The sequence below is a fragment of the Streptococcus sp. oral taxon 431 genome, assembly GCF_023110115.1.
Taxonomy (GTDB): Bacteria; Bacillota; Bacilli; order Lactobacillales; family Streptococcaceae; genus Streptococcus.
Window position 1 is genome coordinate 288,358 of the sequence record NZ_JALDVP010000002.1, and the last position, 57,297, is coordinate 345,654.

62 protein-coding genes and 2 pseudogenes (2 of these 64 cut by a window edge) are annotated in these 57,297 nt (G+C 39.4%); 12 read left to right on the top strand and 52 right to left on the bottom strand.

Features of this window, described 5'->3' with window-relative positions:
- Nucleotides 1–267, top strand: the 3' portion of a protein-coding gene (locus M1F91_RS04250) for an Asp23/Gls24 family envelope stress response protein (RefSeq protein ID WP_247912770.1). Its footprint begins 123 nt before the window's first position; the window shows 267 of its 390 coding nt (coding positions 124–390); its start codon lies off the left edge, out of view; its stop codon occupies nt 265–267.
- Nucleotides 260–682, top strand: coding sequence for a transcription antitermination factor NusB (nusB, locus tag M1F91_RS04255; protein ID WP_247912771.1), 423 nt, complete (start codon nt 260–262; stop codon nt 680–682). Before M1F91_RS04250 ends, nusB begins: the two co-directional genes overlap by 8 nt.
- A 121-nt stretch (nt 683–803) precedes the next feature.
- On the opposite strand, the gene M1F91_RS04260 is transcribed toward nusB, so the two are convergent.
- From M1F91_RS04260 to M1F91_RS04320, 13 genes are all read right to left on the bottom strand, one after another.
- Entirely contained in the window at nt 804–1,571 is a 768-nt protein-coding gene (locus M1F91_RS04260; protein WP_247912772.1) for an acetyl-CoA carboxylase carboxyl transferase subunit alpha, read from the bottom strand.
- Complete coding sequence (gene accD, locus M1F91_RS04265; RefSeq protein ID WP_004251892.1) at nt 1,571–2,434, bottom strand: acetyl-CoA carboxylase, carboxyltransferase subunit beta; 864 nt, start codon at nt 2,432–2,434, stop codon at nt 1,571–1,573. The genes M1F91_RS04260 and accD overlap by 1 nt, the downstream gene beginning before the upstream one ends.
- A 34-nt stretch (nt 2,435–2,468) precedes the next feature.
- Nucleotides 2,469–3,836 carry an acetyl-CoA carboxylase biotin carboxylase subunit gene (gene accC, locus M1F91_RS04270; protein WP_247912773.1) on the bottom strand — a complete coding sequence of 456 codons (1,368 nt, stop codon included), beginning with the start codon at nt 3,834–3,836 and terminating at the stop codon, nt 2,469–2,471.
- Between the two features lie 11 nt (nt 3,837–3,847).
- Nucleotides 3,848–4,270, bottom strand: a complete 423-nt coding sequence (fabZ, locus tag M1F91_RS04275; protein WP_000565515.1) for a 3-hydroxyacyl-ACP dehydratase FabZ — start codon at nt 4,268–4,270, stop codon at nt 3,848–3,850.
- Nucleotides 4,267–4,749 (bottom strand): acetyl-CoA carboxylase biotin carboxyl carrier protein, encoded by a 483-nt coding sequence (accB, locus tag M1F91_RS04280; RefSeq protein WP_247912774.1) that lies wholly within the window; start codon nt 4,747–4,749, stop codon nt 4,267–4,269. Before accB ends, fabZ begins: the two co-directional genes overlap by 4 nt.
- A 2-nt stretch (nt 4,750–4,751) precedes the next feature.
- Nucleotides 4,752–5,987: a beta-ketoacyl-ACP synthase II gene (fabF, locus tag M1F91_RS04285; protein WP_247912890.1), complete on the bottom strand. Its 1,236-nt coding sequence runs from the start codon at nt 5,985–5,987 to the stop codon at nt 4,752–4,754.
- A 22-nt stretch (nt 5,988–6,009) separates the two neighbouring features.
- Nucleotides 6,010–6,744, bottom strand: a complete 735-nt coding sequence (gene fabG, locus M1F91_RS04290) for a 3-oxoacyl-[acyl-carrier-protein] reductase (protein ID WP_247912775.1) — start codon at nt 6,742–6,744, stop codon at nt 6,010–6,012.
- Between the two features lie 32 nt (nt 6,745–6,776).
- On the bottom strand, nt 6,777–7,697 hold the full coding sequence (gene fabD / locus M1F91_RS04295) for an ACP S-malonyltransferase (protein ID WP_247912776.1): 921 nt from the start codon (nt 7,695–7,697) through the stop codon (nt 6,777–6,779).
- The gene (gene fabK / locus M1F91_RS04300; protein WP_247912777.1) at nt 7,690–8,664 is read right to left on the bottom strand and encodes an enoyl-[acyl-carrier-protein] reductase FabK; all 975 of its coding nucleotides are present in this window, start codon (nt 8,662–8,664) and stop codon (nt 7,690–7,692) included. Before fabK ends, fabD begins: the two co-directional genes overlap by 8 nt.
- A 116-nt stretch (nt 8,665–8,780) precedes the next feature.
- Nucleotides 8,781–9,005, bottom strand: coding sequence for an acyl carrier protein (locus tag M1F91_RS04305; protein ID WP_000257840.1), 225 nt, complete (start codon nt 9,003–9,005; stop codon nt 8,781–8,783).
- Between the two features lie 57 nt (nt 9,006–9,062).
- Nucleotides 9,063–10,037, bottom strand: a complete 975-nt coding sequence (locus M1F91_RS04310) for a beta-ketoacyl-ACP synthase III (RefSeq protein ID WP_247912778.1) — start codon at nt 10,035–10,037, stop codon at nt 9,063–9,065.
- Nucleotides 10,037–10,471 carry a MarR family transcriptional regulator gene (locus M1F91_RS04315; protein ID WP_004251873.1) on the bottom strand — a complete coding sequence of 145 codons (435 nt, stop codon included), beginning with the start codon at nt 10,469–10,471 and terminating at the stop codon, nt 10,037–10,039. Before M1F91_RS04315 ends, M1F91_RS04310 begins: the two co-directional genes overlap by 1 nt.
- A 91-nt stretch (nt 10,472–10,562) precedes the next feature.
- Nucleotides 10,563–11,348 (bottom strand): enoyl-CoA hydratase, encoded by a 786-nt coding sequence (locus M1F91_RS04320; RefSeq protein WP_247912779.1) that lies wholly within the window; start codon nt 11,346–11,348, stop codon nt 10,563–10,565.
- Nucleotides 11,349–11,601: 253 nt separating this feature from the next.
- Here M1F91_RS04320 and M1F91_RS04325 point away from each other — a divergent pair, with 253 nt between their 5' ends.
- From M1F91_RS04325 to serS, 3 genes are all read left to right on the top strand, one after another.
- Nucleotides 11,602–12,966 carry an aspartate kinase gene (locus tag M1F91_RS04325; protein ID WP_247912780.1) on the top strand — a complete coding sequence of 455 codons (1,365 nt, stop codon included), beginning with the start codon at nt 11,602–11,604 and terminating at the stop codon, nt 12,964–12,966.
- A 2-nt stretch (nt 12,967–12,968) separates the two neighbouring features.
- A complete protein-coding gene (locus M1F91_RS04330) occupies nt 12,969–13,340 on the top strand; it encodes a DUF956 family protein (RefSeq protein ID WP_004251868.1) in 372 nt (123 codons plus the stop codon).
- A gap of 213 nt (nt 13,341–13,553) precedes the next feature.
- Nucleotides 13,554–14,828, top strand: coding sequence for a serine--tRNA ligase (gene serS, locus M1F91_RS04335; RefSeq protein ID WP_247912781.1), 1,275 nt, complete (start codon nt 13,554–13,556; stop codon nt 14,826–14,828).
- A gap of 94 nt (nt 14,829–14,922) precedes the next feature.
- On the opposite strand, the gene groL is transcribed toward serS, so the two are convergent.
- From groL to M1F91_RS04455, 24 genes and pseudogenes are all read right to left on the bottom strand, one after another.
- Nucleotides 14,923–16,542, bottom strand: coding sequence for a chaperonin GroEL (groL, locus tag M1F91_RS04340; protein ID WP_247912782.1), 1,620 nt, complete (start codon nt 16,540–16,542; stop codon nt 14,923–14,925).
- 15 nt (nt 16,543–16,557) lie between these two features.
- The gene (groES, locus tag M1F91_RS04345) at nt 16,558–16,842 is read right to left on the bottom strand and encodes a co-chaperone GroES (RefSeq protein ID WP_247912783.1); all 285 of its coding nucleotides are present in this window, start codon (nt 16,840–16,842) and stop codon (nt 16,558–16,560) included.
- Nucleotides 16,843–16,996: 154 nt separating this feature from the next.
- Nucleotides 16,997–17,392 carry a single-stranded DNA-binding protein gene (locus M1F91_RS04350; protein WP_247912784.1) on the bottom strand — a complete coding sequence of 132 codons (396 nt, stop codon included), beginning with the start codon at nt 17,390–17,392 and terminating at the stop codon, nt 16,997–16,999.
- Nucleotides 17,393–17,464: 72 nt separating this feature from the next.
- Nucleotides 17,465–18,226 (bottom strand): annotated as a pseudogene (locus M1F91_RS04355) (SDR family NAD(P)-dependent oxidoreductase).
- Nucleotides 18,227–18,456: 230 nt separating this feature from the next.
- Complete coding sequence (locus M1F91_RS04360) at nt 18,457–18,618, bottom strand: histidine kinase (RefSeq protein ID WP_247912785.1); 162 nt, start codon at nt 18,616–18,618, stop codon at nt 18,457–18,459.
- Between the two features lie 274 nt (nt 18,619–18,892).
- Nucleotides 18,893–19,564 (bottom strand): type II CAAX endopeptidase family protein, encoded by a 672-nt coding sequence (locus M1F91_RS04365; protein ID WP_070460536.1) that lies wholly within the window; start codon nt 19,562–19,564, stop codon nt 18,893–18,895.
- A gap of 134 nt (nt 19,565–19,698) precedes the next feature.
- Nucleotides 19,699–20,349: a YtpR family tRNA-binding protein gene (gene ytpR / locus M1F91_RS04370; RefSeq protein ID WP_247912786.1), complete on the bottom strand. Its 651-nt coding sequence runs from the start codon at nt 20,347–20,349 to the stop codon at nt 19,699–19,701.
- 9 nt (nt 20,350–20,358) lie between these two features.
- The gene (locus M1F91_RS04375) at nt 20,359–20,676 is read right to left on the bottom strand and encodes a thioredoxin family protein (RefSeq protein WP_247912787.1); all 318 of its coding nucleotides are present in this window, start codon (nt 20,674–20,676) and stop codon (nt 20,359–20,361) included.
- Nucleotides 20,673–20,963 carry a DUF4651 domain-containing protein gene (locus M1F91_RS04380; RefSeq protein WP_024053819.1) on the bottom strand — a complete coding sequence of 97 codons (291 nt, stop codon included), beginning with the start codon at nt 20,961–20,963 and terminating at the stop codon, nt 20,673–20,675. The genes M1F91_RS04375 and M1F91_RS04380 overlap by 4 nt, the downstream gene beginning before the upstream one ends.
- Before the next feature lie 76 nt (nt 20,964–21,039).
- Nucleotides 21,040–21,294, bottom strand: a complete 255-nt coding sequence (locus tag M1F91_RS04385; protein WP_247912788.1) for a DUF1912 family protein — start codon at nt 21,292–21,294, stop codon at nt 21,040–21,042.
- 9 nt (nt 21,295–21,303) lie between these two features.
- On the bottom strand, nt 21,304–22,638 hold the full coding sequence (locus M1F91_RS04390) for a DUF438 domain-containing protein (protein ID WP_247912789.1): 1,335 nt from the start codon (nt 22,636–22,638) through the stop codon (nt 21,304–21,306).
- Nucleotides 22,638–22,871 carry a DUF1858 domain-containing protein gene (locus tag M1F91_RS04395; protein ID WP_006151852.1) on the bottom strand — a complete coding sequence of 78 codons (234 nt, stop codon included), beginning with the start codon at nt 22,869–22,871 and terminating at the stop codon, nt 22,638–22,640. The genes M1F91_RS04390 and M1F91_RS04395 overlap by 1 nt, the downstream gene beginning before the upstream one ends.
- A 104-nt stretch (nt 22,872–22,975) precedes the next feature.
- Complete coding sequence (locus tag M1F91_RS04400) at nt 22,976–23,755, bottom strand: hypothetical protein (protein WP_247912790.1); 780 nt, start codon at nt 23,753–23,755, stop codon at nt 22,976–22,978.
- A 149-nt stretch (nt 23,756–23,904) separates the two neighbouring features.
- Nucleotides 23,905–24,255 carry a 30S ribosome-binding factor RbfA gene (gene rbfA, locus M1F91_RS04405; protein WP_004251823.1) on the bottom strand — a complete coding sequence of 117 codons (351 nt, stop codon included), beginning with the start codon at nt 24,253–24,255 and terminating at the stop codon, nt 23,905–23,907.
- A 250-nt stretch (nt 24,256–24,505) separates the two neighbouring features.
- Nucleotides 24,506–27,247 carry a translation initiation factor IF-2 gene (gene infB / locus M1F91_RS04410; RefSeq protein ID WP_247912791.1) on the bottom strand — a complete coding sequence of 914 codons (2,742 nt, stop codon included), beginning with the start codon at nt 27,245–27,247 and terminating at the stop codon, nt 24,506–24,508.
- Between the two features lie 16 nt (nt 27,248–27,263).
- Nucleotides 27,264–27,563: a YlxQ-related RNA-binding protein gene (locus M1F91_RS04415; RefSeq protein ID WP_247912792.1), complete on the bottom strand. Its 300-nt coding sequence runs from the start codon at nt 27,561–27,563 to the stop codon at nt 27,264–27,266.
- Nucleotides 27,556–27,849 (bottom strand): YlxR family protein, encoded by a 294-nt coding sequence (locus M1F91_RS04420; protein WP_247912793.1) that lies wholly within the window; start codon nt 27,847–27,849, stop codon nt 27,556–27,558. The genes M1F91_RS04415 and M1F91_RS04420 overlap by 8 nt, the downstream gene beginning before the upstream one ends.
- Before the next feature lie 21 nt (nt 27,850–27,870).
- The gene (nusA, locus tag M1F91_RS04425; RefSeq protein ID WP_247912794.1) at nt 27,871–29,007 is read right to left on the bottom strand and encodes a transcription termination factor NusA; all 1,137 of its coding nucleotides are present in this window, start codon (nt 29,005–29,007) and stop codon (nt 27,871–27,873) included.
- A gap of 41 nt (nt 29,008–29,048) precedes the next feature.
- Entirely contained in the window at nt 29,049–29,528 is a 480-nt protein-coding gene (rimP, locus tag M1F91_RS04430) for a ribosome maturation factor RimP (RefSeq protein WP_004251813.1), read from the bottom strand.
- 165 nt (nt 29,529–29,693) lie between these two features.
- Nucleotides 29,694–30,845: a glycoside hydrolase family 3 N-terminal domain-containing protein gene (locus M1F91_RS04435; RefSeq protein WP_247912795.1), complete on the bottom strand. Its 1,152-nt coding sequence runs from the start codon at nt 30,843–30,845 to the stop codon at nt 29,694–29,696.
- A gap of 169 nt (nt 30,846–31,014) precedes the next feature.
- Nucleotides 31,015–31,650, bottom strand: coding sequence for a tRNA (guanosine(46)-N7)-methyltransferase TrmB (gene trmB / locus M1F91_RS04440; RefSeq protein WP_247912796.1), 636 nt, complete (start codon nt 31,648–31,650; stop codon nt 31,015–31,017).
- Nucleotides 31,647–32,441: a phosphotransferase family protein gene (locus M1F91_RS04445; protein ID WP_006150214.1), complete on the bottom strand. Its 795-nt coding sequence runs from the start codon at nt 32,439–32,441 to the stop codon at nt 31,647–31,649. Before M1F91_RS04445 ends, trmB begins: the two co-directional genes overlap by 4 nt.
- A 47-nt stretch (nt 32,442–32,488) precedes the next feature.
- Nucleotides 32,489–33,538, bottom strand: a complete 1,050-nt coding sequence (locus tag M1F91_RS04450) for an ABC transporter permease (protein ID WP_247912797.1) — start codon at nt 33,536–33,538, stop codon at nt 32,489–32,491.
- Entirely contained in the window at nt 33,535–34,266 is a 732-nt protein-coding gene (locus M1F91_RS04455; RefSeq protein WP_247912798.1) for an ABC transporter ATP-binding protein, read from the bottom strand. Before M1F91_RS04455 ends, M1F91_RS04450 begins: the two co-directional genes overlap by 4 nt.
- Nucleotides 34,267–34,333: 67 nt before the next feature.
- Between M1F91_RS04455 and M1F91_RS04460 the strand changes: the two genes are divergently transcribed.
- The 3 genes from M1F91_RS04460 (at nt 34,334) to M1F91_RS04470 (ending at nt 35,766) form a co-directional block, all read left to right on the top strand.
- Nucleotides 34,334–34,744 carry an HIT family protein gene (locus tag M1F91_RS04460; RefSeq protein WP_247912799.1) on the top strand — a complete coding sequence of 137 codons (411 nt, stop codon included), beginning with the start codon at nt 34,334–34,336 and terminating at the stop codon, nt 34,742–34,744.
- A 9-nt stretch (nt 34,745–34,753) separates the two neighbouring features.
- Entirely contained in the window at nt 34,754–35,041 is a 288-nt protein-coding gene (locus M1F91_RS04465) for a hypothetical protein (protein WP_004251799.1), read from the top strand.
- Between the two features lie 83 nt (nt 35,042–35,124).
- Nucleotides 35,125–35,766, top strand: coding sequence for a hypothetical protein (locus tag M1F91_RS04470; RefSeq protein ID WP_247912800.1), 642 nt, complete (start codon nt 35,125–35,127; stop codon nt 35,764–35,766).
- Between the two features lie 68 nt (nt 35,767–35,834).
- Here M1F91_RS04470 and dnaJ read toward each other — a convergent pair whose 3' ends face one another.
- From dnaJ to M1F91_RS04500, 6 genes are all read right to left on the bottom strand, one after another.
- Nucleotides 35,835–36,971, bottom strand: coding sequence for a molecular chaperone DnaJ (gene dnaJ / locus M1F91_RS04475; protein WP_247912801.1), 1,137 nt, complete (start codon nt 36,969–36,971; stop codon nt 35,835–35,837).
- 199 nt (nt 36,972–37,170) lie between these two features.
- Complete coding sequence (locus tag M1F91_RS04480) at nt 37,171–37,803, bottom strand: DJ-1/PfpI family protein (protein WP_247912802.1); 633 nt, start codon at nt 37,801–37,803, stop codon at nt 37,171–37,173.
- A 228-nt stretch (nt 37,804–38,031) separates the two neighbouring features.
- Entirely contained in the window at nt 38,032–39,855 is a 1,824-nt protein-coding gene (gene dnaK, locus M1F91_RS04485; RefSeq protein ID WP_178895436.1) for a molecular chaperone DnaK, read from the bottom strand.
- 366 nt (nt 39,856–40,221) lie between these two features.
- The gene (gene grpE / locus M1F91_RS04490) at nt 40,222–40,737 is read right to left on the bottom strand and encodes a nucleotide exchange factor GrpE (protein WP_247912803.1); all 516 of its coding nucleotides are present in this window, start codon (nt 40,735–40,737) and stop codon (nt 40,222–40,224) included.
- A gap of 26 nt (nt 40,738–40,763) precedes the next feature.
- Nucleotides 40,764–41,798 (bottom strand): heat-inducible transcriptional repressor HrcA, encoded by a 1,035-nt coding sequence (hrcA, locus tag M1F91_RS04495; protein ID WP_247912804.1) that lies wholly within the window; start codon nt 41,796–41,798, stop codon nt 40,764–40,766.
- Nucleotides 41,799–41,959: 161 nt separating this feature from the next.
- A complete protein-coding gene (locus M1F91_RS04500; RefSeq protein WP_247912805.1) occupies nt 41,960–42,472 on the bottom strand; it encodes a DUF2812 domain-containing protein in 513 nt (170 codons plus the stop codon).
- Nucleotides 42,473–43,066: 594 nt separating this feature from the next.
- Here M1F91_RS04500 and M1F91_RS04505 point away from each other — a divergent pair.
- Genes M1F91_RS04505 through M1F91_RS04515 form a run of 3 tightly spaced genes read left to right on the top strand, consistent with a single transcriptional unit; the run spans nt 43,067 to nt 48,444 of the window.
- Complete coding sequence (locus M1F91_RS04505; RefSeq protein ID WP_006147897.1) at nt 43,067–45,400, top strand: DEAD/DEAH box helicase family protein; 2,334 nt, start codon at nt 43,067–43,069, stop codon at nt 45,398–45,400.
- 12 nt (nt 45,401–45,412) lie between these two features.
- On the top strand, nt 45,413–46,876 hold the full coding sequence (locus tag M1F91_RS04510) for a class I SAM-dependent DNA methyltransferase (protein WP_000029046.1): 1,464 nt from the start codon (nt 45,413–45,415) through the stop codon (nt 46,874–46,876).
- Entirely contained in the window at nt 46,876–48,444 is a 1,569-nt protein-coding gene (locus tag M1F91_RS04515; protein WP_247912806.1) for a restriction endonuclease subunit S, read from the top strand. Before M1F91_RS04510 ends, M1F91_RS04515 begins: the two co-directional genes overlap by 1 nt.
- Here the strand turns inward: M1F91_RS04515 and M1F91_RS04520 are convergent.
- The 4 genes and pseudogenes from M1F91_RS04520 to M1F91_RS09140 form a co-directional block, all read right to left on the bottom strand.
- On the bottom strand, nt 48,392–49,000 hold the full coding sequence (locus M1F91_RS04520) for a restriction endonuclease subunit S (RefSeq protein ID WP_247912807.1): 609 nt from the start codon (nt 48,998–49,000) through the stop codon (nt 48,392–48,394). The two genes, M1F91_RS04515 and M1F91_RS04520, sit on opposite strands and share 53 nt — an antisense overlap.
- The gene (gene psrA / locus M1F91_RS04525) at nt 48,987–49,784 is read right to left on the bottom strand and encodes a tyrosine-type recombinase/integrase (RefSeq protein WP_247912808.1); all 798 of its coding nucleotides are present in this window, start codon (nt 49,782–49,784) and stop codon (nt 48,987–48,989) included. The genes M1F91_RS04520 and psrA overlap by 14 nt, the downstream gene beginning before the upstream one ends.
- Nucleotides 49,785–49,840: 56 nt before the next feature.
- Nucleotides 49,841–51,187: pseudogene (locus tag M1F91_RS04530) on the bottom strand (restriction endonuclease subunit S); the annotation flags it as partial.
- Nucleotides 51,188–51,561: 374 nt separating this feature from the next.
- Nucleotides 51,562–51,711 carry a cell envelope gene (locus M1F91_RS09140; protein WP_080555153.1) on the bottom strand — a complete coding sequence of 50 codons (150 nt, stop codon included), beginning with the start codon at nt 51,709–51,711 and terminating at the stop codon, nt 51,562–51,564.
- Between M1F91_RS09140 and M1F91_RS04540 the strand changes: the two genes are divergently transcribed.
- On the top strand, nt 51,658–51,795 hold the full coding sequence (locus M1F91_RS04540) for a glutamine synthetase (protein WP_247912891.1): 138 nt from the start codon (nt 51,658–51,660) through the stop codon (nt 51,793–51,795). The two genes, M1F91_RS09140 and M1F91_RS04540, sit on opposite strands and share 54 nt — an antisense overlap.
- 89 nt (nt 51,796–51,884) lie before the next feature.
- Here M1F91_RS04540 and glnA read toward each other — a convergent pair whose 3' ends face one another.
- The 5 genes from glnA to pbp2X form a co-directional block, all read right to left on the bottom strand.
- On the bottom strand, nt 51,885–53,231 hold the full coding sequence (gene glnA / locus M1F91_RS04545) for a type I glutamate--ammonia ligase (protein WP_004251784.1): 1,347 nt from the start codon (nt 53,229–53,231) through the stop codon (nt 51,885–51,887).
- Between the two features lie 35 nt (nt 53,232–53,266).
- The gene (gene glnR / locus M1F91_RS04550) at nt 53,267–53,623 is read right to left on the bottom strand and encodes a transcriptional repressor GlnR (RefSeq protein WP_000659542.1); all 357 of its coding nucleotides are present in this window, start codon (nt 53,621–53,623) and stop codon (nt 53,267–53,269) included.
- Nucleotides 53,624–53,705: 82 nt separating this feature from the next.
- A complete protein-coding gene (locus M1F91_RS04555; RefSeq protein ID WP_247912809.1) occupies nt 53,706–54,227 on the bottom strand; it encodes an aromatic acid exporter family protein in 522 nt (173 codons plus the stop codon).
- A gap of 131 nt (nt 54,228–54,358) precedes the next feature.
- Nucleotides 54,359–55,339: a phospho-N-acetylmuramoyl-pentapeptide-transferase gene (gene mraY, locus M1F91_RS04560; RefSeq protein ID WP_247912810.1), complete on the bottom strand. Its 981-nt coding sequence runs from the start codon at nt 55,337–55,339 to the stop codon at nt 54,359–54,361.
- A gap of 1 nt (nt 55,340) precedes the next feature.
- Nucleotides 55,341–57,297, bottom strand: the 3' portion of a protein-coding gene (pbp2X, locus tag M1F91_RS04565) for a penicillin-binding protein PBP2X (RefSeq protein WP_247912811.1). 299 nt of this gene lie beyond the right edge of the window; the window shows 1,957 of its 2,256 coding nt (coding positions 300–2,256); the start codon falls outside the window, past its right edge; its stop codon occupies nt 55,341–55,343.

The window sequence follows — 57,297 nt, forward strand, 5'->3', positions numbered from 1 at the left end:
ACCCTTTCAAAACTTTCACTCGGTCGTGGCGTCTATCTAAAAGAATCTGATGAAGAACTAATAGCTGATATCTATCTCTATCTTGAGTATGGTGTCAAGGTTCCTAAGGTTGCAATGGCTATTCAAAAAGCTGTAAAAGATGCCGTTCGTAATATGGCTGATGTAGAACTCAATGCTGTGAATATTCACGTTGCTGGTATTGCACCAGATAAAACACCAAAACCAGCGTTAACAGATTTGTTTAATGAGGACTTCCTCAATGACTAGTCCATTATTAGAATCTAGACGCGAACTACGAAAATGTGCCTTCCAAGCACTGATGAGTCTTGAATATGGTTCTGATATTGAAACTGCTTGTCGCTTCGCTTATACTCATGATCGAGAAGACGACGAGGTAAAACTCCCTAGCTTCCTAATCGATCTTGTATCTGGTGTTCAAGCTCAAAAAGAGGAACTAGACAAACAAATCACTCAGCATTTAAAGTCTGGTTGGACGATTGAACGTTTAACTTTAGTTGAAAAGAATTTATTGCGTTTAGGAGTTTTCGAAATCACTTCCTTTGATACTCCTCAACTTGTAGCTGTGAATGAAGCTATTGAACTTGCAAAAAGCTTTTCAGATCAAAAATTAGCCCGTTTCATTAACGGACTGCTCAGTCAATTTGTAACTGAAGAAAATTAAATATAAAAAGTGTTTGACAGATATCAAACACTTTTTTATTTCACTTCAATCAAATGAATGGTTCTTTTCGGGAACAAGAAAAAGCTAGAACTTATAGTTAGTTCCAGCTTTTCTATATTTCTTAGTATTTTCTAAAGCGTTGGTAACGTTCCTCAATGAGCTGCTCTAGTGGCAGTTTACCAAGTTCATCAAGTTCTGCTCGGAGTTGTTCCTTGACTTGCTTGATCAGATCTTTACTTGATAGACCTACCTCAGAGATAACCTTATCAACAATTTTCATCTCTAGCAATTCGAAAGAAGTAATTTTCATCAACTCTGCAGCTTCCATGGCACGACTGCCATCCTTCCAAAGAATAGACGCAAAGCCTTCAGGACTGAGAACTGCATAGATCGAGTTTTCTAACATCCAAACACGGTCAGCTACTGCAAGAGCTAAAGCCCCTCCTGAGCCACCTTCACCAATAATAATAGCTATAATCGGTACCTTGAGATCGCTCATCTCCATAAGGTTACGAGCAATAGCTTCACCTTGACCACGCTCCTCTGCTCCGACACCAGGATAGGCACCAGCCGTGTTGATAAAGGTTACAACAGGACGACCAAATTTTTCAGCCTGCTTCATCAAGCGAAGGGCTTTTCGATAACCCTCAGGATGAGGTTGTCCAAAGTTACGGTTAAGATTATCCTGTAAGCTTTTACCTTTTTGAATTCCAACAACAGTTACTGCTTGGTCTCCCAACCAACCGATACCACCAATAACAGCACCATCATCTCGGAAAGAGCGATCACCATGTAGCTCTACAAAGTCATCAAATATTCCTGTTGCGAAGTCCAAGGCAGTTAAGCGGGTTTGTTCACGTGCTTCTCTGACGATTTTTGCAATATTCATCAACAATCCCCCTTATGTAACCTTACTAATCGAGCAATCATATCTGGCAATTCTCTCCGTTTAACAATAGCATCCACAAATCCATGTTCTAACAAAAACTCTGCCTTCTGGAAATCCTCAGGCAAATCTTCCCTTACGGTATTTTCAATGACACGACGTCCAGCAAATCCTACCAAACTTTGAGGCTCTGCCAAGATAATATCCCCTTCCATAGCAAAGGAAGCTGTAACACCCCCAGTTGTTGGATCAGTAAGGATTGTTAGGTAAAAGAGACCTGCATTGGAATGACGTTTGACTGCTGCAGAGATTTTAGCCATCTGCATCAAACTCATGATTCCTTCTTGCATACGTGCTCCACCAGATGCTGTAAACAAGACGACTGGTAATTTTTCAGCTGTCGCGTATTCAAACAATCTTGTGATTTTTTCACCAACTACTGTTCCCATGGATGCCATGATAAAATTAGAATCCATGATTCCGAGAGCAACTTTTTCACCCTTAATCAAAGCAGTTCCTGTAACAACAGCCTCATCAAGACCTGTTTTTTCACGCATGGAGGCTAATTTTTTCTGGTAGCCTGGAAATTCCAATGGATCTTGCGTCTCAATTCCTGTGAACATCTCTAGGAAGCTTCCCATATCAATGGTTAAAGCAAGACGCTCTTGAGCTGAAATACGGAAGGTATAGCCACAGTGAGGACAAATACGGTCACTTCCCAAATCCTTTTGGTAAATGGTATGTTTACAACCTGGACATTTTGAGAAGAGTTCGTCTGGAACCTCAGGCTTGGCTTGGGGCTTTTCTCTAAGTGAACGATTGGGATTAATTCGTATATATTTATCTTTTTTACTAAATAGAGCCATACATCCCCCTTTTCAGTCTCATATTCTTTTTACATTATTCTTTTTCTTGATAGTGTGGTAAGAAAGTTTCCATCAAGAATGAAGTATCGTAGTCCCCTGCAATCACACGACGGTCTGAAATCAAATCGAGTTGAAAATCAGCATTGGTGACGACCCCTTCAATTTCGAGTTCATAAAGAGCTCTTTGCATTTTCATGAGTGCATCAAAACGATTTTCACCATGAACAATAATTTTAGCAATCATACTATCATAGTATGGTGGAATGGTATACCCTGGATAAACTGCAGAGTCAACACGCAAGCCAACACCACCACTTGGTAGATAAAGATTAGTAATCTTACCTGGGCTCGGTGCAAAATTAAAGGCTGGGTTTTCTGCGTTGATACGGCACTCAATAGCATGTCCTTTTAGAACAATGTCTTCTTGTTTCAGAGTCAAAGGTTGACCTGACGCAATACGGATTTGTTCCTTGACAATATCCACACCAGAAACAAATTCGGTTACTGGATGTTCTACTTGGACACGAGTATTCATCTCCATAAAGTAGAATTTCCCAGTTGTTTCATCTAGTAGGAATTCGATGGTACCCGCATTTTCATAACCAACAGACTCCGCTGCACGGACTGCTGCAGCACCAATTTCATTACGAAGTGTTTTCCCAATAGCAATCGAAGGACTTTCTTCTAGAACCTTTTGGTTATTCCGCTGAAGCGAACAGTCACGCTCACCTAGGTGAATAACATGTCCCATTTGGTCAGCAAGAATCTGTACCTCAATGTGGCGAGCAGGATATATCACGCGCTCGAGGTACATAGCCCCGTTACCAAAGTTTGCTTTGGCTTCACTAGAGGCTGTTTCAAAGGCTGATACAAGATCTTCTGCCTTTTCAACCTTACGAATCCCTTTACCACCACCTCCAGCTGAAGCTTTCAGCATAACTGGATAACCAATTTTTTCGGCAACAGCCAGAGCCTCTTCTGCAGTATGGACTTCTCCATCTGATCCTGGAATGACAGGCACATTAGCCTTAATCATTTGAGCACGGGCGTTAATTTTATCTCCCATGACATCCATTACTCGAGCTGATGGCCCGATAAATTTGATACCGACTTCTTCACACATAGTTGCAAATTTGGAATTTTCACTTAAAAAACCAAATCCAGGGTGAATAGCTTCAGCTTCAGTCAAGACCGCAGCTGATAGGATGGCATTGATGTTCAGATAAGATTCTGTAGCCTTCCCAGGGCCGATACAGATAGCCTCATCAGCCAAAAGCGTGTGGAGAGCTTCCTTGTCAGCAGTCGAATAGACAGCGACTGTTGCGATTCCTAACTCTCGTGCCGCACGAATAATACGAACAGCAATTTCACCACGATTGGCAATTAAAATCTTATGAAACATGGAAAACCTCCCTAGTTTCCAATAGCAAAGGTTAGAGTACCGCTTGCTGCAAGCTTACCATCTACTTCTGCCTTCGCTTCTACTACGGCGATTGTGCCACGACGTTTGACAAAAGTTGCTGTCATGACAAGCTGATCACCAGGAACAACTTGTTTCTTAAACTTAACCTTATCCATGCCAGCATAGAAGACAAGTTTCCCTTTGTTTTCAGGTTTAGATAATTCCAAAACACCTGCTGTCTGAGCCAAAGCTTCCATAATGAGGACTCCAGGCATAACTGGGTATTGAGGAAAATGACCATTGAAGAAAGGTTCGTTAATCGTTACATTTTTAATAGCAACAATTGTATCTTCACTAACTTCTAAGACACGATCTACTAAGAGCATGGGATAACGGTGTGGCAAAGCTTCTTTAATTCCTTGAATATCAATCATTTGATACGTACCAAGCCTTTCCCAAACTCAACCATTTCTTCATTTTCAACAAGAATTTCTGTTACGACACCGTCTTTAGGTGCTGGAATTTCGTTCATGACCTTCATAGCTTCGATGATGACCAAGGTTTGGCCTTTTTTGACAGTATCACCGACTGAAACAAAATTAGGTTTGTCTGGTCCGGCAGCCAAGTATGCAACTCCAACAAGCGGACTTTCTACAAGGTCTCCTTCAGCTACAGATTCAGTAGTATTTGATTCTGGAACAGTTTCTACAACTGGTGCTGTAGTTGGAGCTTGTGGTGCAACTGTAGGTGCAGCTGCTGAAACCACTGGTTGAGGTGCTAGACTTGTTTCTGCCACAAGTTTCGCTTCATTCTTACTGAAAACCAACTCATCCGTTCCATTTTTATAAGAAAATTCTTTCAAGCTTGACTGGTCAAATTGTGCCATCAAGTCTTTGATTTCATTTAAATTCATTTTTACTTATTCTCCCAACGTTTGAAAGCAAGAACTGCATTATGCCCACCAAATCCAAAAGTATTTGAGATAGCATAAGGAATTTCACGTTCCACACCTTGTCCATAAATAACGTTTGCTTCAATGTAGTCTGACACTTCTGTTGTTCCAGCTGTCATTGGAACATAGTTGTTACGGATTGCTTCAATTGTTGCAATAGCCTCAACTGCACCTGCTGCACCCAGCAAGTGGCCTGTAAATGACTTGGTTGAAGATACAGGTACTTCCTTACCAAGAACCGCTACGATAGCACCACTTTCTCCCTTTTCATTAGCAGGAGTTGATGTACCGTGAGCATTGACATAAGCTACTTGGTCTGGTGTAATCTCAGCTTCCTCCAAAGCAAGTTTGATAGCTTTAATAGCACCTTGGCCTTCTGGATGAGGTGAAGTCATATGGTAGGCATCACAAGTATTCCCGTAACCAACAACTTCCGCTAGGATAGTTGCACCGCGTTTTTCAGCATGCTCTAAACTTTCAAGGACTAACATACCTGAACCTTCACCCATAACAAATCCATTACGGTCTTTATCAAATGGAATAGAAGCACGAGTTGGATTCTCTGTTGTTGAAAGAGCTGTTAAGGCTTGGAAACCAGCGATCGCAAATGGAGTAATTGAAGATTCTGATCCACCAACTAACATGATATCTTGGAAACCAAATTTGATAGAACGGAAGGCGTCTCCGATAGCATCATTTGATGAAGCGCAAGCTGTGTTGATAGATTTACAGATACCGTTGGCACCAAAGCGCATAGCTACATTTCCTGCAGCCATATTTGGCAAGGCTTTTGGAAGTGTTAATGGTTTAACACGTTTTGGTCCTTTTTCGTGAAGTCGAAGGACTTGGTCTTCGATTTCTCTGATTCCACCGATACCTGATGCAACGATGACACCAAAGCGGTCTTTATCAAGCGCTTCTACGTCAAGATTTGCATTGTTCACTGCTTCTTGAGCTGCATACAAGGCATATAAAGAATAATCATCGAAACGATTGGTATCTTTTTTTACAAAATATTTGTCAAAAGGAAAATCATTAATCTCTGCTGCATTATGGACGTCAAAAGCACTGTGATCAAACTTGGTGATTTCACCAATCCCAATCTTTCCATTCTTTAAATTGTTCCAAAATTCTTCTGGCGTATTCCCAATTGGAGATGTTAATCCATAACCTGTTACTACTACACGATTTAGTTTCATTTTCATACCTCTATTTTAACTCTTATTGCATGGTAAGTCCACCATCAATTGCAATGACTTGTCCCGTTAGATAATCTTGGCTTGCAAGAAAGGCTGTGACCTCTGCCACTTGCTCAGCTTGGCCAAATTGTTTCATCGGAATTTGTGCCAACATAGCATCTTTTACCTTATCAGATAGGACTGCAGTCATATCAGATTCGATCATTCCTGGAGCAATGGCATTGACACGTACATTACGATTGGCTACCTCACGTGCTACTGATTTGGTAAATCCAATTAGACCAGCCTTAGATGCAGCGTAGTTCGCTTGACCGATATTTCCCATCAAACCAACGACACTGGACATATTGATAATGGCCCCTTCACGAGCTTTTATCATCTGCTTCAAGACTGCTTGCGTCATATTGAAGGCTCCCGTTAGATTGACTTTCAAGACCTTCTCAAAATCTTCTTCTGTCATCTTCAGCATGAGAGTGTCTTGAGTAATCCCGGCGTTATTCACTAGGATGTCAACTGAACCTAGCCCTTCAATGGCTTGGTCCACCATTCGTTTTGCATCCGTAAAATCAGAAACATCACCAGAAATAGCAAGAACCTTCACCCCGTAAGGTTTAAATTCGTCTAGAAGCTCCTCGGAGATTTCACCACGACTATTCAAGACAACGTTGGCTCCCAAGCTGGCAAATTTATGAGCAATGGCAAGACCAATTCCTCGACTTGAGCCTGTAATAAAGACATTTTTCTGTTCTAGTTTCATTTTTCTCCTTTCAGAACTTCTATCATCCTGATCTAATTTTCTAAGAGTGCTTGTAAACTTGCTTGATCTTCCACATTTGCAAGTTGAGCAGTTTTATCAATCTTTTTAACAAATCCTGACAAGACTTTCCCAGGACCAATTTCGATAAAACGAGTCACACCAGCTTCTTGCATAAGAGCAATGCTTTCATAGAAACGCACAGGTTCCTTAACTTGACGAGTCAAGAGTTCTGCAATTCGTTCTTTTTCCATGACCTTTGCTTCTGTATTACCAACAAGTGGACAAGCAAAGTCATTAAACTCAACATCTTCTAGGACTTGAGCTAATTTTTGACTAGCAGATTCCAATAAAGCTGTATGGAAAGGTCCAGAAACATTTAGCGGAATTAAGCGTTTTGCTCCTGCTTCTTGCAAGAGTTCAACTGCACGATCCACAGCAACCACCTCACCACCAATAACAATTTGGCTTGGGGTATTGTAGTTAGCTGGAGTCACAACTCCAAGTTGAGAAGCTTCTTGACAAGCTTGTTCAATAACTTCAACTGGAGTATTGAGTACGGCTACCATTTTACCAGACCCTGCAGGTGCCGCTTCTTCCATATAAGCCCCACGTTTAGCAACTAGAGCCACTGCATCTTCAAAATCCAAGGCACCACTAGCTACAAGGGCAGAATATTCACCAAGAGACAGGCCTGCCACTATATCTGGTTGGTAACCCTTCTCCTTTAGTAGTCGGTAAATGGCAACGGATGTAGCCAAAATAGCTGGTTGTGTGTAACGAGTCTGATTTAGCTTCGTTTCATCGTTATCAATCAAGTCACGAAGATCATAACCTAAGACCTGGCTAGCTTGATCGATTGTTTCCTTGACGATAGCATATTGGTCGTATAGTTCACGTCCCATTCCAAGGTACTGGGCTCCTTGACCTGCAAATAGAAAGGCTGTTTTAGTCATTTCTTGTAACTCCTGCCCAACGAGCGGCTTCTTTTTGAATTTTCTCAGCTGCACCATAGTAGATATCTTTTAAGATTTCTTCAACTGTTTCTTCTTTAGATACCAAACCTGCAATCTGGCCGGCCATTACTGAACCGCCATCTACATCACCATGGACAACAGCCTTGGCCAAAGCTCCTGCACCCATTTGTTCAAAGATTTCTAAGTCTGGATTTTCTTGTTTAAAGGCATCTTTTTCAGCTTGCTCGAAATCACGAGTCAATTGATTTTTGATGGCACGAACTGCGTGACCAAAATGTTGTGCTGAAATAGTTGTATCAATATCACGAGCCTTTAAAATCTTAGCTTTGTAGTTTGGATGAGCATTTGATTCTTTAGCAACTACAAAACGAGTTCCTACTTGCACAGCTTCCGCACCAAGCATAAATCCAGCAGCAGCTCCCTCACCGTCTGCAATACCACCTGCAGCGATAACAGGAATTGAAACAGCCGTCGCAACTTGACGAACCAAGGTCATGGTTGTTAATTTACCAATGTGTCCACCGGCTTCCATACCTTCACAAATAACAGCATCTGCACCGATTTTTTCCATACGTTTAGCCAAAGCTACGCTAGGAACTACAGGAATAACGGTGATTCCTGCTTCATGAAATCGCTCCATATATTTACTTGGGTTTCCTGCACCAGTTGTGACTACCTTAACCCCTTCTTCAATCACAAGGTCCACAATATCATCAACAAATGGAGACAAGAGCATGATGTTGACACCAAAAGGCTTGTCTGTTAAAGATTTAATTTTATCGATGTTGGCTTTAACCACTTCTTTAGGTGCGTTTCCTCCACCAATGATACCGAGACCACCAGCTTTTGAAACAGAGCCAGCCAAATCGCCATCTGCTACCCAGGCCATTCCACCTTGGAAGATAGGATATTTAATATTTAATAGTTCAGTGATACGTGTTTTCATATTGCCTCCATAAGTCTTGCTTACGTAATAGTTCGACTTTATTATAATTTGACGGTCAAACTATTACCTAAACAAGAGGGAGCGGGTCTCCCCTACTCCTTCTTTATTTATTCTAATTATTTAGTTTGCTCTTCAACGTAAGCAACCAAGTCGCCAACTGTTTTCAAGTTGTCTTCAGCTTCGATTTGGATATCAAAAGCGTCTTCGATTTCTGAGATTACTTGGAACAAGTCCAATGAATCTGCATCCAAATCATCAAAAGTAGATTCAAGTGTTACTTCTGATGCATCTTTTCCAAGTTCTTCAACGATAATTTCTTGTACTTTTTCAAATACTGCCATGATAGACTCCTTTAAAATAAATAGTTTTTTATAACAATGTGATCACCACATGATTACCTAAATTGTAACAATAAGTGTGCCCCATGTCAAACCTCCACCGAAACCTGACAAGAGAATTTTTTGGCTACCATCCAAATGGATGAGCCCTTCTTCTACACACTCAGAAAGTAAAATCGGGATACTTGCCGCACTAGTATTTCCATACTTCATCATATTAGCAGGAAGCTTGTCACGATCGACACCGATTTTTCTAGCCATCTTATCTAAAATTCGAATATTAGCTTGATGAAGCAAGAGATAATCGAGTTCATCTGCTGATATTGGACTTTTTTCGATGGTCTGTTTAATAGATTTAGCCACGTCTCGAATTGCAAAGTCAAAAACTGCTCTCCCATCCATTTTCAAGAAAACATCTGGTTCTTCTTGAATCGAAAATGGTGAAATCAATCCTGTCTGTCCATAAGTGAGACACTCACCACGAGAACCATCGCTATTGAGACTTTCAACTAAGAAATGTTTTTGGTCACTTGCCTCAAGTAGTACACCACCAGCTCCATCTCCGAACAAGACAGCTGTCGAGCGGTCAGACCAATCCAAAGATTTTGACATGGTCTCACTACCGATAACCAGCCCCTTACGATATGTTCCTGAAGAAATGAACTTTTCTGCAGTCGATAGGGCAAAAACAAATCCACTACAAGCAGCTGTTAAATCATAGGCAAAAGCCTTATGAGCGCCAATCTTTGCCTGAACACGAGCTGCGGTTGAAGGCATCATCGAGTCAGGTGTCATCGTCGCTATAATGATGAAATCTAGCTCTTCAGCAGAAATTCCTGCCTTCTCTATAAGTTGTCTTGCAACCTCTGTAGCCAAATCTCCTGTTGATTCTGTTTTAGAAATATGACGTTCTTTAATCCCTGTCCGACTTGAAATCCATTCATCACTTGTATCCATGACCTGAGCCAAGTCTTCGTTAGTGATAATCTGCTCTGGAGCATAATGAGCGACCTGGCTTATTTTTGCAAAAGCCATTACTTCAAATCCTCCAAAAAGTGATAAAGATTAGTCAACCCTTTTCCCATAACTTCAATCTCTTCAGGACTCATGCCCTCGATAATTCTTTCGACCATGGCCTTATGGAAACGTTTATGAAGACGATGAACGAGGCGACCTTTCTTTGTCAAATGCAGATGTACTACACGACGATCTTGATCTGAACGGATACGTTCGATGTATCCTTTTCGTTCCAAATTATTTAAACTCGTTGTCACAGTCCCTAGAGTTACCATCAACTCTTTGGACACCTGACTTGGAGTCACTTCTGGATACTTACCGATAACATCAATCGTGTGCATTTCTTTGATAGAGATGTCTTTGAAACGACTACCTCGCAAACTTACTTCCTCGATCACTAGGACGTTGTTAAAAATTGATGTTAAATAGTCATTGACTTGTTGGTAGTCCATTTCTCTTCCCTCCTTTACCAAAAAAAGTTTAATAATCAAAACATTTGACAAAAAAAGTATATCAAACTTCAAAAAATAGTGCAAGTATTTTTTATTTCCCGACAAATTTTGGACGTCTTCTTTCAGAATGTGCCCGAACACCTTCTTTAAAATCTTCCGTATAGGATAGTGATTTTTGTAGCTCCAATTCAAGTTGAGCATATTCATGCCACTGCTTGAACTCACTCTCCCAAACAAGCTTCTTAATTGCTGCATAAGAATTTGAAGAACCACGTCTCAACTTCTTCAATAATTGTTCTCTTGTTTTTTCTAATTGTTCACTAGTACATAGGCGATATAGAACTCCTGCCTCCATTGCTTTTTCAGCGGTGAAAGCTTCTCCAGTCATAGCTAATTGAGTTGCTCTAGTTGCACCGAGCGATCTTGTAAGCAAGAATAAGCCACCCGCGTCAGGAGCCAATCCTACACCTACAAAAGCCTGGATAAATTTAGACTTGTCAGATGCGATACAAAAATCAACTGCCAAGGCCATATTAGCTGCAGCTCCAGCAACTGCTCCATCCACCTCCATGATAACAGGTTTAGGAATCTGTTTAATCTTATATGAAATAGTATTGACCAATTCAGCAATTCGAGTTAAGGAAGCAATATCATCCTCATCAACAGCACGCTTCATTTCAACTAAATCGCCACCAACAGAAAACACCTTACCAGCAGCATTGATGAGAATAAATGAAACAGAATCGTCTTTTTCAGCTAATTCCAGTGCTCCTAAAATTTCTTCACACATAGGAATATGGAAACCATTTGCCACCTCGGGACGATTTAAAGTAATCACCGCTAAATCGTCTTGAATTTGAAAGATAATATGATTCATAGCCACTCCTTTAATTTAAAAAGCTGATTAAATTATTTTATCTTCAAAGTATATCTTTTTCTTTTTAGTTATACAAGCAAAAAATGTATAAAAGTGTATCAGCCGATTTTTAAAGGGTCTTTTCTATACTAAAAATAACTAAGTTAAGCTAATCAGGTCCAGACCTCTAATAAGATGTAGCCTTTCCTATTGTAGATTGAAAAAAGCCCTTCTTTTTGCTATAATCGTATAAAATACTAACTGAGGAGTTCTTATGAAGGTTGTAAAATTTGGAGGAAGTTCACTCGCCTCTGCAAGCCAATTGAAAAAGGTTTTAAACATTGTAAAAAGTGACCCTGAACATCGTTTTGTAGTTGTATCTGCACCAGGAAAGCGCGATGCTAAAGATACCAAGGTTACGGATGCTTTGATTAAATATTATCGTGATTATGTAGCAGGGAATGATATCAGTGCTAGTCAAAATTGGATTATCGATCGTTACGCTGCAATGGTTAGCGAACTAGGACTTAAACCAGCTGTTTTAGAACGAATCTCTAAAAGCATCCGAACTCTTGCTACCCTTCCAATTGAAAACAATGAATTTCTTTACGATACCTTCCTTGCTGCAGGGGAAAATAACAACGCTAAACTCATTGCAGCTTACTTTAACCAAAATGGATTAGAATCTCGCTATGTTCATCCACGAGAGGCTGGTATTGTTGTTACAAGCGAACCTGGAAATGCTCGCATCATTCCTTCAAGTTATGACAAAATCGAAGAGCTCAATAATGGAACTGAAGTTCTGGTTATTCCGGGATTCTTCGGTGTGACTAAAGAGAATCAAATCTGTACCTTCTCTCGTGGTGGATCTGATATTACTGGTTCAATTATCGCAGCTGGAGTTAAAGCTGACCTTTATGAAAACTTTACTGATGTTGACGGAATTTTTGCTGCACACCCTGGTATCATTCACAAGCCACACTCAATCCCTGAATTGACTTACCGTGAAATGCGGGAATTGGCCTATGCAGGTTTCTCTGTACTACATGACGAAGCACTCCTTCCAGCCTACCGCGGAAAAATCCCTCTTGTTATCAAAAATACCAATAATCCTGACCATCCAGGTACTCGCATCGTTCTGAAACACAGCAGTGATGAATTCCCAGTAGTGGGGATTGCTGGTGATTCTGGTTTTGTCAGCATCAATATGTCTAAGTACCTGATGAACCGCGAAGTTGGTTTTGGTCGTAAAGTACTTCAAATTCTAGAAGACCTGAATATTGGTTGGGAACACATGCCTACAGGTATCGATGACCTTTCTATCATCCTTCGTGAGCGCGAGCTTACACCAATCAAAGAGGAAGAAATCCTCCGTCAACTTGTTCAAAAAGCTGAAGTTGACCATGCTGAAATCGAACATGACCTGTCTATCATCATGATTGTTGGCGAAAAAATGAAGCGCCATATCGGGGTAACTGCTACAGCCACTCGTGCCTTATCTGAAAACAATATCAACATTCAAATGATGTCACAAGGTTCTAGTGAAGTTTCTATCATGTTCGTTGTCCACAAAGACCAAGAAAAAGCGGCTCTTAAGGCTCTCTACCAAGCATTTTTCGGTGAAAGTAAGGAAGACTAAACATGGCACAATCTCTCAATAAAGTCGTTGATTTACAAACTACTGGAACTTCTTACCTCTCTATACAAGGAAAAGTTGGAAAATTTTTGGTAGGAGACCAAGCCTTGGAGTTTTACTCAGATCGCAATATTGAGGATTATATTCAAATCCCATGGTCTAGCGTTAATCAAATCGGAGCCAACGTTTCAGGCCGTAAGGTTAGTCGTCATTTTGAAGTTTTTACAGACCAAGGAAAATTCCTCTTTGCCTCAAAAGACTCCGGAAAAATTCTTAAAATTGCTCGGGAAAAAATCGGAAATGAAAAGGTTGTGAAGCTTCCAACCTTACTCCAAATCATCGGTCGTAAAATCAAAAATCTATTTGCAAAAAAATAGAAAGTTTAGTATAATCATAGAAACGGATAAGTAGGTTATCCTCTTCTTCCAGAAAGTCTGCGGATGCTGCGAGCAGATAGGAGAGATAGGTGAAATTCTACCGTTGTTTTAAATCAAATACAGAATCAAGTGCACACCTGTGAAGTTGGATGGAACCGTGGCTCTGCCACTCCAACGCTTTGTCAGGTGTGCTTTTTTCATAAAGGAGTTTATATGCTAGATATCAAACGTATTCGTACAGACTTTGATGCTGTCGCAGAAAAATTGGCTACACGTGGTGTAGACGCTGCTATCTTGAACGAGATGAAAGAAATCGATGCTAAACGTCGTGACATCTTGGTTAAGGTTGAAACCCTCAAGGCAGAGCGTAACACGGTTTCTGCTGAAATCGCCCAAGCTAAGCGCAACAAGGAAAATGCCGATGATAAGATTGCTGCCATGCAAACCCTATCTGCCGAAGTCAAAGCACTAGATGCAGAATTAGCTGAAATCGATGCTAAATTGACAGAATTTACCACTACTCTTCCAAACATCCCAGCTGACAGTGTTCCTATTGGGGCAGACGAAAATGATAACGTAGAAGTTCGCCGTTGGGGAACTCCTCGTGAGTTTGACTTTGAACCAAAAGCCCACTGGGATCTCGGAGAAGACCTTGGTATTCTTGACTGGGAACGTGGTGGAAAAGTCACTGGAGCTCGTTTCCTCTTCTATAAAGGCCTCGGAGCTCGCTTGGAACGTGCCATCTACAACTTTATGCTAGATGAACACGGAAAAGAAGGTTATACTGAAGTCATCACCCCTTACATGGTTAACCATGACTCTATGTTTGGTACTGGTCAATATCCAAAATTCAAGGAAGATACTTTTGAGCTCAGCGATACCAACTATGTCCTCATTCCTACAGCTGAAGTTCCTTTGACGAACTACTACCGTGATGAAATTATTGATGGTAAGGAACTGCCAATCTACTTTACTGCTATGAGTCCATCATTCCGTTCTGAAGCTGGTTCTGCTGGTCGCGATACTCGCGGTTTGATTCGTTTGCACCAATTCCACAAGGTAGAAATGGTGAAATTTGCTAAACCTGAAGAGTCATATGAAGAATTGGAGAAAATGACAGCCAACGCTGAAAACATCCTTCAAAAGCTCAACTTGCCATACCGTGTAGTTGCTCTTTCTACAGGAGATATGGGCTTCTCAGCTGCCAAGACTTACGACTTGGAAGTTTGGATTCCAGCGCAAAATACCTACCGCGAAATCTCAAGCTGTTCAAATACAGAAGATTTCCAAGCACGTCGTGCCCAAATCCGTTACCGTGATGAAGCCGATGGTAAGGTTAAACTTCTCCACACCTTGAACGGTTCTGGACTTGCTGTTGGACGTACCGTTGCTGCTATTCTTGAAAACTATCAAAACGAAGATGGTTCTGTTACTATTCCTGAAGTCCTTCGTCCATACATGGGTGGAGCTGAAGTTATCAAACCATAACATTTTCAGATAAAAAAGAGGAAGCTGTGCTCCCTCTTTTTAAGTGATTCAAAAGAAACAGGTAGAAATCATGATTTCTACCTGTTTTTATTTATTAGTAACCACCCATCATTGAAGGATCTATAGCTGGAGCTGGTGCTACCGGTTCTGGCTTGTTAGCCACAACTGCTTCTGTTGTCAAGATAAGACTTGCAACTGAAGCTGCGTTTTGAAGGGCTGAACGGCTAACCTTAACAGGATCGATAATACCTGCTTCAATCATGTTCACCCATTCACCTGTCGCAGCGTTGAAGCCAGTTCCAAGCTCTGCATTTTTCAAACGATCGATAACGATTGAACCTTCATAGCCTGCATTGTAGGCAATTTGGCGAACTGGTTCTTCCAAGGCACGAAGAACAATACTACGTCCTGTTGCTTCATCACCTGTCAATTCTAAAGCTTCAACAGCTGGAATGACATTCACTAAGGCAGTACCACCACCTGCAACAATACCTTCTTCCACTGCTGCACGGGTAGCGTTAAGGGCATCTTCGATGCGGAGTTTCATTTCTTTCAATTCAGTTTCAGTTGCAGCACCGACCTTGATAACTGCTACTCCACCTGATAATTTAGCCAAGCGTTCTTGGAGTTTTTCTCGGTCGAATTCTGAAGTTGTTGTTTCGATTTGAGACTTGATGACAGCGACACGGTTAGCAATTGCTTCAGGATTACCTGCGCCTTCTACAATAACAGTGCTATCTTTATCTACAGTCACTCTCGCTGCTTGACCTAAAGCTTCGATGGTTGCATCTTTTAACTCAAGACCAAGGTCTTCGGTAATAACAGTTCCACCTGTCAAAATCGCAATATCTTCCAACATCGCTTTACGACGGTCACCGAAACCAGGAGCCTTAACAGCAACTACGTTGAAAGTTCCACGAATCTTGTTCAAAACAAGAGTTGGAAGAGCTTCACCATCAACATCATCTGCAATAATCAAGAGCGGACGACTGCTTTGAAGAATACTTTCTAGAAGTGGCAAGATTTCTTGGATATTTGAAATTTTCTTGTCAGTAATTAAAATGTATGGATTTTCAAGGTCTGCAACCATTTTTTCATTATCAGTAACCATGTACTGAGATAGATAACCACGGTCAAATTGCATTCCTTCTACAACTTCAAGCTCTGTTTCCATACCACGTGATTCTTCAATAGTGATAACTCCATCTTTACCAACTTTTTCCATGGCTTCAGAGATGTACTCACCAACTTTTTCAGAACGAGATGAAACGGCAGCGACCTGCGCAATCGCTTCTTTGTTAGCAACAGGAATGGCATTGTTCTTCAAGGCTTCTACAGCAGTTGCAACCGCTGCTTCAATCCCTCGGCGGATACCAATTGGGTTTGCTCCAGCAGTAACGTTCTTGATCCCTTCACGAACAATTGCTTGAGTTAAGACAGTTGCAGTTGTTGTCCCGTCACCCGCAATATCATTGGTTTTAGAAGCTACTTCTGATACCAATTTGGCACCCATATTTTCAAAATGGTCTTCCAATTCGATTTCTTTTGCGATTGTTACACCATCATTGGTAATCAATGGTGAACCGAATGATTTTTCAAGAACAACGTTACGACCTTTAGGTCCCAAGGTTACTTTAACAGTATCAGCTAGGATATCAACACCTCGAACCATAGCTGAACGTGCATCAGATGAAAATTTAATGTCTTTTGCCATACTTACTTTCTCCTATTATTCTTCAACGATTGCCAAGATACTAGCTTCACCCACGATGAGGTATTTTTCATCCCCATCTTTAACATCAATACCCGCATGAGCTTCAACTAAAACCTGATCTCCAGCTTTTACACTTGGAGCGACTAACTCACCGCTCAAGGTACGAACACCCTGTCCAGTAGCCACTACAGTAGCTGTTTTCGTTTCTTCTTGGGCTGATTTTGCGAGGACAAATCCCCCAACAGTTTGTTCTTTTTCTTCAATTTTTAAGACCACACGGTCGCCTAATGGTTTCAACATCTGCTTTCCTCCATGAGATAATCATATTGTTAGCACTCTTTGTATATGAGTGCTAAACCATAGTTCTATTGTATCACTTGGTCAAAAATAGTCAAGGAAAAAGTCTGATTATAGCATAAAAAGAGTTCGAGAAAGCTCTCAAACTCCTATCGTTTTAGAAGGGAAGTTCCTCCTCTTCCAAAACCAAATCTGCTAGATCTTGGCCAGCATTATTTTCACGCATAGCACGTTGGGCACGACTTTCTAAAAGTTGGAAGCCTGTGGCGAGAACTTCGGTCACATAGTTGATCTGACCATTCTTCTCGAACTTACGGGTACGAAGCTCCCCGTCTACAGAAATGAGACTACCTTTGCTTGCATAGCTAGCCAAAGTTTCAGCAAGTTTCCCCCAGACAACAATGTTAATGAAGTCAGCTTCACGTTCCCCATTTTGGTCCTTGAAACGACGATTAATAGCAATAGTCGCACGGGCTACAGACTTGTCGTTGTTGGTTTTGTGCAACTCTGGTGTAGACGTTAAACGTCCGATCAGAATAACTTTATTATACATTTTTCATCCTCCTACTTATCTATTCGAAGGAAAAGAAAAAAAGTTACAAGATTTGTAACTTTTTTAATAATATTAATCTCTATGAATCATAAATCCAGTTGCTTGTTGATTGGCCATGATAGTCATATCTGTGATTTGTACTCGTCATGGTTGACTGGTCACATAAACGACAGTATCTGCGATATCTTGCGCCTGCAAAGCTTCGAGTCCCTGATAGACTGACGCCGCCCGTGCTTCATCTCCATGGAAACGGACTTTTGAAAAATCAGTTTCTACAATTCCTGGCTGAATAGTGGTCACCTTGATATCTGTCGCAATGGTGTCAATCCGAAGCCCATTTGAAAAAGTTTTGACTGCAGCCTTGGTTGCTGAATAGACCGCTGCTCCAGCATATGCGTATATACCTGCAGTAGACCCCATATTGATAATATGTCCTTGATTAGTTGCTACCATGGAAGGTAAGAGACAACGAGTAACAGCCATTAAACCCTTGACATTGGTATCTAGCATGGTCAACATATCCAACTCTTCATAGTCCTGATAAGGCGATAAACCTAGAGCCAGTCCAGCATTATTGACCAAGATATCAACCTGACCAACAGTTTCTAAAATTTCTGAACAAACAGTTTTTACCATGCTCATATCCGTAACATCTAACGGAAAGGTCCAGACTTTTTGATTTGGAAAGGCTTCTGTAAACTCGTTTTTTAGAACCTCGAGTCTTTCTGTTCGACGCCCTGTGAGTACAACATTCTCACCTTTTTCTAGATATGCACGCGCAATGGCTTCACCGATACCTGATGTTGCACCTGTAATGACTACATTTTTTGCCATCTTATTTCCCTCTGTCAAAGATCATAAATCACTTTTAGTGATTAAACAGTTCTATGAATACACTTTTTAAATCTTATATCCTTAATTTAATAGGGTTTTAGGGTTTTAGGACTTTTGAATCTTTCAAAATAGACTCATTTTTCAAATTTTAGTAACTTTTTAGTAACCTGTTCAAGATACGGATGTATAGCCCAGATAAAGACAATTCAAATTAGATTACGTCTATCTATTCACTTACCTTTTATTTGCTTTAATTCCTTTATCTCTTTTAGAATACTAAAAATATAGAAACTAAATAGAACTACACCTAAAAAAGATAAAACAAAGAAACCAAACGTAAGTTTTCCTTCCATACCAGCTACTACTCCAAGGGATAAAATACCGATAGCCATTATGGAAATTATGAGGATAAACCACAAGTAAATCATGTAAAACTTATAAAGATAGCAAAAGGACTCAGTCTTGTGCAATACAGAACTAAATCCTTTGGATAAATTACTTGTCTAACTTTTTGGGGTCTGTACAAAACAATGCTTTTTATTATTCAAGTTTTTAGCAAGATTCCTTACTTTTATAAATCAAGTCATCTAGCCCTCTTTTGCTGATAGTGACCATTTCCTCCCTATAATGAAAATCCTTTATTAGATAGATAACATTAAAATCTGTCTAGCTATACATCATTAGCAAAAGAATTCCTGTTGCATTTCCAAGAATATGAGAAAGTGTAGAAATCAAACAATTCCCAGACTTTTTATAAATCATTGCATAGATGATACTATCAACAAAAATCATGAAAATATCGTAGCTTACAAGCCCAACGCTTCCACTAGAAATATGGGCTATCGCGAACAATAAAGAAGATAGAATGGCACAAAGCCAAAATGGTATAATTCTCATTGACTTACCAAGAAAGAAACCTCTCCATGCAATTTCTTCCCCCAAGGCTGCGATTACTATTTGAACCATAAGGAGCGGTATTTTATCGAAGGATAACATACCATCCGTTCTTCCCAAAATATGACTAGCAAAAGCGCCCTTAAATATCATATCGCCGATAAGCAAAGTTGCTGCAGCGGTTCCTACAGGAAGCAAGACCAAAAGAATTACCCCTTGTTTTTTCAAATCATCGAAAAATGATTTAAAGCGCAAACCTGATTCTATATGTGATTTTTTATCAAAATGTTCAAGAACAAAGAAAAAGAGAATACCAATCAGTACAGTGAGACCTGACAAAGAAAGTTCAGGTATTATCTTTGTCAAAGACAATACTGCCATTAGAAACAAACCAATGATCGTAGTATATACAGACTTTTTATCTATTTTAGCAAAATCAGGCATAAATATTTATCCTCAACGTTAGTAGGGCGACATGGTTATTCATTTGTCCTGAATTGTCAAACTAGGTGCACAATTCAAGACTTAAAAAACTTTCGCCAAAAGATTTCTAGGATTTCACGAGCAAAGTTACACACTCAACAATTCGCTGTTGTCGTTGGTAATCGAGTCCAGTGTGTAGCTGGGTTAAAGGGTGTTCCAACTACCTGGTCGTCTGATAATTCAATGACACCACGTTTTTGGGGAGCATTTGGCAAGGCAAGTTCACGAGGACTACACATCATACCAAAGCTCTTTTTCCCACGAAGTTCCCCTGGGAAAATGAGATTGCCTTTTGGCATCATGGCTCCAGGAAGAGCAACAATAGTTTTTAAACCGATACGCGCATTGGGAGCTCCTGCAACGATTTGTACTGTCTTGTCATTTCCGATAGCAACTTGGCAAATATTGAGGTGATCACTATCTGGATGAGCAACCATCTCTACAATCTCACCGACGATAAATTTTGGTTCCTTGTCATTGATAATCTCTTCTGTAAATCCTTCTGCCTGCAATTCTTGGTTCAAACGTGCTACTTGCTCGTCAGTTAAAAAGACCTGTCCACGCTCTTCAATCTCGAATAAGCTAGAAACCTCAAAGATATTCCATGCGACAGTTTGACCAGTTTCCTTTAGGAAAACACGCGCTACATTACCTTTACGCTCAACATCCAGCTTGGCATCACCACTGTTTTTCACGATGATCATAAGGACGTCACCGACATGTTCTTTATTATATGTAAAAATCATTCTTTTCTCCTATTTCAAACTTGCTAAAAAGTCATTGATTTGTCCCTTGGTTTTACGGTCACGATTGACAAAACGTCCAATCTCCTTGTCCTTGTCTAAAACAACAAGACTTGGAATCCCGTATACATCCCACAGTTTAGCAAGTTCCATGTACTCATCTCGGTCTACCCGTATAAAAGCGAACTCTGGATTTGCCTCTTCAATCTCTGGCAAGGCAGGATAGATATAACGGCAATCGCCACACCAATCCGCAACAAAAAGGAAGACCTTCTTGCCATCCTGCTCTACTAGATTTGCTAATTCTTCTATATTTTTAGGAGAAATCATAAAACTTCCTCCTCATAGATGAGATCTTCATCTTCATAGACGAAGGTATAGTGACGACCATCTTCAAAAATGACACCACCAACAAGACGTTCTAGGCTACTTTCGTATACTTGGACATAGAGAGTCCCAATCTCACCCATTTCTGAGAAATAGTCACGCACAATAGCCGTTAACTCTTCCTGTGTCTTCATGAGTTTGTGATCATCAGCTACTTTCTTAGCACCAAAGGCAAGTGCTCCAAGCCCTGCCACGACTAAGCCTGTTTTAATAATATTTTTCGTTTTCATGCTAACATTGTAACACAAAAAGGCTCAAGGAACAATGAAAAAGGGAGTTCCTCTCCCCCTTTCTAATTTCTCAACATTAATAATTTCTCTCACCAAACAAGCCTTCTGGCAAATCATGAAATCCCTTGCCTGCCTTAAAGTTTTTAAACTTACCAAGTAAGAATTGGTAGGCATCCAAACGACTCTCGTAGCGAATCATGGCATCTTTAGCACGCTCATCTTGATCTTCTTCATAGACCTTTTGGCTTTCCTTGTGTGCCATATCGTTGATCATGATCTGGGTATTAACCCAAGCTTCAAATTCTTGCATAAATTCTTGTTCGTAACTCATTGCTTCTCCTTATTCTATTCCACGGAAAAAGTCGCTATCAATTTCACGATAGGGTTGAATATCCTGAACATACTCCAATACACCTTGAAATTCTCCGTTTTCGTCATGTACTGCAGCGTAAGTGACATGGACAAACTTTCCACGTGATTCTGATTTAAACCACATCTCATATTTGTCCTTGACTCCTTCACGAAGACCTTTCATAATAGCCTTGACCTTGTCTAAGTACTTGGGTGGATGACAAAGTTCAACATTACGCCCGACTTGGGACGGTGTCCGTTTGAAAATCATTTCATCCGCTGGCGTATTGTCATTATAATACTGAAAAATATCATCCTTATTCACAAAGGTAATCTCCATTGGTAGATGATTGAGGATGAGATTGGCCTGTTCAACTGAAAGATAACCATTTCCAAAAGCTTGTTGGCTATTGCGATCCAGTATTGCTTCCTTTTCCTTAGGGGTAAAGGTGATCGTAAACTGGCCATCTGGCGTATCAATCACTTGTTGAACCTGTCCATCTACAGTTTCTGACTGAGTTGGTTCTTCTACACTTTTTTCCTCAACAAAAGGTTGACGTTCTGGAATCCATTTCTCTGACGGACGGATAATGGCATAGCCATAAGCGTCACTTTCTTCAGCAATCTGAATCCAGTCATCCTGGGTAAAGGATTCAAGCAGAATCATGAGTAGGATTGATTCTTCCTTAAAAATCATACTTTCAAACTCTGTCGCAAAAGCTTCAAAAGCTTCCTTTACAGCGGAAATTGGCACTTCTGGGAGCGACTTAGTTGCCACTAAGGCTGTTTGAAAGAGATCCCTAATCTGGTCATCCACTCCCCACATGACCTTTGGAGGTGAATCATGGCCATAACGTTCCATGATAGGAAAGAAGAGCTCTTCCTTGCGCTGGTAGTGAATATCAAATTGACCAACAAGCTCCATCTGACGTACCAAGCCTTTGCGCATCTCCGCCAGCATTTCCTCATCGTCCACAGATTCATAAGTCGAGAGCAATCTACGGACCCGAATCAAGGCAGCACGGAGAGCTAGATTTTCATCCTTAAAGACTCTCACAGGGTGACCAGGATGCTCGGTATCCTCAACTTCTACGCCCTTAACAGCATTCTTAAAGAGATTGGCATGCACATCACATAGCTCCATGACATCTTCAAAGGTAACGCCTGAGTCCGAGTTCATCAACTCATGCTCCATAAGAGAAATCTCGATAGCTGATACACCAGTAAAGGTCGCATCAAAGCGTTCCTGAACGGACTCTGGAGAGGCTCCATTATGCAATTCTAATAAAATATCCCTCAGGATATGAATACGTTCATCTGTCATTAGTCTAACCCGATCACTTCGTAACCATTTGCTTCAAGCGTACGCACAATCTTATCCATAGGAGTCCCTTCAAGCTTTGAGCCTTGTTTGAGCGAAACTTTTCGCCCTACAGTATTACGCATCAAGGGATTTGCAAGAGGTTTAAAACCAAGCTCAACCAAAACATCTAAAACTTCTGGATGTTTATCCACCACTTCCGCAACTGGAATTGATACATCGATTATATTGTCCATGAGAACCTCCATGAGTCTATTTCTAATCATTTAACTGCTTTTATTATACCATAAGGAATGGGATTAAAAAAACTAGCAACACAAGACTTGCTAGTTTCTTCATATCAGTCAGTTTCGATTACCTCAGCCTCTTTTCGAATAATTGCCATATCATTTTGGTATTGCACTTCAGAATAGTTAACTAATTTGGACAATTCTTTTTGCAATCTTTCGCCCATGGGTTTCATAGTCGCATAGGTTAATCCCCCTGAAATAACCCCACCTAGAATAGGAATCGCTTTTCCCATTCCCTTTGCCAAGCCTCTCCTTGTAAGAGTAACCCCAAAAATTTTCATAACCTTTTTTAAAATAGGGTACCAGCCAGCTTTGGCTACGGCTTTCTGAGGTACTGTGGTCATTACATGTTTAGCGACTGTAACACCACCAGAACGAAGCAAGGCACCCGCTCCGTTTACCCCAAGCATGACCCCTAGATAAAGTAATAGTGTGTTTTTAGCTTCTTCACTTAAGTCATTTCTTGATGCCCAAAGATCATTAAATCCATAAATATATCCCAATTCTTGGGCTAATTTCAAGGAAAAAGCATAAAACTGAGCTACATCCGTTGGAATAGTAAGCGCCATTAGAATACCTCCAGGTAGACCTGCTAGAACAGATGTTCCACTTGCTCGTAAAACATTATCCTTTATGCAGGACCTGGCTACCCTATCTAAGGTTTCCTGGGATAATAATGAAGGAGGACCTTGTTCTAACAATTTGGCAATATCCTTCTTATCTAATTCTTTAGAGAACTTCTCCACTAAAAATTTTTCTCTATTTACTTTCACGACAGGAAGTTTTACAACTTGTTGTAAAACTTTTATAGCTATATCTTGTTTAGCCATCTATATCTCCATTTTATATTCAAGTTAAGCTTTATCATATCATACTATTAGAGATTTATACATTTTTTTAACCGACTTTTAAGAAGGGCAACTAATTAATCCATCATCATGTTTAAAGTAATAAAAAAGAGGGATTCCCCTCTTTTTTATTATTTCTTATCCAGATTGCGTAACATTTCGTCAATCTTGTTTCCATACTCGATGGATTCGTCTTTGACGAAGGTCAAGTCTGGAATTTTATACAATTTCAAATTGTGACCAAGCTCACGTTTGATAGTTCCGGTTGCTTTTTCAAGGCCAATTTGGGCCTTTTGATTATCTGAAGCAAGATTACTCAAAATGGTGTAGTAAACCTTAGCTACAGATAAGTCACCTAGCATCTGAACATCTGTGATGGTCACACCTTGGACACGAGGATCACGGACTTTCTTTTGCAAAATCTCATTGACTTCACGCTTGATTTCCATGCCTACACGATCCGTACGGAAATGATTTCCCATGCTATTCCTTCCTCTCTATTGAATCAAAAGCTAGGCCAGCAGACCTAGCTATTTTTAAACTTATTGATTTTCAATTCAAATTGAAACGAAGTTCAATTTGAAATCATCCGCTTCTTTCGCCGTGGTGAAAGTGATTGGGCTGATCATTCAGTTCAATCACTGGGGATTTTTGAGACTCTAGGCTCAAAAATAAGCAATGAAACCTTGGGTTTGCTTGCGTCCCACACCACCTAAGAAAGGAGCAAAAATCTTAGCGTTTAATTTCTTCCATGACATAGGCCTCAATCACATCATCCATCTTGATATCATTGTAGCCATCAATCATGAGACCACCTTCACGGCCGTTTGTAACTTCTTTGACGTCATCTTTATAGTGTTTCAAGCTTGCAAGTTCACCATCGTAAATAACGACACCGTCACGAATAACACGGACTTTAGAGTCACGGGTAACTTTACCGCTAGTAACCATAAATCCACCGATTGTTCCGACTTTAGACACTTTGAAGGTTTCACGAATAATCGCTTCACCGATAACTTTTTCTTCAAATTCTGGATCAAGCATACCTTTCATGGCTTCTTCCATCTCTTCGATAACCTTGTAGATAATGCTGTGGAGACGGATTTCTACATCGTCTGCTTCTGCTTGTTGGCGGGCTTGTGGTGTAGGACGTACGTTGAAACCTACGATAAAGGCATTTGAAGCTTCAGCAAGAGTCACGTCAGATTCGTTGATAGCACCAACTGCTGAGTGGACGATGGTAACTTTTACACCTTCCACATCAATCTTTTGTAGTGAGGCAGAAAGGGCTTCAACCGAACCTTGTACGTCAGCTTTGATGATGACGTTAACAGACTTAAGTTCCCCAGCTTTAAGAGTGTCAAAGAGGTTTTCAAGGCTTACACGCTGTGTAGCTTGACGTTGCTTCATAAGAGCACGTTTGGCACGCTCTTCACCTGCTGCACGAGCAGATTTTTCATCTTCATAAACGGCAAAGTGATCACCCGCCATCGGTGCTTCGTTCAAACCTGTAATAGATACTGGTGTTGATGGTCCTGCAACCTTAACACGACGTCCAAGGTCATTGGTCATGGCACGGACACGTCCGAAAGTATTACCAACAACGATTGGGTCTTGAACGTTCAAGGTACCTTGTTGAACAAGGAGGGTTGCAACCGCACCTTTACCTTTATCCAAGCGAGCTTCGATAACAGTACCGATGGCACGAACGGTTGGGTCTGCTTTGAGCTCTTGAATTTCAGCTACAAGAAGAACAGTTTCCAAGAGTTCATCGATATTTTGGTTGAATTTGGCTGAGATTTCTACAAACTCAGAATCTCCACCCCAAGCTGTTGACATAACACCGTGTTCAGCCAATTCGCCGATAACGCGTTCTGGGTTTGCACCTGGCTTATCAATCTTGTTAATAGCAACGATGATTGGAACATTAGCTGCTTTTGAGTGGTTGATGGCTTCGATAGTTTGAGGCATAACCCCGTCATCTGCCGCTACGACCAAGATCGTAATATCGGTAACAGAGGCACCACGTGCACGCATAGAAGTAAAGGCCGCGTGTCCTGGTGTATCAAGGAAGGTAATCTTCTTACCATTTTCCTCAATCTGGTAGGCACCAATATGCTGAGTGATACCACCAGCTTCTCCTGTAGCGACACGAGAATTACGTAGGGTATCCAAAAGGGTTGTTTTACCATGGTCAACGTGTCCCATGATAGTTACAACTGGTGGACGTTCAACCAACTTGTCTTCATTTAGATATCCATCTTCTACGAAGAAACGTTCGATATCCGCATTGTCCACTTCTACCTTTTGTTTAGCTTCAATTCCATAATCAACCATGAGGAGTTCGATTGTTTCTCCATCCAAAGATTGGTTTTGAGTGGCCATAACGCCCATCATAAATAGTTTCTTAACAATCTCAGCTGGTTCACGTTTGATACGTTTTGCGATTTCCGCAACAGTCATACCATCTGTATATTCAAATTCTGTTGGCAATTCATGGAATTTACGCTCTGTAATAGGTTTTGGAGCCTGATTACGGTTATTTTGTTTATTGCCTTTTTTATTTTTCTTATTGTTATTCCAGTTACTATTTCTTTGATTTCTCACTTGATTCTGACTACTTCGATTCTTTTGTTGTTTTCTAGGACCATCTTCCTCATGATCGTAATCATCACGATCTTTGTCTGGTCGAGCTTGCTTTTTACGACGTGTATCCACTACAGCCTCTTTGGCTACAGGAGCTACTTCAACTACAGGCTGAGTTTGTTCAGCTAGTTTAGCAGCTTCCTCAAAGATTTCCTCTGGCTCCTTGCGTTTATTAGCTTGAGCCAAGGCTTCTTTGGCAACTTGAGACTGTTTGAAGCGTTCCTCGCTTGAGCGTGCGTATTCTGCATTTTGCTCAGCCTTCAGAGCTGCTGCTCGAGCTTTAAAGTCAATACGAGGACCAGCTTGGTTGGGACGATTATCAGCTTGTTGGCGATAATCATTGCCACGATTTCCTTGGCCTTGTGGTTTCTTCCCTTGGTCGTTAAAACGACGATTGTCACGGTTCCCTTGACCAGGTTTACCACCATTACGGTTATCGTTTTTTTGACGGTTACCGTTTTGTTGTTGATCGCGGCTATTACCTTTGTTTTGCTTGCGTCGTTCCGCTTGCTCTTTGGCACGCGCTTCACGTTCAGCCTTAAAGTTTCGACTCTGTGGTCTTGCAGCTACAACTTTTTCTTCCTTAGGAGTTGCTGGCGTAGCTGGTTTACTTTCCACCTTCGCTTCACTTGCTTTTGGCGCTACAGGTTTTGCTTCTGTTTTGGGAGCAGCAGGCTTAAAGCTAGCTACGATTTTTTCAGCAGCAGCAGCCTCTACGCTTGAAGCATGGCTTTTTACTTCCAAGCCCAACTCTTTTGCACGCGCTACAACTTCCTTACTTTCTTTTCCAAGTTCTTTTGCGATTTCGTACAATCTTTTCTTAGACAAATCATGTCCTCCTCTTCTATTCCATAAGAGACCTCATTTTCTTTGTAAATCCAGCATCTGTCACAGCCAGAACCTTTCTTGATTTTCCGACTGCCATGCTTAATTCCAGTGTTGAAAACACGGTAATAACTTCTACTTGATAATAGTGGCTTTTATCCTGAATCTTCTTGGTTAGATTTGGGCTAGCATCATGAGCTAGAAATACCAATTTAACTTTCCGGTCTTGAATGGCTTTGACAACCATTTCTTCACCCGAGATGATTTTCCCTGCTCGCTGAGCCAATCCCAAGAGATTACTTACTTTTTGCTTATTCAAGTCCTAACTCTCTTCTTTTTACTTTGTGATTGACATAGGCAATCAGCTCGTCATAAAAGCTTTCTTCAACTTCCATATTAAAGCTACGGTTAAAGACTTTTTTCTTTTTAGCCTCTAGGGCTTCTGCATTATCTAGCTTGATATAAGCGCCCCGGCCATTAGCCTTGCCTGTCGGGTCGATAAAGACCTCACCTTCTTTGTTCTTGACAATACGAAGTAAATCTCGCTTATCAATCACATCGTTGGAAACAACAGACTTGCGCAAAGGGATTTTTCTTGTTTTCATCTTTCCCTCCTCTAGCAGATCTTATTCTTCAGTCAATTCGTCTGTTTCAGCGTAATCCACTTGACCTGCTTCTTCCATCTCTTCAAATTCACTTGCAGACTTGATATCGATACGGTAACCAGTCAAATGGGCTGCTAAGCGAACATTTTGTCCACGACGACCGATAGCAAGAGATAGTTTGTTATCTGGTACAACAACCAAGACACGCTTGCTATCGTTTTCATCAAAGATAACTTGGTCAACTTCAGCAGGAGCAATGGCATTGTAAATAAATTCAGCTGGATCTGCTACCCACTCGATTACATCGATGTTTTCTTCTACAGGTACCATGCGGTCGCTCTTAGCATCGTAACGAGCTGGATGGAATTTGCTTGTGATTTTCTTAATGTTTGCTCCACCGCGACCAACGATTGTTCCGATAGCGTCCACATTTGGATTATGACTACGAACAGCAACTTTCGTACGGTCACCTGCTTCACGGGCTACGCTCATGATTTCAACAGTTCCGTCATAAACTTCTGGAATTTCTTGTTCCATCAAACGTTTGATCATCTCTGGGTGGCTACGGCTAACAAAGACGTTTACTCCACGAGGATTGTCTTCCACTTTGTAGACATAAACTTCGATACGGTCATGAGAAGCAAACACTTCTCCAGGAATTTGGTCTTGTTTTGACAATTGGGCTTCGATGCTACCAAGGTTAACGTAAATGAAGCGGTTGTCAAAACGTTCTACCGTACCTGACATGATTTCTTGTTCATGCTCTTTGTATGTATTGTAGGTAATGGCACGTGTTTGCTTACGCATTTTTTCCATGATTGTTTGTTTAGCAGATTGGGCTGCTACACGACCAAACTCTCCTGGCGCTTCTTCAAATTTGATTTTGTCACCAAGCTCATAGGCTGAATTAATGGCAAGAGCATCTTTTAAACTGATTTCCAAACGGCTATCAAATACTTCATCAACAACTTCACGGACAGTATAGACAGTAAAGTCACCTGTCTTTTCGTTGAAATCAATAGCTACACTATCAGATTGACCATAGCGTCTACGGTAAGCAGAACGAAGTGATTCTACTACTGCGTCGATGATATCTTCTTTCTTGATTCCCTTGTCTTCTTCCAAAATGCGGAAGGCCTCTAGCATTTCTTTACTCATGTTCTTTATACTTTTGAATTCTCAAAAGCTATCCTTTCTTTCTATAATTTTACTGCTAAACGTGCTTTTGATACCAAGTTATATGGAATTTGGACTGTTTTCTTGCGAGTTTTATCCATATATTCCATAGTCAACTCATCCTCTTCAAAGGACAACAAGGTTCCTTCAAAAACCTTTTGCTTATCGATGGCTTGATAGAGCCCGACATGGATGTATTTCCCAACCGCTCCAGCGACTGCTTCCTTGGTTTTCAAAGGACGCTCCAATCCTGGACTTGTAATTTCTAGGAAATATTGTTCTGGGAAGGGATCCGGCTTGATAGTATCTAGGACAGGACTGATAATTTCAGTCAAGTCTGCCGTATCATTCAAGGTGATTCCTTCAGGCTTGTCTACAAAAATACTAAGAATCATGTCACTGCCAATCTTTCCGTACTCGATATCTACGAGTTCAAAAGGAGCTTCAATAACAGGTTCTACGACTTCTCTGACTAATTCAACGATAGTTGCGATTGCGTCCACCTCCTCATAAGCAAGAGGCGAAGATATCTCCCCGCCTCTCTTTCTTATATTCTTGTTATTAGTATAACACAAATCAATCCAACCTGCAAGGATTTGACCTTTTCACAACCAATAGAAGGCTTTCCTTCAAAGGTTTCTGCATGATTTTATAAATGACGTTTCCTTTTACTGAGACGTATCGAATAATCCCAAGTCGTATTTCCATGCTAAAATACGTCGTACAGACTCATCAATACGCTCTTCTGTCAAGTCCCCAGAAGAAATTTTCTTTAATAGATAAGGAATCTGAGTTTGGTAGGAAGAACCTAGGATTAAATCATTTCCAGCTAATATTACCTGGAGAGCAGCTTCATCCTGACTGACAAAATCGGCTAATCCTGCCATATCTAAATCATCCGTCATTATGACCCCTTTAAAATTCAGCTCCTTGCGAAGAATTTCGTTGATTTTTGGCGAGATAGATGACGGCACTGTATCAATTTTAGTCAGGATATTGTGAGAAACTAAAATACTATCCGCACCTGCATCTATGCCAGCTTGAAAGGGTAGAAAATCTGCTTGTCTTAAATCATCCAAAGAGCGGTTGTCTTGGATAATGTCGGTATGACTGTCTCCATTATCACCATATCCTGGGAAATGCTTCAAGGTTGAACCGGCCTTATTCTTTTGAAGTTCTTCTACAACTTGCTTAACATAACTTGCAGTTGTTTGGACATCTTGTCCGATGGTCCGATCGTAAATAAAGGCTGATGGATCACCTGCAAGATCCGCAACTGGAAAGAGTCCAGCATTGATACCAACAGATTTCAGCACCTCTGCCTTTTTCCTAGTATCAGAAAGAACAGCCTCCATCCCTCCTTGATGATAAAGGGTCATAGGAGATTGGAAAGGAGTATCCAAAATCGAACTGATACGAGTTACTGTTCCCCCTTCTTCATCTGAACCAATCAATAAAGGAGTCTTTGAAGCGGCTTGGTAGCGACTTGTCAAAACTTTCATATCCTCTAAGGTTCGTCCTTCAAAATCTCGTCCAAATAAGATATAACCAGACAAATGATAGGATTTGAGATCTTCTATTTGATGATCGGCAGGAACTCTAGCCCAGAATAATTGCCCGACTTTCTCCTCCAAGGTCATTGTGGCTAATCTATCTTCAACAACCTTTTCCTTATCTGTTTCACTGGTTTGAGTAGTTTTCTCAGTTTTTTCTACTTGTACATCTGCCTGTCGATGATGTTGATGATCCAAAAAAATCAAACCACCTATCACAAGGAGAAAGAAAAAATAGACTACAACAGGTTTTATGCTTCTTCTCATAACCCCTTCATTATACCACTTATCAGGGCACAAGTACACACTTATCAAAATCCCAAATCTATTAAAAAACTCAAGGATTTAGTCCTATCGAAGACAGAACTAAATCCTTGAGTTACATGTTTACATTCCATTTGAGTGAACGACATTTTTTCACTAACAAGTCTTCACATTAAAACTGAGCTTCAACTCTATAAATGACTTGACCCTTGCTTGAAAATTTTTGCTCATACTCCGTCATGACATTTCCTTCAAAGTCGCTGGCATGTAAATCTAACCAAACACCCTTGAGTTTCATGCCATATTGTGAAAAGCTCACTAAGCTATATTCAAACAAGCCACGATTATCTGTCTTGAAATGAATTTCACCATGTTCAGGTAAGATTCGTTTGAAAGTGTCCAAGAAGCTCTTATAAGTCAAACGACGCTTCTCATGACGTTTTTTAGGCCATGGATCCGAGAAATTCAAATACAAGCGATCAATTTCACCATCTTCAAAATAATTGGTCAATTCTGAACCATCAACCCATAGAAGTTTGATGTTGGGAACTCCAACTTCTAAGACCTTGTCTAAAGCATAGCTTAATACAGACTTCTGAATATCAATCCCGATATAGTTGATATCCGGATTTTGTTTGGCCATTCCTGTTACGAAAGCACCTTTGCCGCTACCAACCTCTACATGGATTGGATTGTCATTACCAAACAAATCTCGCCACTTTCCTTTAGCTTCTGCGGGGTTTAAGACAACATACTGCGGATTAGCCTCTAACAGTTCTGTTGCCCCTTTACGATTTCTAACTCTCATTTTTTCTTTCCATACTTTTCTCGGAAGCTACGCAAAGCATAGATTTCCCGGTTTACATTATCCAAATCTTGATTTTCATAGTATTTGGTAATGAGGCTCAAAAATGACAGTTGAGCATACCAATATAACTTATTCAAGACAGTTTGATTATACTTATAGCCATAATTAGTTAGCCATTCTTGCCACTGATACTCTGGAATATAGTGACAAAGCAGATAGGCCACATCAAACATACGATCAGTCAAGCGAACGGAATCCCAATCTACTAAATAAATCAAGCCACTCTCTGTCTCAAACCAGTTGCTATGACGGACATCCCCATGGACTATGGTTGCATAATCTTCCCTAAATCCAGGAAGATTTTCACGCAAATCACCTAAAACCATACGTAGATACTGGTTGTTTTTTAAAGCATCCGGAGCCTTGTTTACCCATGACTGAAGTAAATCCGAAGGTGTTTCCATTGCATATCCCAATCGTGTCAACTGGGTCATTAAGGGACGTGAACAGTGTAAACGTGTCAAAATATCGATAATTTGTTTACGGTTCATATCGCTTGGCGTCAAAATTTTTCCTGTCAACCATTCCTGAGCGGACATATCACGGCCGTCTGGTAAACGACGACTCCAGAGCAATTGTGGTGCAATTTGCTCTCTAGCTAAACCAGGCAGGATTGGAGAAGTATTCATTTTTATAAAAACACGTTTTCCATCAGGATAACTTCCCATATAAGCTTTCCCGCTCTTCCCAGATATCGGGGTTAGCGTTAGCTCAATATCACCCAAGTCCATTTCTTTCCTCCGAATAAAGTTTCCTTATTATTCTACTAATTTTTATGCTATTCGTCAACCAATCTTCTCAGTTGATACGGCAAATAAAGAAATTGCAAGACAAGACTTGCTCCCACAAGTGCTAGAACAAGAATTTTGTCCTTAAAAATAAGCAATCCTATGAGACTTTCCAAGATTAAGACAAATATTCCAATCGCTCTCAAAATTTCCTTCAAACCTTTCTCTTTTTGCCCCTTACCTACTGGGAATAATTGCGTCAAATATTGATAGTCAAAGGCATGATAGAGGGCTAGAAGCTGGAATAACAAAAGATAATTGAATAAAATTACAATTGCGACTGCAATCCAAGATTGCTCAATGAAGATGAGAGCGGTCAAAGATAGGATTATGAGTCGCAGACTAAGGGCGAATAAATCTCCATTTCTCAGATAGGAACGAAGATAGAGGTTCTGCCATATTTTTCCTGGTACTTTCTGAACTCCCCTGAGAATAAAGTCCAGATAAGCTCGGCGCTTAACACTATTTGAAATCCCCTTGACCTGGGTAAAGAGAGCAAAAAATCGAAGCAAGAACTGCTTCCGTTTGCTTTCCTGGGCAATAACATAATCCCAGTCAAGTCCATTTCCAAGGAAAAAGTTGCTAGACTTTTGGCGAAAAATCACATATTTTACTATTCCCAAGACAAGGAGATAGACTCCAAAAATCGGCAAACCAAGACCCATGGCTAAGAATAAAGGCGCAAACAGGAGCAAAAAGAGAGTCTGTACACTGACCCAAAAGATGAAAGAAATCAGACTTTGCTTCTGGATGTGTTCTCTCACTTCTTCTTCAGCAACTAAAAGAAATAGTTTATCAGGTGCTTCTAGATAGGTCGCAATACCACCCCAAAGCAAAAGTAAAATAGATATCATCCCAATCAAAATTAGGATTGGGAAATGATTCTCAGGAAAGTGTTGGAGCAACTGGTTGTACTGGTAGGCCAAAAATCCTAACAACACCAACAAAAATAAGACAAAATGGTCATTGAGCACATAACGGAGATAGCCCAAGCATTCCTTGCGAAATTCCTGCTTTCGTTTTAAAAACAAGTCCTTCATAGCTCCTCCTCTTTGGTCAGAGCCAAATAGATATCATTGAGGCTTGCTTCTGGCATATCAAAGGCTTCTCGGAGTTGTTGGAGATTTCCTTTGGCTCTAACTTGACCTTTGTGAAGAATGACAAAAGAGTCACACATCTTTTCAGCAGAATCAAGAACGTGGGTACTCATAAGGATAGACTTTCCTTTTTTCTTTTCCGCTTCTAGAAGTTGAATCAAATCTGAAATCGCCAAAGGATCAAGACCAAGGAAAGGTTCGTCTACGATAAAGAGACTAGGATCCACGACAAAGGCACAGATAATCATAACCTTTTGCTTCATCCCTTTGGAAAAATGAACCGGGAACCAATCCAATTTTTGATCCAAACGGAACATTTTTAAAAGCGGCTCTACACGTTCAAAAGCTAGATTTTGCTCGATACCATAGGCCATAGCAACCGTCTCAATATGCTCTCTGAGAGTCAATTCCTCGTACAAGCTAGGAGTTTCAGGGATATAACCAATTTTCTTGCGATAGCTCGTAGCATCCTCTCCTAGAGTCGATCCGTCAATCTTAATCTCCCCACTATATGGCGTCAAAAGACCAATAATCTCATTGATAGTCGTAGATTTCCCCGCACCATTCAAACCTATCAAACCTACCAACTGTCCGCTCTCAACTGTAAAGGACACATCTTTCAAGACAGGGACATGAACATAGCCTCCTGTCAGATTTTTAATTTCTAACATATTTTCTCCGAATCTGGTATAATGTAGCTATATTATATCAAAATTCAATACACTAGAGGTGGTTTTTATGTCAGATTGTATTTTTTGTAAGATTATCGCAGGAGAAATCCCTGCAGCCAAAGTTTATGAGGATGAGCAAGTCCTTGCCTTTCTTGATATTTCTCAAGTAACACCTGGTCATACCTTGGTCGTACCTAAAGAACACTATCGCAACCTTTTAGAAATGGATTCGACGAGCGCTAGCCAACTCTTTGCTAAGGTTCCATTGGTAGCACAAAAAGTCATGACTGCTACTAAAGCCAAGGGTATGAATATCATTACCAACTGCGAAGAGGTAGCTGGACAAACCGTTTTCCATACCCATGTCCATCTCGTCCCTCGTTATGGTGCCGAGGATGACCTAAAAATTGACTTTGTTGCCCATGAACCTGACTTTGACAAACTTGCCCAAGTCGCTGAAACGATCAAAAACGCTTAAGGAGTTCCTATGAAACTATCAAATTTACTACTTTTTGCTGGATCAGCAGTCGGATCTTACCTCCTCGTTAAAAATCGTGAAGTTATCACTGAAGAAGTCTTAGATACAACTGATCGAGTTGAAGCAATCAAAGGCGATTTAGATGTTATCCAAAATAGCTTACAAATTATCAATCAACAAAAAGAAGTCATCAAAGAGTATCAAGAAGACCTCACTTACAAATTTAAAGTCTTAGAGAAAGACCTCCAAGCAAGACTTGCTGTCATAAAAGAACTACGAGAAACTGAAGAAAACTAAAAAAGAAAGCATCCAACTTTCCTTACATCCCCTTAAATCCATCTTGGATTACCAGCTCCTAACAGAAAAGGGAGGGACTAAACATGAAACAGTTTTTAAAAGTCATCTTGATTATTTCCGGTTGCTTCTGTCTTTTTGTAACCCTAGCATTTCTACTTGTGGCCAATCTTTTCAAGGCCTCATCAAGTGACATTCGAGAAGGAAATGAAACCTTAAAACAAATCTTTATCTCCCTTGACCTGCCTCCTGAGAAAGTTGAATCAAATGGACACTATCAATACGAGGGGGGAGGCTTGGATTTTTATGTGACATTCTCTGATGATGTCGTCAACAGCCACCCAGTCCTAAAAGAAAGCCCAAACCTTACTAAAAACCGACTCAAAGTCTACGTCCTACAGACAGGAGATATTTCTTACTATAAAGTAGGGGATAACTTGTTCAATCATGGTTTAATACAATTTTTAGAGGAGGAAAGCGAGAAGCATTTCCGAGATAACGGAAAGAAATCACATTCTTTATACACAATTCTAACTTTGAATGATTCGGAAAGCATGAAAAAAGGAATCGCATTCTACGAAAAGGCGTTGACCTTGGTAGATATCCAGGATAATTCGGCGATTAAGCACATTGATACCGTAACTGTGAAACCCGGCAAAGAAGCGGAACTCAAGCAACTCATCCAGGAAATGGATAAAGCCAGCTTGCTCGTTCAAAAATATCAATAGCAGATCAGTCAGAGAATCTTTTCTCCGATACTAACTACAAACAAAAAGAGCCTTATGGCTCTTTTGTTTTATTCACCCTCAAAGGCATCTTTTATATGGTCAAAGAAGCCTTTTTTCTTTGGATTGACTTTCAAATCACCTGCAGCTGCGAATTCTTTCAAGGCTGCTTTTTGGCGTTCGTTCAAGCCTGTAGGCGTCACGACATTAACAGTGACGTATTGGTCACCAACAGCACCACCACGAAGACTTGGAGCTCCCTTACCACGTAGGCGGAATTTCTTGCCAGTCTGAGTTCCCTCTGGAATAACCAATTCGACAGCGCCATGCACAGTTGGAATTTCCACAGTATCACCAAGAGTTGCTTGGACGATATTGAGGTTTAACTTGTAGAAAATAGTTGTTCCTTCACGCTCAAATTTATCGCTTGCTTCTACAGAAACTACTACATACAAGTCTCCATAAGGACCACCGTTAAAGCCTGCTTCCCCTTGACCAGCTAGACGAATTTGTTGACCAGTTTCGACACCTGCTGGAATTTTTACATGGACACTGTGGGCTTGTTTTTCATGACCTGTTCCATGACAAGTTGTACATGGATCTTTGATTTCTTTTCCACGTCCATGACAGACATCACAGGTTACTTGGCGACGCATCATACCAAGCGGTGTTTGAGTATCGACGTTGATAACACCAGAGCCATGACAACGTCCACAAGTAACTGGACTTGTCCCAGGCTTAGCACCTGATCCGTTACAAGTACGACAGCTTGATTCACGATTGTATTTGACTTCTTTTTCAGTACCAAAGATGGCTTCTTCAAAAGTCAAATTGACGCGATACTGGAGGTCATCACCTTGACGAGGAGCGTTTGGATTGCGAGAAGAACCGCCTCCGCCGAAAAAACTTGAGAAGATATCTTCAAATCCACCAAAACCGCCTGCACCATCGAAGCCACCGAAACCGCCTGCACCACCAAAGCCACCGTTGGCTCCAGCCGCACCGTATTGGTCATAGGCAGCCCGTTTCTGTTCATCGCTCAAAGTCTCATAGGCTTCTTGAACTTCCTTGTACTTTTCCTCAGCACCAGGTTCTTTGTTGATATCTGGGTGATATTTTTTAGATAATTTCCGATAGGCTTTCTTGATCTCATCTTGAGTTGCATTCTTTGAAACGCCCAAACGGTCATAAAATTCAGTATTGTTCATTTAAGATACCAAGACCGTAAAATTCGACTGAAAAATAGGAAATCTGACGCAGGAGCGATGCTCCTAGACAGATTTATCTTTTTTCCGAGAATTTAGGTCGGGTTCAATTCCTTTCTTTTATATTGAGTAAGAAACTTAAGAGCCCGAGTTCAATTTCTCGAACACTCTTTGTTCCTTTCTATAATTTTCATGTAAAACTTTAGAGGGTGTTTTCTATACTTTGCTTCACTTGATCAAACTCTTCATCTGATAGAGTATATATCAAATCCTCTTCTGCATACTCGTTTTGTTCTTTAAAATAGTTGTCCGTATTCTCTGCCAGCCCTAAACTTAGAATCACTTTTCTTGCAAACTCTTGATGTGCAAAACCGATAGCCGTAATGATTTGTTTATCTTGCACAAGAACTTTCGGTTGGAAATTTTCACGTGGCAGAAATTCAAAATAGTCAAAGAAATTTTGCCAAATTCCACCTGTAAATTTCGTGTCCTTCAACAGACCTGCTTTCGCTAATAAAAGAGGCGCTGAAGAAATGGCTGCAATTAGGATATCTTGCTCACCAAGGTCCCTCAAAAACGAAATCAATTTCTCATCCTGTAGAGAAGGCCCTATATTGACCATTCCTGGCAAAATCACACAAGAATACTCTTCTATACAGATTTGATCTAGTGTTTTCGTCGGTTGACAGGGCAAACCATCCTCAGAGACCACTATCGAATGCTCAGAAGCAACATAATCAATCGTGATATCAAAAGACAGAGCTAAAGTACTCGTTAAAGCAGTTATCTCATAAAGAGAAAAATTAGGATAAATCAAGCAAAGTACTTTTTTCATTCGCAACATCCTCTACTTTACCGAAAAACAGAGGCTGGGTTGCAACCTCTGGATTTCTTCTTATCATTACGACGTTCAAAAACAAAGTCTATTATACTTTGTTTTTGAACTAGTAAGGCTGAATTGAGTTTCGGCTAAAAACTTCGGAAAAAAGATAAGCCATCTTTTGTGCATCGCACAAGGCGATGGCTTCCTATTTTTCTTTCGTTTTCTTAACGCCTCAACATCTTACTTTTCTGTAAACTCTCCGTCTACGACGTCATCGCCTGCGTTTCCTGTTGCTTGTGCGCCTTCTGCTCCTGCTTGAGCTTGTTGCGCTGCTGCGGCTTGTTCGTAGAGTTTAACCGCAAGTCCTTGAGCTTTTTCGTTCAATGCTTCAAGTTTTGCTTTCATTTCATCCAAGTTGTTGTCTTCTTGAGCTTTCTTAAGATCATCAAGGGCAGCTTGTGCAGCATCACGTTCTGCATCGAAGCCTTTGCCTTCAGTTTCTTTGATTGTCTTTTCAGTCGCAAAGATAGCTTGGTCTACTTCGTTACGAAGGTCTACTTCTTCTTTACGTTTCTTATCTGCTTCAGCGTTTGCTTCTGCATCTTTCATCATGCGATCGATTTCTTCGTCTGTCAAACCTGAGTTTGATTGGATAACAATTGTTTGTTCTTTTTGAGTTCCAAGATCTTTGGCCTTAACAGATACGATACCGTTCTTGTCGATGTCGAATGTTACTTCGATTTGTGGGATACCACGAGGTGCAGCTGGGATATCTGTCAATTGGAAGCGTCCTAGAGTCTTGTTATCTGCTGCCATTGGGCGCTCACCTTGAAGAACATGGATATCAACGGCTGGTTGGTTGTCTGCTGCAGTTGAGAAGACTTGTGATTTAGATGTTGGAATAGTAGTGTTGCGATCGATAAGTTTTGTAAAGACTCCACCCATTGTTTCAATACCAAGTGACAGTGGTGTTACGTCAAGAAGGACAACGTCTTTCACATCACCAGTGATCACACCACCTTGGATGGCAGCTCCCATAGCAACAACTTCATCAGGGTTAACTGATTTGTTTGGTTCTTTACCAGTTTCAGCTTTAACAGCTTCAACAACGGCAGGAATACGAGTTGAACCACCGACAAGGATGACTTCGTCAATATCTGACAAACTCAAACCTGCATCTGAAAGAGCTTGACGAACTGGAACTTTTGTACGTTCTACAAGGTCACGAGTCAAATCGTCGAATTTAGCACGAGTCAAGGTCATTTCCAAGTGAAGAGGTCCAGCCTCACCAGCAGTGATAAATGGCAAGCTGATTTGAGTTGAAGTCACACCAGAAAGGTCTTTCTTCGCTTTTTCTGCTGCATCTTTCAAACGTTGAAGAGCCATCTTATCGTTTGACAAGTCGATACCATTTTCTTTCTTGAATTCTGCTACTAAGTAGTCGATGATTTTTTGGTCAAAGTCATCACCACCGAGTTTGTTGTCCCCTGCAGTTGCCAATACATCGAAGACACCATCACCGAGTTCAAGGATAGATACGTCAAATGTACCACCACCAAGGTCGAATACCAAGATTTTTTCTTCTTTGTCAGTCTTGTCCAAACCGTAAGCAAGAGCTGCTGCAGTTGGTTCGTTGACGATACGTTCTACTTCAAGACCAGCGATTTTACCAGCGTCTTTAGTTGCTTGACGTTGAGCATCATTGAAGTAAGCTGGAACTGTGATAACTGCTTTCGTTACTTTTTCACCAAGATATTCTTCAGCGTAACCTTTCAAGTATTGAAGGATCATAGCTGAGATTTCTTGTGGAGTGTATTCTTTACCGTTAGCAGAAACTTTTTCAGAAGTACCCATCTTAGATTTGATAGAGATAACTGTATCTGGGTTTGTGACTGCTTGACGTTTTGCAGCGTCACCAACGATGATTTCACCGTTTTTGAATGATACTACAGATGGAGTTGTGCGGTTACCTTCTGGGTTTGCGATGATTTTTGATTCAGTTCCTTCAAGAACTGCTACTGCTGAGTTTGTTGTACCTAAGTCAATACCGATAATTTTAGACATGTGTTTTTCTCCTTAAATTTTATCTTTTTTTCTTTTTGATACTCTTCTTAGGTGGCGGCGCCGTCAGAGCTTGACTTCGTCAATCTCTTTGACTAAACTTTGAGACTAAGGTCTCAAAGTTTGCGCAAATAACGCCACGGCGAAGAGTATCGCCAATGGTTCGCTTCGCTCACTATTGCAAAGCTGAATAATTTTTTATCTTTCTTCATAGTTTAGTGTCGTTTCGGACAAGGTATTTATTATGTATATTGCGACACGAGACGTCGAAATCGATATTATTTCGACGACGAGTTAGTAAGTAGGCTAGGCAAACGCCATAGCGATTGCCGTTTTCTGACGAGTTGCTTTAGCTACCGTCAGAATTGCCTAGTTATAAACTACTACCATAGCCGGTCTTAGAATACGGTCATGGAGTTTGTAGCCTTTTTGAAAGACTTGTGCGATGGTGTCTGCTGGATGCTCGTCATCCGCTGGAACTGTTTGAATAGCCATATGATAGTTATGGTCGAATTCTCCGTCCGCTGGAATTTCTTCGATCCCTTCTTCTTTCAGGGCGTGAATCAAACTTTCTTGGACCATTTCCAAGCCCTTCTTCACATCATCTGTCAACCCTTCAACAGCAAGGGCACGTTCTAAGTTATCCAACGAAGGCAAGATTGCTTTTGCCAAATCTTGGCTACGATAGCGTTGCAAGAGTTGGCGCTCTTCATTGGCACGACGCTGAATGTTTTGCATTTCTGCGTGGGCACGAAGATATTTGTTTTCAAACTCCTCGGCACGTTCATTAGCCAAGTCCAATTCTGACTTCTCGGGAGTTGTTTCTTCTACTGGTTCAACAACTTCCTCTTCTTTTACTTCTTCATTTTTTATATCTTGGGCCATTTTCGCCTCCTTTAATGATTTCAATCTTAATTCACTTCATAGTGATTGCTGCTGAGATAACGGTAAAAATCCGTCAACTTCATGGTCAAAACTCGATTGACAACGTTGAGTTGATTGACCAATTGCTGGTAATCCAGATTGACCGGACCGATAATCGCCAGAATTCCAAACCCACGATAGGGAATCAGGAACTTACTGCTAATCACTGCTAAGTCCGATAAACAGGACTCTTGACTATCCGCAACTCGGACACTTTGCATCTGGTCGCCAATCAGATTCTCTCGAATTTCCAAAGCTACCTTTTGTGGCTGATCAAAAAATTGATAGGCCACTAAATTAGCGAAATTCAAAAGATTGACTTTGCCAGAAACCACGATATTTTCATTGAACATTTCTTTAAAGATATGCTCAATAAGATCCATAACGTTATCCGTTGTTGTGAAGTAACGTTGGATAATTTGCGGAATCTCTGTCCGAATCTTGTAGTGAATATCCAAAACAGTCTGATCCAGGAAACGTTCTTGAATCATGGTCTTGAGGCGATTTAAATCCTCCTGCAAGAAATTTCTCGGAATCAAAAACTGACTGGTAACTGTTCTAGACTCATCAAGCGTAAAAACAGCAAGAGCTGTATGTTGCCCGAGGACAACAATATCAAAAGCTGTTAGCTTTTGCCTACTTGGTTCTACATCCAGCGCTACAACCGTACAACCACTCAAGTCTGACAAAATTTTCGTTGCCTCTTGAAGAATATCCTCAAGCTTGAAGAATTCTTGATCAAAGGCTTTTACAATCTCATAAACTTGATTTTCAGCTAAACGGTCAAAGGATAGGGAGTGTTTGACATAGTATTGAAATCCAGCCACACTCGGCATCCGACCACTGGAAGTATGAGCCTTTTCAAGAAAACCTTGCTTTTCTAGAGCTGCCATATCATTTCGAATGGTAGCACTACTAGAGTTGATAGACTCTTGCAAGGCTTTAGATCCAACAGGTTCGTGCGTTTTGGTAAAGATGTCAATAATCAGATTTAAAATATTCTGCTGACGTTCCGTAACCATCTCGTCACTCCTCTCTGATAGATCTTTTTAGCACTCGTAACCTCCAAGTGCTAACTTATGATTCTATTATACACCCTTAGAAGAGAATGTCAAGACAAAAACTCAAAAAATTAGCACTCCTTTACTAAGAGTGCTAAAAATCAGTCTGAGGACCTAGAAAATCATCTTACATTCTCAAGATATTTCTTTTTAAGTCTGTAAAAACTATAGATTAGATAGGAAATCATGAGGGCATAAAGGGCAAAAATAAGGAAGAAAGACTGAGAAAGACTTTCGCGAAACAAGCTCATACAAATAACTAGACCGCCAGAGATAGAAACTGTAGATGTACGAAGTCTAGATTTCACATCAGCCCATCGAAGACGATTGTCCATGAAAGATTGATCATTTAAATCTACATCACAAGTTGCTTTTCGAAAAACAGAATAAGAACAATTTTCCACAAATTCCCATCCTCTATCCTTCATACTTTGTAAATCTACCTCATTTTTTCTAAGGTAGCTGGTATTCCACACACGGTAGATCACATCATCTGGTCGGCATTGTTCAAAATAGAAAAAACCAAAACGATTCGTTTTAAATTTCCAACCTTTCAAATGCATCTCATGCAAATAATCTTCTACCTTATCCAAATCAAAAATGGTAAACGTTCGAAATTGTACTTTGCTATTCATTGTCTAACCTCCAAAATGGTTTTATTTATCAGATAATTCTCTCCACTTTTGAAACAATCTCCAAAAAATATAAGAAATCTGAATCGTGAAAACTATCAATAAAGTACAGTCTATGATAACAATCAAAAACATTCCCCAACTGAAAGAACTACCTCCACTGACAAACTTTGAGAAAACCGGTAGTAGCGCTAAAAAGAGAAGCAAAATAGGAAGCATCCGCATTGTTAAAATCCGTTTGACATAAAAAAATCTTTATTTAAACAAAAATATTATGGTAAAATTTACGCCAATTTTTGAACGGCTGATGTAGATATTTTATACTTTCAAAATGTTTAAATGTGATTATTTATTTTTGAAAAATAGCTCACCAGCCCGACTGAAAGTGCTTGTAGAATGATAATAAGTCGCCTGCCGAAAACAGCGAAAAATAGCGGTGTTATGCGGAGATAATCTGACTCGATGCTAAAGTATATTGTATACTTATTTTCAACAATTTAGCAGAGTATTTTTATAAATATGATATAATAGAAGTATAATTTGTTCTGATAGTTTATTTTATGGAGAAGTAGATTTTTAGAATGCGGAGGGTTCAATATGGTTGAGTTTATAAAGTCTAAGAAAGAAATGAGTGAGGAGGATATTAAAGCAAATTTCATCACTCCTGCTATTGTATCCAAAGGATGGAAAAATGGTGAGCATATCGCTTACGAAGAATACTTCACTGATGGTCGAATTGAGGTTAGAGGAGATAAGGCTCGTCGTAAAGAAGGAAAAAAATCAGACTATTCACTGTATTACCAATTTGGAACTCGAATTGCAATTGTTGAGGCAAAGGATAATAAACACAGCGTTCGAGCAGGATTACAACAAGCTATTGAATATGGAGAGATTTTAGATGTTCCATTTGTTTATTCTTCGAATGGTGATGGCTTTATTGAACACGACCGTATCACGAGAGAAGAACGTGAACTGGAGTTAGACGAATTCCCTACTCGTGAAGAATTATTTTCTCGTATGACGAAGGAAAAAGGATTGACGTACGAAATTACAGAAGCTATCTCAACTCCATACTATACAGACGCCTTCTCAATGAAAACGCCACGCTATTATCAGCAAATAGCTATCAACCGTACTATTGAAACAGTTGCCAGAGGACAAAAACGAGTAATGTTTGTGATGGCAACAGGAACGGGGAAAACGTTCATGGCTTTTCAAATTATTCATCGCCTTCGAAAAGCTGGTTTGGCTAAACGAGTTTTATTCTTAGCGGATAGAAACATCTTAGTAGACCAAACGATGGCTGAAGACTTTAAGCCATTCGAAAAGGTAATGACGAAAATTACACCAAAACTTTTGACTGCTCCTGAAAAATTAAATTCTTTTGAAATTTATCTGGGGCTTTATCAGCAACTAACTGGTGAAGATGGAACTGAAACACATTATCAAAAGTTCGACAAAGATTTCTTTGATTTAATCATAATTGATGAAGCGCACCGTGGCTCAGCTAAGGAAGACAGTAACTGGCGCAAGGTGATTGATTATTTCAGTTCTGCTACACAAATTGGGATGACCGCTACTCCTACAGAAACCAAGAATGCTTCCAATATGGAATACTTTGGTGAGCCAATCTATACTTATAGTTTAAAACAGGGAATCGAGGATGGTTTTTTGGCTCCATATCGTGTTATGAGGGTTAATTTAGATGTGGATGTGGATGGTTATCGTCCAGAAACTGGAAAAGTTGATACTAACGGACAATTAATAGAAGATAGGTACTACGGCAGGAAAGATTTTGACAAAACCATTGTCATTGATGATAGAACGCAAAGAGTTGCCAAGTTTGTTTCTGATTATATGAAGCAAAACAATGCACGATTTGATAAGACAATTGTTTTTTGTGTTGATATTGACCATGCCGAGCGAATGCGTGCTGCGCTTGTAAAAGAGAATCTAGACTTAGTCCAAGAAGACTATCGTTATGTCATGCAAGTAACTGGTGACAACGCTGAAGGAAAAGCTCAACTGGATAACTTTATGGATGTCAATTCTAATTTTCCCGCTATTGTAACAACGTCTAAATTATTAACGACAGGAGTTAATGCTAAAACATGTCGTTTGATTGTTTTAGACTCTAATATCCAATCCATGACTGAATTTAAACAAATTATTGGTCGTGGCACACGTCTTTATCCTCAAAAGGGGAAAGAATTTTTTACGATTATTGATTTTCGAAATGTTACCAATTTGTTTGCTGACCCTGATTTTGATGGTGAACCAGTGAAGGTTCTGGAAACGGGCGCAAAAACAAACAATGGTACTACACCTGGTTTTGTAAACGAAGGTGGTGACCCAGTAGAAAAATATATCGTTACAGATAAGCAGGTTACCATTCTTAATTCTACTGTTCAAGTATTGGACGAAAATGGGAAACTGATTACCGAAAGCCTGACCGACTACACTCGGAAGAACATCTTAGGTAGCTACGCCACTTTGAACGATTTTATCACAGTTTGGCATACGGCGGATAAAAAGAAGCTTATCTTAGACGAACTTTATAAAAAAGGAGTTTATCTAGATGCTATTCGAGAGTCGGAGGGAATATCAGAACAAGAAATCGATGATTTTGATTTACTCCTAAAACTTGCCTATGGTCAAAAAGAATTAACCAAAACGGAACGTGTCAATAAACTCAAACAAAGCGGATATTTATATAAATATAGTGAGGAAGCGCGTGCTGTTTTGGAAATTTTACTGGACAAATACATGGATAAAGGTATTGGAGAACTCGAAAGCATTGAAACATTAAAACTTCCAGAATTTCAGATATATGGTGGAACCTTCAAAATCATCAATACTTATTTTGGAGATAAAAAACGATATTTACAAGCAATTAAAGAATTGGAGAAAGAGCTATTTACAGTAGCTTAATGAAAGGAAAGTATGTCAATTACATCATTTGTAAAAAGAATTCAAGATATCACTCGAAACGATGCTGGTGTTAATGGTGATGCTCAACGTATTGAGCAAATGTCTTGGTTATTATTCTTAAAAATTTATGATAGCCGTGAAATGGTTTGGGAATTAGAAGAAGACGAGTATGAGTCAATTATCCCAGAGGAATTAAAATGGCGGAATTGGGCTCATGCTCAAAATGGGGAACGGGTATTGACAGGCGATGAATTACTTGATTTTGTCAATAACAAGTTATTCAAAGAGTTGAAAGAGCTTGAAATAACTTCAAATATGCCTATTCGAAAAACGATTGTTAAATCAGCTTTTGAAGATGCGAACAACTATATGAAAAATGGCGTCTTGCTACGCCAAGTCATCAATGTTATTGATGAAGTTGATTTCAATAGCCCTGAAGATCGTCATTCGTTTAATGATATTTACGAAAAAATTCTTAAAGATATTCAAAATGCTGGGAACTCAGGAGAATTTTATACGCCACGTGCAGCGACTGATTTTATCGCCGAAGTTCTTGACCCAAAACTTGGAGAATCAATGGCAGACCTTGCTTGCGGAACAGGAGGCTTCTTGACTTCGACTCTGAACCGTTTAAGTAGTCAACGTAAAACTAGTGAAGATACCAAAAAATATAATACAGCTGTTTTTGGTATTGAAAAGAAAGCATTTCCTCATCTTTTAGCAGTTACAAATCTGTTTCTTCACGAAATTGATGACCCTAAAATTGTTCATGGAAATACTTTGGAGAAAAATGTTCGTGAATATACGGATGATGAAAAATTTGACATTATTATGATGAATCCACCTTTTGGAGGGTCAGAATTAGAAACAATAAAAAATAACTTCCCAGCAGAATTACGGAGTTCTGAAACGGCTGATTTATTTATGGCTGTCATTATGTATCGTTTGAAAGAAAATGGTCGTGTTGGAGTTATTTTACCTGATGGTTTTCTATTTGGTGAAGGTGTCAAAACTCGCTTGAAACAAAAACTGGTAGATGAGTTCAACTTGCATACGATTATTAGGTTGCCTCATAGTGTCTTTGCACCGTATACAGGAATCCATACGAACATACTTTTCTTTGATAAAACAAAGAAAACAGAAGAAACTTGGTTTTATCGTTTAGATATGCCAGATGGTTATAAAAATTTCTCGAAAACTAAGCCGATGAAGTCAGAACACTTCAATCCTGTTCGTGACTGGTGGGAAAATCGTGAAGAGATTCTGGAAGGTAAGTTCTACAAATCTAAATCATTTACACCTAGTGAATTGGCTGAGTTGAATTATAATTTAGACCAGTGTGGTTTTCCAAAAGAGGAAGAGGAAATCTTAAATCCCTTTGAGTTGATTCAGAATTATCAAGCGGAAAGAGCAACTTTAAATCATAAGATTGATAATGTATTAGCTGATATTTTGCAGTTGTTGGAGGACAAATAATGACACCAGAACAACTTAAAGCAAGCATTCTCCAAAGAGCGATGGAAGGGAAATTAGTGCCGCAAAATCCCAATGACGAACCTGCAAGTGAATTGCTAAAGAGAATTAAAGCTGAAAAAGAAAAACTTATCAGTGAAGGAAAAATCAAACGAGATAAAAAGGAAACCGAGATATTTCGTGGTGATGATGGGAAACATTATGAGAAGTTCGCTGATGGAAGTGTTAAAGAAATTAAGGTACCTTATGATATTCCTGAGAATTGGGAGTGGGTGAGGGTTGGTAATATTTGTACTACAAATATTGGGCTGACTTTTAAACCGAGTGAAGTTCAAGAAACAGGAATACCTATCTATAAAGCTAATAATATTAAAAACGGGAAAATTAGCACACTAGATTTAGTCTTTGTATCTGAAAAAACGATAATAAAGGAAAATGAGTGGCTAAACAAAAATGATATTATAATGGCTGTTAGAAGTGGTAGTAAGCAGCTTGTCGGAAAGACAGCTATTGTCGGAAATTTAAAGACGAAAACGAGTTTTGGTGCATTTATGTCAGTAATTCGTCCTATATCCGTTTCCTCCACTTTTATGAACTATTTTTTTCAATCAAGTCATTTCAGAAGTCAGCTTGACGATGCAAACACAACTACAATTTTTCAAGTTACTCAAAAAATGTTAAAGGAAACTCTCCTCCCTCTTCCACCCCTCGCCGAACAAAAACGGATTGTTGCTCAAATTGAACGAGCCTTGAAAAAGGTTGAAATTTACGCTGAAAGCTACAATCAACTACAAAAGTTAGATAAAATTTTTCCAGATAAACTTAAAAAATCTATTCTTCAATATGCTATGCAAGGAAAATTAGTTGAACAAGACCCAAATGATGAATCAGTCGAAGTTTTACTTGAAAAAATACGAGCAGAAAAACAAAAACTCTTTGAAGAAGGCAAGATTAAAAAGAAAGATTTGGACATTTCTATTGTTTCCCAAGGAGATGATAACTCTTATTATGGGAACAAAGATGAAACAACCTCTTATCCTATATATGAAATCCCAGAAGCATGGAGATATATTAAATTTGCTAGCCTAGTTAACTTCAGAATAGGAAAAACTCCTCCACGCAGTGAAGCTACTTTTTGGGGAACTGAAATACCTTGGGTATCTATATCAGATATGCCTATATCTGGTTATGTAACTAATACGAGAGAATCTATTTCTAAATTAGCATTAAAATCAAAGAAAATAGACATTTCACCTAAAGGAACTTTATTAATGAGTTTTAAATTATCTATTGGAAAAGTTGCCATATTGGATATTCCTGCCACTCATAATGAAGCCATTATATCGATATTCCCCTATGCTAATAAAGAAAATATTATCAGAGATTACTTAATGATATTTTTGCCACTTATCTCTACTTTAGGTGATTCAAAAGATGCTATCAAAGGGAAAACATTAAATAGTACCAGTATCTCCGAATTATTAATCCCTATTTCTAACCATGAAGAGATGAAAAGAATCATTTCCAAAGTTGACTTACTTTTTCAAAAAGTTTCTCAACTTTCTGAGTAATACGCATTTGTTCATTTCTAGGTAATACAGGAATCAATATGTTCCCCAAGTTATTCTTACTAACACCTCCAATTATTCCAGATTTATTTTCTTGAAAATCACTTAAAAATTGTGGACTTTGAAGAAAATAATAAAGAAATTTATTTTCTCCGTAGTAAAATGATAAATTACACAACTTATTACCAAAGCAGACATCTTGTTTCAACAATCCTATTTTGCGTCCAGCACTGCCACCTTCTAAGCACAGCAATACAGAATTGAAATAGCTAATTTTGAATTTTGACAAATAGTTATCGGGAATTCTAATGCCGTTATCATAATTAATAGTATTATCAAAATTGACATCCTTGGTAGCAATATAATTAATCCCATCTACTCCAGAAAAATATTTTTTCTTTTCAGTAGAGTTAATACTATTTCCAGTGTAGAGATTGGAGACACTATCTAGAGTTGAAAGCATCCAGTTTCTCGGTAACTGCTCATAATAAGAGCCATAATCACAAAAAAATAGCAGATAGTCAATTTGACCACCTGTTATTTTTTTACCAATTAACAATTTTATCTACAATATTTTGTTGTTCGGTAGCTGTTTTTCTTAGATAAATTCGAGTAGTTTCTATACTTTCATGCCCCATCAAATCTGCTAGCAAAGCAATATCGTTATACTTCGCTAAAAAATTCTTAGCAAATAAATGTCTAAAAGAATGAGGATAGACTACTTTAGAATTCATTTTGTATTTATCTGCATAATTTTTTAACTGTTGAGCAACTCCTCTTGCTGTAATTGGTTCGTTAAATTTATTCAAAAATAAATAACCACTTCGGCGATTTTCTGATTCTAACCAACTAAGACAACTATTTCTTAATTTTTTAGGAATGTACAGTCTACGAATTTTACCACCTTTTGAGTAAATGTCAAAATAACCGATTTCTACATGCTCTACTTTTAGTTTAATAAGTTCACTTACACGAGCCCCAGTTGCACCTAAAAACCAAACGACAAAATGCCATTTTAAAATACCATCTTTTTTCAAACTACGTTTAAGAAAAAGGTAATCAGCATGGCTAATGACATCTTCTAAAAACGGTTTTTGCTGTACTTTGACAAATTTTAATTTCAAATCATCATGAGCAATAAAAGCCAGATATTTATTTACTCCTTGTAGTCGCAAATTGACAGTTTTAGGTTTAAAATTATCTAATAAATATCCTTTGTATTCAAATAAATCTTCCATTTTGAGTTCGTAATTCTCCAAGAAAAATCGAACACCATAAAGGTACGAACGCACAGTATTTTCAGCTAAACCAGCTTTCTTCAAATGTAATTCAAAATCTTTCAACGTAAAACTCCTATCTTATGTTTGATAGAAATTCCACCGCACGTAAAACTATTATACTAAATTAGTGCGTCAATATGGGCAAAAGATTGTTCGATTTTATCAACGATTCTAGTTTGTTCGGATAGTGGGGGGAGGGGGATGAGGAAATTCTGTATATCTGTTAGGGAAATGTTATCATTTGTTGAATTTTTTTGTTTTTGAATAAGATTATAAATTCTTGGTGTATTTAAAAAATGATAAATGAAGTTATGTTTAATATAGTATGAGCGAATATTGGCTACACGCTGATTTAAGAACATTCTTTCAGGTAATGTTTGCAAGATTGTGTTTTTTCCAACGGTACCACCTGTCATCGCCAGCAAAATATCATTTTGGTAGATTTCAAATTTATTAAATTTCTCTTGATATTTTTGTCGTACTATATTTTTATTGATTAAGCCATTTTCATCAAAGTCAGATATTCTAACAATCCTTATTCCCTCATTTGAATATTCTGAGGATTTAAAAGAATAACCAGAAAAAATATTAGCAACAACATTTAATTTAACAAACATCCAACTTTCAGGAATATTATAAGGCACTTCCTCATAATAAGAGTTATCATCTCCTTGGGAAACAATTGAAATCTCCAAATCTTTCTTTTTAATCTTGCCTTCTTCGAAGAGTTTTTGTTTTTCTGCTCGTATTTTTTCAAGTAAAACTTCGACTGATTCATCATTTGGGTCTTGTTCAACTAATTTTCCTTGCATAGCATATTGAAGAATAGATTTTTTTAGTTTATCTGGAAATTCTTTATCTAGCTGTTCTAGTCTATTATAACTTTCAGCATATTCATCTACTTTTTCTAAAGCTGATTCGATTACTTCTACTATTCGTTGTTGTTCGGCTAGCGGAGGGAGAGGGATAAGAATAGAAGCAACTTTATCACTATTCAAGTTTTTCACAACAGCTCCACTAATTAGAGATAAAAATTGAGAATAAACTACATTTGATGAAAGAATATAGAATAGGTAATCTTTATTTAATGAGTTTTCATAGTTCGAAATAGCCAACCATCCATCGTGTATTGCACCATCAACATTCAAAATATAAGGTCTACCAAAACTCATAGAATTAGTTAACAAAAATGTACCTTTTTTTACAAATCTAGTTTTGTTAAGCCCTGATTTTTTGATTTTTTCTTTAACATTATTTATATACTTTTCACCCTTTTCAGTATCACCTATTTTTATCCAATTTATTCCATCTACTTCAGAAGTAAGATAATCTTTGATTGGTCGTGGAGAGCCACCTCTGATAATTTCAACCAATGTAGAAAACTTCACCCACTCCCAATTCTCAGGAATATCATAAGGTACCTTAATTTCTTTAACACTTCCATCAGCGAACTTCTCATAATGTTTCTTATGTGCTTCAAATATATAAAAAGGCGTAAAAATACGCCTATAGATAATGGAATTAAAATAGGTTTATTGTTGATGAGATTGTAGATAGTTTAATTTTTCACTTCCAAACGAATATTCAAAACCTCCACTTTTTCTGCCTATAGTTGTTCGTCCTAAAATTCAATATTTTCAGGTTTTTTCGTTTGGCAACCTCGGCAGAAATATTCTTCTGGTCGTTCAAGATTCAAAAATCGACAAGCATAAATAAAACGATCGCCATCATCATTTATTGGGATAATATAGTAGATTGAAAGAAGATGTGAACAAATCGATTAGGAAAGTTAAATTAATTTCTAGAAATGTTTTAGCAGGTGCAGTGTCCTATTCTAGTCTCAATTCACAATAGGTTCAAATATATCTTTCAAAAAAATATTTACAGATGTGTAATTTTGAAGCTTGCAAAAGTTAGTGAGCTTGTAGATTTCGATTTGAGGCAGTTTGTTTTCTTTCCCGATGTTGTTTTCAAAATTGAATTTTTCTATAGTGACTCCTTGATTTTCTTCTACACGTTTGATGATAGATCTAATTTGCAAAAGAATCAAGAGGATTTTTCGAAAAATAAATAGCGACCGAAATCGCTAATTTAAGGGTTATAAGTATTCGATTGCTTAGACTGCTGTATGACTGCTTACCCTCAGACAATCTTTCTTATCTATTAGTAAAGGTCTAAATAATTATCAATTTCCCATTGTGAAACGAAGGTTGCATAGCTTGCCCACTCAATTCGTTTGGCTTCAAGGAAGCTAGTGTAGATGTGTTCACCTAGAGCTGCTTTAACCACTTCGTCTTCTGTCATGGCCTTCAAAGCGTTGTGAAGAGTTGATGGAAGGTCTGTGATGCCAGCCTCTTTACGCTCTTCTGCAGTCATGATATAGATATTTTCTTCGATTGGCGCTGGTGCTTCGATTTTGTTTTCAATACCGTGCAAACCAACTTCCAAAAGAACAGCCATTGCGATATATGGATTTGCCATTGGGTCTACTGAGCGCAATTCCAAACGTGTTCCCATCCCACGAGTAGCAGGAACGCGGACCAACGGTGAACGGTTACGACCAGCCCAAGCGATGTAAACAGGTGCTTCATAGCCTGGAACCAAACGTTTGTATGAGTTAACGGTCGGGTTCATGATAGCTGTGTAGTTGTAGGCATGCTTGATCAAACCACCAAGGAAATGATAGGCTGTTTCTGACAATTGCATTCCTTTTGGATCATTTGGATCAAAGAAGGCGTTGTTCCCTTCATCATCAAACAAGGACATATTGCAGTGCATTCCTGAACCAGCGATACCAAATTTAGGTTTAGCCATAAAGGTTGCATACAAACCATGTTTACGCGCAATTGTCTTTACAACAAGTTTAAAGATTTGAATCTTGTCACAAGCACGAAGAACTTCATCATACTTAAAGTCAATCTCATGTTGACCTACGGCAACTTCGTGGTGACTAGCCTCTACCTCAAATCCCATTTTAGTCAAGACATTTACAATCTCACGACGGGTATTATCAGCAAGGTCTGTAGGCGCCAAATCAAAGTAACCACCCTTGTCATTCACCTCAAGAGTTGGGTCTCCATTTTCATCAAGCTTGAATAGGAAGAATTCTGGTTCCGGACCAAGGTTGAAAGATTTGAAACCAACTTTCTCCATGTGATGAAGAGCTCGTTTAAGGTTGCTTCGAGGATCTCCAGCAAATGGCTCTCCTTCTGTTGTATATACATCACAGATCAATCCTGCAACACTACCGTTCTCATCTCCCCAAGGGAAGACAGTCCATGTGTCCAGGTCAGGGTACAAGTACATATCTGATTCATTGATACGAACAAACCCTTCAATAGAAGATCCATCAAACATAGCCTTGTTTGACAAGACCTTGTCTAGTTGTTCATCTGTAGCAGGAATTTCGACGTTTTTCATTGTTCCCAAAATATCTGAAAACATGAGACGGATAAAGGTTACATTTTTTTCCTTAACTTCACGACGAATATCTGCAGCTGTGATTGGCATGGTTTTTCTCCTTATATATGACGACTAGCGGTTGCCTAACCGCGACCAAAAGGTGATTGTTGAGAAGCAAAGCGACTTTGTTGAAGAACCTCATTCCGAAGTGCTCGACGCACCTCAGTTTGACTGACTGGTTTCTTGGCTTTCGCCTCACGTTCGGCATATTTTTTCTTGATAGCAGCAATGTTCAGACCTTCAGAGATATAATCCTTAATCTCAAGCAATCGATCCATATCATTTAAAGAATACATCCGGCGATTACCTTCGTTTCGATCAGGTTTTATCAACTCTTGATCTTCATAATAACGAATTTGACGCGCCGAAAGATCGGTCAGCTTCATAACACTACCAATGGGGAAAACTGCCATATTGCGACGAAATTCTTTTTCCTTCATGTGCACTTCCTCTTCTTTCTGTCTATTATAGTCTAAAAAAAATCAATCGTCAATTGTTAATGTCATATCTTATGACATTATTTTATTTTTTCTGTATGAGACTCCGCAAGCGATCAATATCATAATTGACTAGAATTGCTACAAAAACTCCCATAAAAGTCTCAAAAACTCGAGCAAACACGTACAAAACAGTCTCTCCGCTTGGAATTGATAGGGTAATAATCAGCATAGCTGCAACTCCCCCAATAACTCCTGACTTATTGTTCATAGCAACATTTGTCATAATGGTTAACATGGTACATATCGGAACCACAAGGAGAGTTACCCAAAAGGCTCCATGAAAAAAGTTGTTCAAGAGAAAGAAAATCAGCGCGTAAAAACCACCGATACTATTCCCTAAAATACGTGATGTCCCAAAGTGGACGCTCTTATCAAAGTCTTCTCTCAAGCTAAAAACGGCTGTAAGAGCTCCAATCTGAAGTCCCTTCCATCCAAAAAAACCAAAAATCATGAGGACCAAAAAAACAGCGATTCCTGTTTTAAAGGTGCGCATCCCCAACTTAAACTTAGATTTATCAAATGTATACTTTTTAAAATAACTCATCATTTCATCTTTCTTTTTTTCCATTTTATCATAATTTTACTTTTTTGAGAAAAGGATTCCTCAATTGAAGAAAATAGGAACAAAAAAGAGAAGGGTATAAATCCTTCTCTTTTATAGTCCAATATTCTATTTTAGAATAAATACATGAAAGCCAAGGTGACGAGACTAGCAAGCAAGCCCACTCCCCAGAAGAAGAAATCGACCTTCCACTCACTCCAGGCTTGACCTTTACCAGAAAATCCACCCAACTCAAAATGGTGATGAACTGGTGTCATCCGGAAGATACGTTTTCCGCCACTCAACTTAAAGTAGGCAACTTGCATCATAACAGATGTTGTTTCAAAAACATACACTATACCAATCAGGAGTAACGTCCATTCTTGGTGCAGCGCCATAGAAATAGCGGCCAACATTCCTCCAAGAGCAAGACTTCCGACATCTCCCATAAAAACTTTAGCAGGCTTATGGTTAAAGACAAAGAAGCCAAGAAGACCACCAATCATGGCAAAAATCACTAGGAGGATATCCAATTGATTTTGTACATAAGCAATGACTCCATAGGCAGATAGGCTAATCACTACTGAGATACTTGCCAAGCCATCAATTCCGTCAGTCAAGTTAACAGCATTTGAAAAACCAACTAACCAGAAGAGAGCAAAGAAAATGTAAAGAACGCCTAAGTGCAATGGATAACCAAATACATTTAAGACATCCCCTCCTCTTTCATAAAAGAGATAGAAAATAACTCCTCCTACTAATTGAAGCAAGAGTTTTTGTTTAGGATTGAGCCCTTCATTAATTTTACGAAAAACCTTGAGGAAATCATCTAAGAAGCCAACCAAACCATACAAAACGAGAATAAAGAGGATCATTCCAACATTGTTGGTTAGTTGATTAGTTAAAAGTGCAAGAACTAAACTAACTAAAACGCTTGTTACGAGGAAGACAATTCCTCCCATTGTCGGCGTCCCAGCTTTTGCCTGGTGCTGTTTAACATCCTCATGCATCTGTTGACCAGTAATCTGTGCTTTACGGTAAAAACGGATAAAAGCTGGAATTCCTACCACTGTAAGAACAAAAGTAAGGATTCCAGGAAAGATAGAAACTAGCATTCTAATCTCCTAAAGTTATTTTTATTTTCTGTATATTTTTTAAAGCTGTATTGGTACGAACACTTTGTTTTTTTACAGTTTCTCCTGTACCTTCAAATTCTACTTCGATATCCAGCCATTTTGCAAAAGTTTCGACATTCTTCTTAGACCATCCGTACAAATCAGGCATTTCTTCTACCTTATCAGAAAGGAGTAAGATCTGCGCATTTGCGTCTAGATTGGTTCCTTCTGCCACTGAACTTTCTTTGATTTTCGTTCCTGAACCGATAACGATTGGTTGAACAAGGTTACGTCGTAGTTCTTCTGCCAAATCTCCAGGACTATAGTCTTTTGTCGAAGGCATAGCATAGTTAGTCGTAATGGTAACCTGATCCAGACTTTTAGCAGTTGATTGAAGATTGAGAGATTCTTTCATCGCAGAAGCACGCTCCAAGATAGGGTTGGCGAACTCACCCAACTGAATCCCAGAATAATGCTGAGGTTGTTGAACTGTTACATAGAGGATGAAATCGGGATTTTCTGCTGGGTGCATAGAGACTACAGAGAAAATATAGTTTGTTTCCCCTCGGAGGTATCCTCCATTTTTCTCATCTGCAATCTGAGCAGTCCCTGATTTCAAGGCTACATTATAGCCAGGAACATTGACTGTTCCCTTACCTGTACTGTGGTTGTACATCGTACCATAGGTAGGATCCGTACCAACCATGACCATGTGATCTCGAGTCAAGCTAGCTGCTTCTTTAGAGACCGGATTTCCCACGACTTCTTTTTGTGATTTACGAACCGTTTGATCATTTGGATCATAGAGCGCACTGATAAACTTAGGCTCCAACATAATCCCATCATTAGCTATCGCAGTAAAGGCACGAAGCATCTGAGTTTGTGTGACGGAAATACCTTGACCAAAGGAACTCATGGCAATATTAACGATATTGTCCTCAGGTAATTGCCCAGCATACTCATCACTCATACCAAAACGAGTCGGAACTCCAAATTTGAAACGATTGAGGTAATCTAGCCAAGTAGTGTCCCCCATCTTTTGTTCAAGGAGAGTCATACCGATGTTACTAGAGTGAGCAAAACCTTGCGAGAAGGTCATCATTCCACCGCTTGTCAAACCTTCGTTGACGTCCCAGTCCTTGATAGTAGCATCAGCCACCTTCAATTCGCTACTGTTGAAGTATTCTCCTCCAGGGAAGGTATTATTGTCGATTGCCGAAGCTAAAGTTATCACCTTCATGGTTGAACCTGGTTCATAGTTACTTTGGTAAAGGATATCACGCCAGACAAAGTCCTCTGTAATCCCTTCTTTGGTATCAGCATCGAAGGTTGGTCTTTGAGTTGTAGCGAGAATCTCTCCCGTCTTGGCACTAACCAAGGTCGCAGTCATATATTTTCCCTTAACTTTTTCTTGGAAGGCATCCATTTGACTTTCCATGAAAGATTGTAACGGACTAGATAGGGTCGTGTAGACGTCTTTCCCGTTTACAGTCTGTCGGGTAACTTGTTCCGTACCTGGAACAATATTCCCTAAACGGTCTTTTTCATAGGTAATGATACCATCTGTTCCCGCTAACAAGCTATTCAAGGAACTCTCGACACCAGACGTCCCAATGAGACTCTTTGAACCATCTTCATTTTCATGCAACTGCGCTAGTCCGATGAAAGATGAAGCAAATTTCCCGTTAGGATAGCTTCGATTTGGGCTTGTTGTAAAATCAACTCCCTGAACCTTAGCCGTTTCCAAATCCTTTTTAATGGACATCATATTGGCATAGGTAATACCATTTCCCTTTACACCGAAGGAAACTTGCTTAAGATTAGGTTGAGAAAGTTGTTCCTTGACGTAGGACTCATCCATATCTAGATATTTATGGAAGATTTCTGCAACTTTGCTATACTGAGACTCTTCTACATAGAGAATTTTCCCATTTGCAGATTTATATTCCTTATCGATA

Excerpts from the sequence above, each read along its gene's own strand:
- nusB (WP_247912771.1), top strand. The coding sequence starts at position 260 with ATGACTAGTCCATTATTAGAATCTAGACGCGAACTACGAAAATGTGCC.
- M1F91_RS04260 (WP_247912772.1), bottom strand. The coding sequence starts at position 1,571 with ATGAATATTGCAAAAATCGTCAGAGAAGCACGTGAACAAACCCGCTTA.
- accD (WP_004251892.1), bottom strand. The coding sequence starts at position 2,434 with ATGGCTCTATTTAGTAAAAAAGATAAATATATACGAATTAATCCCAAT.
- accC (WP_247912773.1), bottom strand. The coding sequence starts at position 3,836 with ATGTTTCATAAGATTTTAATTGCCAATCGTGGTGAAATTGCTGTTCGT.
- fabZ (WP_000565515.1), bottom strand. The coding sequence starts at position 4,270 with ATGATTGATATTCAAGGAATTAAAGAAGCTTTGCCACACCGTTATCCC.
- accB (WP_247912774.1), bottom strand. The coding sequence starts at position 4,749 with ATGAATTTAAATGAAATCAAAGACTTGATGGCACAATTTGACCAGTCA.
- fabF (WP_247912890.1), bottom strand. The coding sequence starts at position 5,987 with ATGAAACTAAATCGTGTAGTAGTAACAGGTTATGGATTAACATCTCCA.
- fabG (WP_247912775.1), bottom strand. The coding sequence starts at position 6,744 with ATGAAACTAGAACAGAAAAATGTCTTTATTACAGGCTCAAGTCGAGGA.
- fabD (WP_247912776.1), bottom strand. The coding sequence starts at position 7,697 with ATGACTAAAACAGCCTTTCTATTTGCAGGTCAAGGAGCCCAGTACCTT.
- fabK (WP_247912777.1), bottom strand. The coding sequence starts at position 8,664 with ATGAAAACACGTATCACTGAACTATTAAATATTAAATATCCTATCTTC.
- M1F91_RS04305 (WP_000257840.1), bottom strand. The coding sequence starts at position 9,005 with ATGGCAGTATTTGAAAAAGTACAAGAAATTATCGTTGAAGAACTTGGA.
- M1F91_RS04310 (WP_247912778.1), bottom strand. The coding sequence starts at position 10,037 with ATGGCTTTTGCAAAAATAAGCCAGGTCGCTCATTATGCTCCAGAGCAG.
- M1F91_RS04315 (WP_004251873.1), bottom strand. The coding sequence starts at position 10,471 with ATGGACTACCAACAAGTCAATGACTATTTAACATCAATTTTTAACAAC.
- M1F91_RS04320 (WP_247912779.1), bottom strand. The coding sequence starts at position 11,348 with ATGAATCATATTATCTTTCAAATTCAAGACGATTTAGCGGTGATTACT.
- M1F91_RS04325 (WP_247912780.1), top strand. The coding sequence starts at position 11,602 with ATGAAGGTTGTAAAATTTGGAGGAAGTTCACTCGCCTCTGCAAGCCAA.
- M1F91_RS04330 (WP_004251868.1), top strand. The coding sequence starts at position 12,969 with ATGGCACAATCTCTCAATAAAGTCGTTGATTTACAAACTACTGGAACT.
- serS (WP_247912781.1), top strand. The coding sequence starts at position 13,554 with ATGCTAGATATCAAACGTATTCGTACAGACTTTGATGCTGTCGCAGAA.
- groL (WP_247912782.1), bottom strand. The coding sequence starts at position 16,542 with ATGGCAAAAGACATTAAATTTTCATCTGATGCACGTTCAGCTATGGTT.
- groES (WP_247912783.1), bottom strand. The coding sequence starts at position 16,842 with ATGTTGAAACCATTAGGCGACCGTGTGGTCTTAAAAATTGAAGAAAAA.
- M1F91_RS04350 (WP_247912784.1), bottom strand. The coding sequence starts at position 17,392 with ATGTATAATAAAGTTATTCTGATCGGACGTTTAACGTCTACACCAGAG.
- M1F91_RS04360 (WP_247912785.1), bottom strand. The coding sequence starts at position 18,618 with ATGGCTATCGGTATTTTATCCCTTGGAGTAGTAGCTGGTATGGAAGGA.
- M1F91_RS04365 (WP_070460536.1), bottom strand. The coding sequence starts at position 19,564 with ATGCCTGATTTTGCTAAAATAGATAAAAAGTCTGTATATACTACGATC.
- ytpR (WP_247912786.1), bottom strand. The coding sequence starts at position 20,349 with ATGATTTTTACATATAATAAAGAACATGTCGGTGACGTCCTTATGATC.
- M1F91_RS04375 (WP_247912787.1), bottom strand. The coding sequence starts at position 20,676 with ATGATTTCTCCTAAAAATATAGAAGAATTAGCAAATCTAGTAGAGCAG.
- M1F91_RS04380 (WP_024053819.1), bottom strand. The coding sequence starts at position 20,963 with ATGAAAACGAAAAATATTATTAAAACAGGCTTAGTCGTGGCAGGGCTT.
- M1F91_RS04385 (WP_247912788.1), bottom strand. The coding sequence starts at position 21,294 with ATGAGTTACGAACAAGAATTTATGCAAGAATTTGAAGCTTGGGTTAAT.
- M1F91_RS04390 (WP_247912789.1), bottom strand. The coding sequence starts at position 22,638 with ATGACAGATGAACGTATTCATATCCTGAGGGATATTTTATTAGAATTG.
- M1F91_RS04395 (WP_006151852.1), bottom strand. The coding sequence starts at position 22,871 with ATGGACAATATAATCGATGTATCAATTCCAGTTGCGGAAGTGGTGGAT.
- M1F91_RS04400 (WP_247912790.1), bottom strand. The coding sequence starts at position 23,755 with ATGGCTAAACAAGATATAGCTATAAAAGTTTTACAACAAGTTGTAAAA.
- rbfA (WP_004251823.1), bottom strand. The coding sequence starts at position 24,255 with ATGGGAAATCATTTCCGTACGGATCGTGTAGGCATGGAAATCAAGCGT.
- M1F91_RS04420 (WP_247912793.1), bottom strand. The coding sequence starts at position 27,849 with ATGAAAACAAGAAAAATCCCTTTGCGCAAGTCTGTTGTTTCCAACGAT.
- nusA (WP_247912794.1), bottom strand. The coding sequence starts at position 29,007 with ATGAGTAAAGAAATGCTAGAGGCCTTCCGCATTTTGGAAGAAGACAAG.
- M1F91_RS04435 (WP_247912795.1), bottom strand. The coding sequence starts at position 30,845 with ATGAGAAGAAGCATAAAACCTGTTGTAGTCTATTTTTTCTTTCTCCTT.
- trmB (WP_247912796.1), bottom strand. The coding sequence starts at position 31,650 with ATGAGAGTTAGAAATCGTAAAGGGGCAACAGAACTGTTAGAGGCTAAT.
- M1F91_RS04445 (WP_006150214.1), bottom strand. The coding sequence starts at position 32,441 with ATGGACTTGGGTGATATTGAGCTAACGCTAACCCCGATATCTGGGAAG.
- M1F91_RS04450 (WP_247912797.1), bottom strand. The coding sequence starts at position 33,538 with ATGAAGGACTTGTTTTTAAAACGAAAGCAGGAATTTCGCAAGGAATGC.
- M1F91_RS04455 (WP_247912798.1), bottom strand. The coding sequence starts at position 34,266 with ATGTTAGAAATTAAAAATCTGACAGGAGGCTATGTTCATGTCCCTGTC.
- M1F91_RS04460 (WP_247912799.1), top strand. The coding sequence starts at position 34,334 with ATGTCAGATTGTATTTTTTGTAAGATTATCGCAGGAGAAATCCCTGCA.
- M1F91_RS04465 (WP_004251799.1), top strand. The coding sequence starts at position 34,754 with ATGAAACTATCAAATTTACTACTTTTTGCTGGATCAGCAGTCGGATCT.
- M1F91_RS04470 (WP_247912800.1), top strand. The coding sequence starts at position 35,125 with ATGAAACAGTTTTTAAAAGTCATCTTGATTATTTCCGGTTGCTTCTGT.
- dnaJ (WP_247912801.1), bottom strand. The coding sequence starts at position 36,971 with ATGAACAATACTGAATTTTATGACCGTTTGGGCGTTTCAAAGAATGCA.
- M1F91_RS04480 (WP_247912802.1), bottom strand. The coding sequence starts at position 37,803 with ATGAAAAAAGTACTTTGCTTGATTTATCCTAATTTTTCTCTTTATGAG.
- dnaK (WP_178895436.1), bottom strand. The coding sequence starts at position 39,855 with ATGTCTAAAATTATCGGTATTGACTTAGGTACAACAAACTCAGCAGTA.
- grpE (WP_247912803.1), bottom strand. The coding sequence starts at position 40,737 with ATGGCCCAAGATATAAAAAATGAAGAAGTAAAAGAAGAGGAAGTTGTT.
- hrcA (WP_247912804.1), bottom strand. The coding sequence starts at position 41,798 with ATGGTTACGGAACGTCAGCAGAATATTTTAAATCTGATTATTGACATC.
- M1F91_RS04500 (WP_247912805.1), bottom strand. The coding sequence starts at position 42,472 with ATGAATAGCAAAGTACAATTTCGAACGTTTACCATTTTTGATTTGGAT.
- M1F91_RS04505 (WP_006147897.1), top strand. The coding sequence starts at position 43,067 with ATGGTTGAGTTTATAAAGTCTAAGAAAGAAATGAGTGAGGAGGATATT.
- M1F91_RS04510 (WP_000029046.1), top strand. The coding sequence starts at position 45,413 with ATGTCAATTACATCATTTGTAAAAAGAATTCAAGATATCACTCGAAAC.
- M1F91_RS04515 (WP_247912806.1), top strand. The coding sequence starts at position 46,876 with ATGACACCAGAACAACTTAAAGCAAGCATTCTCCAAAGAGCGATGGAA.
- glnA (WP_004251784.1), bottom strand. The coding sequence starts at position 53,231 with ATGCCAATCACAGCTGCAGATATTCGTCGTGAAGTTAAGGAAAAAAAT.
- glnR (WP_000659542.1), bottom strand. The coding sequence starts at position 53,623 with ATGAAGGAAAAAGAATTTCGTCGCAATATGGCAGTTTTCCCCATTGGT.
- M1F91_RS04555 (WP_247912809.1), bottom strand. The coding sequence starts at position 54,227 with ATGAGTTATTTTAAAAAGTATACATTTGATAAATCTAAGTTTAAGTTG.
- mraY (WP_247912810.1), bottom strand. The coding sequence starts at position 55,339 with ATGCTAGTTTCTATCTTTCCTGGAATCCTTACTTTTGTTCTTACAGTG.